At 61.2% G+C, this 57296-nt stretch carries 50 protein-coding genes and 1 pseudogene (2 of these 51 cut by a window edge); 36 read left to right on the top strand and 15 right to left on the bottom strand.

Translation table 11 applies throughout. The features are described 5' to 3' along the window. From J4P02_RS13510 to J4P02_RS13480, 7 genes are all read left to right on the top strand, one after another. Positions 1-175, top strand: partial view of a hypothetical protein gene (locus J4P02_RS13510; RefSeq protein ID WP_426190966.1) — the 3' end only. 356 nt of this gene lie to the left of the window's left edge; the window shows 175 of its 531 coding nt (coding positions 357-531); its start codon lies off the left edge, out of view; it ends in the stop codon at positions 173-175. Between the two features lie 78 nt (positions 176-253). Next, positions 254-445, top strand: a complete 192-nt coding sequence (locus tag J4P02_RS13505; RefSeq protein ID WP_068587630.1) for a PLDc N-terminal domain-containing protein — start codon at positions 254-256, stop codon at positions 443-445. A gap of 347 nt (positions 446-792) precedes the next feature. After that, positions 793-2880, top strand: coding sequence for an LTA synthase family protein (locus J4P02_RS13500; RefSeq protein ID WP_426190964.1), 2088 nt, complete (start codon positions 793-795; stop codon positions 2878-2880). Positions 2881-3258: 378 nt separating this feature from the next. Then, positions 3259-3798 (top strand): fimbrial protein, encoded by a 540-nt coding sequence (locus J4P02_RS13495; RefSeq protein ID WP_426190962.1) that lies wholly within the window; start codon positions 3259-3261, stop codon positions 3796-3798. A 61-nt stretch (positions 3799-3859) separates the two neighbouring features. Beyond that, the gene (locus J4P02_RS13490) at positions 3860-4594 is read left to right on the top strand and encodes a fimbrial biogenesis chaperone (protein ID WP_426190960.1); all 735 of its coding nucleotides are present in this window, start codon (positions 3860-3862) and stop codon (positions 4592-4594) included. A 131-nt stretch (positions 4595-4725) separates the two neighbouring features. Further along, entirely contained in the window at positions 4726-7335 is a 2610-nt protein-coding gene (locus J4P02_RS13485) for a fimbria/pilus outer membrane usher protein (RefSeq protein ID WP_426190958.1), read from the top strand. A gap of 187 nt (positions 7336-7522) precedes the next feature. Beyond that, complete coding sequence (locus tag J4P02_RS13480; RefSeq protein WP_426190956.1) at positions 7523-8485, top strand: fimbrial protein; 963 nt, start codon at positions 7523-7525, stop codon at positions 8483-8485. A gap of 54 nt (positions 8486-8539) precedes the next feature. Here J4P02_RS13480 and J4P02_RS13475 read toward each other — a convergent pair whose 3' ends face one another. Further along, on the bottom strand, positions 8540-8698 hold the full coding sequence (locus J4P02_RS13475) for a DUF3309 family protein (RefSeq protein ID WP_426191100.1): 159 nt from the start codon (positions 8696-8698) through the stop codon (positions 8540-8542). A 256-nt stretch (positions 8699-8954) separates the two neighbouring features. Here J4P02_RS13475 and J4P02_RS13470 point away from each other — a divergent pair, with 256 nt between their 5' ends. Together J4P02_RS13470 and J4P02_RS13465 are read left to right on the top strand one after the other, a co-directional pair. Then, the gene (locus tag J4P02_RS13470) at positions 8955-9770 is read left to right on the top strand and encodes an SDR family oxidoreductase (protein WP_426190954.1); all 816 of its coding nucleotides are present in this window, start codon (positions 8955-8957) and stop codon (positions 9768-9770) included. Positions 9771-9834: 64 nt separating this feature from the next. Then, a complete protein-coding gene (locus J4P02_RS13465; RefSeq protein ID WP_426190952.1) occupies positions 9835-10167 on the top strand; it encodes a YnfA family protein in 333 nt (110 codons plus the stop codon). A 16-nt stretch (positions 10168-10183) separates the two neighbouring features. On the opposite strand, the gene J4P02_RS13460 is transcribed toward J4P02_RS13465, so the two are convergent. From J4P02_RS13460 to mnmC, 5 genes are all read right to left on the bottom strand, one after another. Then, positions 10184-10411, bottom strand: a complete 228-nt coding sequence (locus J4P02_RS13460) for a YheU family protein (RefSeq protein ID WP_426190950.1) — start codon at positions 10409-10411, stop codon at positions 10184-10186. A gap of 85 nt (positions 10412-10496) precedes the next feature. Then, positions 10497-11681 (bottom strand): osmoprotectant NAGGN system M42 family peptidase, encoded by a 1185-nt coding sequence (locus J4P02_RS13455; protein WP_426190948.1) that lies wholly within the window; start codon positions 11679-11681, stop codon positions 10497-10499. A gap of 113 nt (positions 11682-11794) precedes the next feature. Next, complete coding sequence (gene ngg, locus J4P02_RS13450; protein ID WP_426190946.1) at positions 11795-13540, bottom strand: N-acetylglutaminylglutamine synthetase; 1746 nt, start codon at positions 13538-13540, stop codon at positions 11795-11797. Positions 13541-13543: 3 nt separating this feature from the next. Further along, the gene (locus tag J4P02_RS13445) at positions 13544-15316 is read right to left on the bottom strand and encodes an N-acetylglutaminylglutamine amidotransferase (RefSeq protein ID WP_426190944.1); all 1773 of its coding nucleotides are present in this window, start codon (positions 15314-15316) and stop codon (positions 13544-13546) included. A gap of 203 nt (positions 15317-15519) precedes the next feature. Further along, positions 15520-17496 carry a bifunctional tRNA (5-methylaminomethyl-2-thiouridine)(34)-methyltransferase MnmD/FAD-dependent 5-carboxymethylaminomethyl-2-thiouridine(34) oxidoreductase MnmC gene (mnmC, locus tag J4P02_RS13440; protein WP_426190942.1) on the bottom strand — a complete coding sequence of 659 codons (1977 nt, stop codon included), beginning with the start codon at positions 17494-17496 and terminating at the stop codon, positions 15520-15522. Between the two features lie 147 nt (positions 17497-17643). On the opposite strand from mnmC, the gene pap reads away from it, so the two are divergent. The 3 genes from pap (at position 17644) to J4P02_RS13425 (ending at position 21576) form a co-directional block, all read left to right on the top strand. Beyond that, entirely contained in the window at positions 17644-19167 is a 1524-nt protein-coding gene (gene pap, locus J4P02_RS13435) for a polyphosphate:AMP phosphotransferase (RefSeq protein ID WP_426190940.1), read from the top strand. 102 nt (positions 19168-19269) lie between these two features. After that, positions 19270-20454, top strand: a complete 1185-nt coding sequence (locus J4P02_RS13430) for a thiolase family protein (protein ID WP_426190938.1) — start codon at positions 19270-19272, stop codon at positions 20452-20454. Positions 20455-20616: 162 nt separating this feature from the next. Next, positions 20617-21576, top strand: a complete 960-nt coding sequence (locus J4P02_RS13425) for a DMT family transporter (protein ID WP_426190936.1) — start codon at positions 20617-20619, stop codon at positions 21574-21576. A gap of 71 nt (positions 21577-21647) precedes the next feature. On the opposite strand, the gene J4P02_RS13420 is transcribed toward J4P02_RS13425, so the two are convergent. After that, positions 21648-23042, bottom strand: a complete 1395-nt coding sequence (locus J4P02_RS13420) for a class II fumarate hydratase (RefSeq protein WP_426190934.1) — start codon at positions 23040-23042, stop codon at positions 21648-21650. Positions 23043-23234: 192 nt separating this feature from the next. Here J4P02_RS13420 and J4P02_RS13415 point away from each other — a divergent pair, with 192 nt between their 5' ends. The 7 genes from J4P02_RS13415 to J4P02_RS13385 all read left to right on the top strand — a co-directional run bounded on the left by J4P02_RS13415 (position 23235) and on the right by J4P02_RS13385 (position 31110). Continuing rightward, positions 23235-23750, top strand: a complete 516-nt coding sequence (locus J4P02_RS13415) for a DUF2059 domain-containing protein (protein WP_426190932.1) — start codon at positions 23235-23237, stop codon at positions 23748-23750. 12 nt (positions 23751-23762) lie between these two features. Beyond that, the gene (locus J4P02_RS13410; protein WP_426190930.1) at positions 23763-24059 is read left to right on the top strand and encodes a BolA family protein; all 297 of its coding nucleotides are present in this window, start codon (positions 23763-23765) and stop codon (positions 24057-24059) included. Positions 24060-24230: 171 nt separating this feature from the next. Continuing rightward, a complete protein-coding gene (locus J4P02_RS13405) occupies positions 24231-25172 on the top strand; it encodes a rhodanese-related sulfurtransferase (RefSeq protein ID WP_426190928.1) in 942 nt (313 codons plus the stop codon). Positions 25173-25208: 36 nt separating this feature from the next. Continuing rightward, positions 25209-25811 carry a DsbA family protein gene (locus J4P02_RS13400; protein ID WP_426191098.1) on the top strand — a complete coding sequence of 201 codons (603 nt, stop codon included), beginning with the start codon at positions 25209-25211 and terminating at the stop codon, positions 25809-25811. Positions 25812-25839: 28 nt separating this feature from the next. Further along, positions 25840-27624: an ABC transporter ATP-binding protein gene (locus J4P02_RS13395; RefSeq protein WP_426191096.1), complete on the top strand. Its 1785-nt coding sequence runs from the start codon at positions 25840-25842 to the stop codon at positions 27622-27624. A gap of 196 nt (positions 27625-27820) precedes the next feature. After that, positions 27821-30280: an EAL domain-containing protein gene (locus J4P02_RS13390; protein ID WP_426190926.1), complete on the top strand. Its 2460-nt coding sequence runs from the start codon at positions 27821-27823 to the stop codon at positions 30278-30280. Positions 30281-30357: 77 nt separating this feature from the next. After that, entirely contained in the window at positions 30358-31110 is a 753-nt protein-coding gene (locus J4P02_RS13385) for a TenA family transcriptional regulator (protein ID WP_426190924.1), read from the top strand. 90 nt (positions 31111-31200) lie between these two features. Here the strand turns inward: J4P02_RS13385 and J4P02_RS13380 are convergent, their stop codons facing one another. The 5 genes from J4P02_RS13380 to J4P02_RS13360 form a co-directional block, all read right to left on the bottom strand. Then, positions 31201-32127 (bottom strand): GGDEF domain-containing protein, encoded by a 927-nt coding sequence (locus tag J4P02_RS13380; RefSeq protein WP_426190922.1) that lies wholly within the window; start codon positions 32125-32127, stop codon positions 31201-31203. Between the two features lie 369 nt (positions 32128-32496). Continuing rightward, on the bottom strand, positions 32497-33237 hold the full coding sequence (locus J4P02_RS13375) for a YciK family oxidoreductase (RefSeq protein WP_426190920.1): 741 nt from the start codon (positions 33235-33237) through the stop codon (positions 32497-32499). A gap of 36 nt (positions 33238-33273) precedes the next feature. Beyond that, positions 33274-33945: an N-acetylmuramic acid 6-phosphate phosphatase MupP gene (gene mupP, locus J4P02_RS13370; protein WP_426190918.1), complete on the bottom strand. Its 672-nt coding sequence runs from the start codon at positions 33943-33945 to the stop codon at positions 33274-33276. Between the two features lie 3 nt (positions 33946-33948). After that, positions 33949-34647, bottom strand: coding sequence for a bifunctional 2-polyprenyl-6-hydroxyphenol methylase/3-demethylubiquinol 3-O-methyltransferase UbiG (gene ubiG, locus J4P02_RS13365; protein ID WP_022640126.1), 699 nt, complete (start codon positions 34645-34647; stop codon positions 33949-33951). 62 nt (positions 34648-34709) lie between these two features. Next, entirely contained in the window at positions 34710-36041 is a 1332-nt protein-coding gene (locus J4P02_RS13360) for a TRZ/ATZ family hydrolase (protein ID WP_426190916.1), read from the bottom strand. A gap of 108 nt (positions 36042-36149) precedes the next feature. Here J4P02_RS13360 and mtnA point away from each other — a divergent pair, with 108 nt between their 5' ends. The 15 genes and pseudogenes from mtnA to J4P02_RS13285 all read left to right on the top strand — a co-directional run. Next, the gene (gene mtnA, locus J4P02_RS13355) at positions 36150-37226 is read left to right on the top strand and encodes an S-methyl-5-thioribose-1-phosphate isomerase (RefSeq protein ID WP_426190914.1); all 1077 of its coding nucleotides are present in this window, start codon (positions 36150-36152) and stop codon (positions 37224-37226) included. A 355-nt stretch (positions 37227-37581) separates the two neighbouring features. Continuing rightward, on the top strand, positions 37582-40251 hold the full coding sequence (gene gyrA / locus J4P02_RS13350; RefSeq protein ID WP_426190912.1) for a DNA gyrase subunit A: 2670 nt from the start codon (positions 37582-37584) through the stop codon (positions 40249-40251). A 64-nt stretch (positions 40252-40315) separates the two neighbouring features. After that, a complete protein-coding gene (serC, locus tag J4P02_RS13345; RefSeq protein ID WP_426190910.1) occupies positions 40316-41401 on the top strand; it encodes a 3-phosphoserine/phosphohydroxythreonine transaminase in 1086 nt (361 codons plus the stop codon). Continuing rightward, positions 41401-42495 carry a prephenate dehydratase gene (gene pheA / locus J4P02_RS13340; RefSeq protein ID WP_007939916.1) on the top strand — a complete coding sequence of 365 codons (1095 nt, stop codon included), beginning with the start codon at positions 41401-41403 and terminating at the stop codon, positions 42493-42495. The genes serC and pheA overlap by 1 nt, the downstream gene beginning before the upstream one ends. Before the next feature lie 10 nt (positions 42496-42505). Next, positions 42506-43618 carry a histidinol-phosphate transaminase gene (hisC, locus tag J4P02_RS13335; protein ID WP_426190908.1) on the top strand — a complete coding sequence of 371 codons (1113 nt, stop codon included), beginning with the start codon at positions 42506-42508 and terminating at the stop codon, positions 43616-43618. Between the two features lie 28 nt (positions 43619-43646). Next, positions 43647-45854 carry a bifunctional prephenate dehydrogenase/3-phosphoshikimate 1-carboxyvinyltransferase gene (locus tag J4P02_RS13330; protein ID WP_426191094.1) on the top strand — a complete coding sequence of 736 codons (2208 nt, stop codon included), beginning with the start codon at positions 43647-43649 and terminating at the stop codon, positions 45852-45854. Next, the gene (gene cmk, locus J4P02_RS13325) at positions 45851-46540 is read left to right on the top strand and encodes a (d)CMP kinase (RefSeq protein ID WP_426190906.1); all 690 of its coding nucleotides are present in this window, start codon (positions 45851-45853) and stop codon (positions 46538-46540) included. The genes J4P02_RS13330 and cmk overlap by 4 nt, the downstream gene beginning before the upstream one ends. A gap of 120 nt (positions 46541-46660) precedes the next feature. Then, positions 46661-48355 (top strand): 30S ribosomal protein S1, encoded by a 1695-nt coding sequence (gene rpsA, locus J4P02_RS13320; RefSeq protein WP_007931318.1) that lies wholly within the window; start codon positions 46661-46663, stop codon positions 48353-48355. A 190-nt stretch (positions 48356-48545) separates the two neighbouring features. Continuing rightward, complete coding sequence (locus J4P02_RS13315; RefSeq protein WP_426190903.1) at positions 48546-48827, top strand: hypothetical protein; 282 nt, start codon at positions 48546-48548, stop codon at positions 48825-48827. Between the two features lie 140 nt (positions 48828-48967). Next, positions 48968-49264, top strand: coding sequence for an integration host factor subunit beta (gene ihfB / locus J4P02_RS13310; RefSeq protein ID WP_426190901.1), 297 nt, complete (start codon positions 48968-48970; stop codon positions 49262-49264). 449 nt (positions 49265-49713) lie between these two features. Continuing rightward, the gene (locus tag J4P02_RS13305; RefSeq protein ID WP_426190899.1) at positions 49714-50676 is read left to right on the top strand and encodes a UDP-glucose 4-epimerase family protein; all 963 of its coding nucleotides are present in this window, start codon (positions 49714-49716) and stop codon (positions 50674-50676) included. 89 nt (positions 50677-50765) lie between these two features. Beyond that, entirely contained in the window at positions 50766-51785 is a 1020-nt protein-coding gene (locus tag J4P02_RS13300; RefSeq protein WP_426190897.1) for an MraY family glycosyltransferase, read from the top strand. Positions 51786-51874: 89 nt separating this feature from the next. Next, the gene (locus J4P02_RS13295) at positions 51875-53869 is read left to right on the top strand and encodes a polysaccharide biosynthesis protein (protein WP_426190895.1); all 1995 of its coding nucleotides are present in this window, start codon (positions 51875-51877) and stop codon (positions 53867-53869) included. A gap of 109 nt (positions 53870-53978) precedes the next feature. After that, complete coding sequence (locus tag J4P02_RS13290; protein WP_426190893.1) at positions 53979-54308, top strand: ComEA family DNA-binding protein; 330 nt, start codon at positions 53979-53981, stop codon at positions 54306-54308. Between the two features lie 137 nt (positions 54309-54445). Then, positions 54446-54550: pseudogene (locus J4P02_RS13285) on the top strand (SDR family NAD(P)-dependent oxidoreductase); the annotation flags it as partial. Positions 54551-54566: 16 nt separating this feature from the next. Here J4P02_RS13285 and J4P02_RS13280 read toward each other — a convergent pair. Beyond that, a complete protein-coding gene (locus tag J4P02_RS13280; RefSeq protein ID WP_426190891.1) occupies positions 54567-55127 on the bottom strand; it encodes a TetR/AcrR family transcriptional regulator in 561 nt (186 codons plus the stop codon). A gap of 191 nt (positions 55128-55318) precedes the next feature. Between J4P02_RS13280 and J4P02_RS13275 the strand changes: the two genes are divergently transcribed. Further along, entirely contained in the window at positions 55319-55972 is a 654-nt protein-coding gene (locus J4P02_RS13275; RefSeq protein ID WP_426190889.1) for a GntR family transcriptional regulator, read from the top strand. A 16-nt stretch (positions 55973-55988) separates the two neighbouring features. Then, positions 55989-56840, top strand: coding sequence for an urea carboxylase-associated family protein (locus J4P02_RS13270; protein ID WP_426190887.1), 852 nt, complete (start codon positions 55989-55991; stop codon positions 56838-56840). A 42-nt stretch (positions 56841-56882) separates the two neighbouring features. Here the strand turns inward: J4P02_RS13270 and J4P02_RS13265 are convergent, their stop codons facing one another. Beyond that, positions 56883-57050, bottom strand: coding sequence for a DUF2897 family protein (locus tag J4P02_RS13265; RefSeq protein WP_426190885.1), 168 nt, complete (start codon positions 57048-57050; stop codon positions 56883-56885). 131 nt (positions 57051-57181) lie between these two features. Next, positions 57182-57296, bottom strand: partial view of an ethanolamine permease gene (gene eat / locus J4P02_RS13260; protein WP_426190883.1) — the end only. Its footprint extends 1250 nt past the window's final position; the window shows 115 of its 1365 coding nt (coding positions 1251-1365); its start codon lies beyond the right edge, outside the window; its stop codon occupies positions 57182-57184.

Raw genomic sequence — 57296 nt, 5'->3', positions numbered from 1 at the left:
GAACCCGGAGAACGGTGGCTATGTGCTGATGAACTTCAGCCAGTTGCTCGACGATGAACTGCAGATGGTACTGGTCTATGGCAATGACGTGCCCCGGGTGCTGGAACTGGCTCGCGAGGTGGGGATCGCCGCGGCGCCGGCCCTGGAAGCGCTGAAGATCGCCTTGCACGTCTAAAGCGCAGCCTGAATAAAACGGAACCCTGGTGCAGCGCAGCTATCCTAAGGAGGCACAGCCTCATTTGGGAGCAAGACCATGGGTTCCACCTTCAATGGCCTGGTAGGCCTGATCATCCTCGCCCTGGATATCTGGGCCATCATCAACGTGCTGAAAAGCGGTGCCGAAACCGGGATGAAAATTCTCTGGGTGCTGCTGATCATCTTCCTCCCGGTACTGGGGCTGATCATCTGGGCGATTGCCGGTCCCCGGGGAGATGTGCGGCTCTGATGCCCGCTTGATCGAGGAGGCGCCTGCAACGCTCAGGCATTGCAGGGTTGAACTAAAAAGGGCCAATGGCCCTTTTTTGTGTGACTAAATATGCGTTGAACGAAATTTTCACCAAGTCTCTAAGACAATCGCCGGCGCTTTTTTCCTCGCTGCGATCCTTGGCAAGCTCTTGTTCCAGAGCCTTCGGTGCTGGAGCTTGAGGTGTTGCCCAGTTATCCATGGCAATGCTTTCAGTGATCGTGCAACATCTGCGCACCGCGTATTCCCCCGTCGCTATGGCGGCAACAAGAGGGCAGAACGCCGCGTTACCTTTGTAACCTCAACTTTCCAATGGGTCCTAAAACCACATGGCAAACTCGGATGCCCTGAGTCAGCAGCGATCCTCGAATCGCCTGCTGCAACCGACCGTTAAGTCCCATCTGGCCTACACGCTGCTTTGCGCGCTGGTCATGATGGTGATGCTCTCCTTGTTGCGCGTCGCGCTGCTGATCTACAACCGCGAGATGATTCTCAACACGCCGGCCTCGACCTTTCTCGAGGCGTTTGCCAACGGCTTGCGTTTCGACTTGCGGCTGGTGGTGTATCTCAGCATACCGCTGCTGCTGGCCCTGTTCAGTGCCCGGGCCATGGCGGCTCGCGGGCTGTTTCGCTTCTGGCTGACCCTGACCTCCAGCATCGCGCTGTTCCTCGGCCTGATGGAGATGGACTTCTACCGCGAGTTCCACCAGCGCCTCAACGGCCTGGTCTTCCAATATGTGAAGGAAGACCCGAAAACCGTGATGAGCATGCTCTGGTACGGCTTCCCGGTGGTCCGCTACCTGCTGGCCTGGGCCCTGGGCACCTGGATCCTGAGCCTGGCGTTCAAGGGCGCCGACCGCGCCACCCGGCCTCGTGGCCCATTCAGCGGCGGCAATGTCGGTACGCGCCAGGTCGCTCCCTGGTATGCCCGGATTGCGGTGTTCGTGGTCTGCCTGCTGATCTGCGTGGTGGCCGCTCGCGGCACGCTGCGCCAGGGCCCGCCGATGCGCTGGGGTGACGTCTACACCACCGAATCCAACTTCGCCAACCAGTTGGGCCTCAATGGCACCCTGCAGTTGATTGCGGCCGCCAAGGACCGCATGTCCGAAGACCGTACCAATATCTGGAAGGCAACCTTGCCCCAGCCCCAGGCGCAGCAGACCGTGCGCGATATGCTGCTGCTGCCCAGCGACAAGTTGGTGGATGCCGACATTGCCGCAGTGCGCCGCAACTCCACGCCGGATGCGGACAAGACTCTGCCGATCAAGAACGTCGTGGTGATCCTGATGGAAAGCTTCGCCGGGCATTCGGTGGGCGCCCTGGAGCGTCCGGGTAATATCACCCCGTACTTCGACAAGCTGTCCAAGGAAGGCCTGCTGTTCGACCGCTTCTTCTCCAACGGCACCCACACCCACCAGGGCATGTTCGCCACCATGGCGTGCTTCCCCAACCTGCCGGGCTTCGAGTACCTGATGCAGACCCCGGAAGGCAGCCACAAGCTGTCCGGCTTGCCGCAATTGCTCAGCGCTCGCAAGTATGACGATGTGTATGTCTACAACGGCGACTTTGCCTGGGATAACCAGTCGGGGTTCTTCAGCAACCAGGGCATGACCAACTTCATCGGCCGCAATGACTTCGTCAACCCGGTGTTCTCCGACCCGACCTGGGGCGTGTCCGACCAGGACATGTTCAACCGCGGCCTGGAAGAGCTGAAGGCGCGTGAAGGCAAGGGCCCGTTCTATGCCCTGTTGCAGACCCTTTCCAACCACACCCCTTACGCACTGCCTACGCCATTGCCGGTGGAAAAAGTCACCGACCGCGGCAGCCTCAACGAACACATGACGGCCATGCGCTACTCCGACTGGGCCCTGGGCCAATTCTTCGAGAAGGCGCGCAAGGAGCCTTACTTCAAGGAAACCCTGTTTGTGGTGGTGGGTGACCACGGTTTTGGCAACGAACAGCAGATCACCGAAATGGACCTGGGGCGTTTCAACGTTCCGATGCTGATGATTGCCCCGGGCATCCAGGAAAAATTCGGCCAGCGTGACCACACCGTCGGTACCCAGATCGACATAGTGCCGACCATCATGGGCCGCCTCGGTGGCGACGTGCTGCACCAGTGCTGGGGCCGTGACCTGCTCAACCTGCCGGAAGGCGACAAGGGCTTTGGTGTGATCAAGCCTTCGGGCAGTGAGCAGACCGTGGCTCTGCTGACGGGCGATCGAGTGTTGGTACTGCCCAAGGAAATGCCACCGCGGTTGTACAAGTACCAATTGGGTGCCAACCCGGGCGGCGAGCTGATTCCCGAGTCCGCCGACGAAGCCCAGCTCAAGCAGAAACTGGAATCCTTCCTGCAAACCGCGACCAAGAGCCTGATAGACAACACCGCCGGCGTGGTCAACGGCAAGCCGGATTGATCTGATCGGCTCCCGATAGGACCCCCAGATCCAGCGGAGCCTGAACGGCAATACCCTGAACACCCCTCTTTGAGGGGTGTTTTTTTGTCTGGAGAAAAGCAATCGCACCTTCTTAGAACGTTGCGCTCCTGCGTTTAGTTAAGAGTTTCCCGAGATTGAATGGGAAAAATGCCTATCGATAAAGTCGATTTCTCGAAAATCCTTGGGAAGTTTCTTGGCTTTTAGGATTCATCTGATTTCAGCCATTACAACAGACTGTAATGATCCACTCCGCTTCGGCCCGACCAGATAGGGACAGGGCTCTAGATCAGGTATGCGACATAGATTCTTGAATGGCGCGATGGGCAGTGCATCACGGAGATTGAAATGGAGATTGCAATGAAAAAGCTATGGCTGGCCGCTGGCATGGCGTCTGGTCTGTTGATGGCAGCGGGCAGCGCCTGGGCGAGTCCCGATGTGACCCTTCAGTTCACGGGGAAGGTCAGCAGTGAAACCTGCAAAATCGGAGGTGTCGAGCAGGGGGGCTACACCCATGAGGTGCCGTTGCCTCCCGTCGGTGCCAGCGCCCTGGCGGCCAAGGGAGCGGTAGCAGGGCTCAAACCCTTCGAGCTGAAGTTCACCGGCTGCACCGGCAGCACGGTGGGGGTCTGGTTCAAGCCCGACCTGCTGAGCGTGGATCCTTTGACCGGCGCTTTGCGCAACCAGATTGCCCAGGGTTCGAACGCTCAGGTGCAACTGCTCGACGGCCAGCAGCAGCCGCTCAACCTGGTGAGCATCGCCCCGGACGATGTCCAGAAAGTCAACGTCAGCGACGGTGATGCAACCTTGAAGTTCTATGCCCAGTACCTGGCTGCTGAAGACAACACCAGCGCGGGTGACGTCAAGGCCCATGTCGTCCTGGACATGGTTTTCGAATGAGACTACGGGGCCCCCGGCTTCTGCTGCGGGGCCCTCTGCGTATCGAGTGAAGAGAACAATCATGACGCGGCGCTGTTCGTTTCTGCTGGGTTTCTGCTGCGCACTGCTGCCGTTGCTGACACAGGCCAATGTGGTGGTAGGCGGCACGCGGGTCATCTATCCGGCCCAGGAGACGGAGGTCAGCCTCGGGCTTACCAACAAGGGAGAGCAGCCGGCGTTGGTCCAGGTCTGGATCGACGATGGCAGTGCCGACTCCAGGCCGGACGATGTGGATGTGCCTTTCGTGGTGATGCCGCCCATGGTCCGGATCAACCAGGGCAAGGGCCAGACACTGCGTATTGCCCACATTCCACGGCCGGGTATTCCCGGGGATCGCGAGTCGGTGTACTGGCTCAACATCCTGGATGTGCCACCGCTGCCGGCCGATCAGGTCAGCAACCATATGCAACTGGCTTTTCGCACTCGGCTGAAGTTGTTCTTGCGTCCGGAAAAGCTATCGGGCAACGCAGTGGAGGCGGCGCAAACATTGCGCTGGAGCCTGATTGGCTCAGGCCCTGGCAGGGTGCTGCGAGTGCGTAACGATTCGGCCTTTCATGTGTCGTTCAACTCAGTGCAGGTGAAGCTTAAGAGCGGACATGTTCTGAAGGTACGCAGCCACATGCTGGCACCGAAATCTTCCGCAGATTTTCCTCTTGAACAGAAATCCTCGTCCGCGGAAGCGCAGGGGCGTGTGGTTTATGAGTGGATCAGCGACCACGGCAGCTCGGTGCGCCGCGAGGCAGCGCTCGAGCTCTGAAATTCTGCCGATTCCCGGTTTCGGCCAGCTTCCCTCGCATGGGGTGAATCTCATCGTACTGCTGCCATTGTTCTGAGCACCTGGCTAGTGGTGCGCCGCGCTTACGACTTCGGTTAGGTGAAATGAGCCTTTTGTCTTCCCTTCGGTTCTCTGCACTGGGCCGTCTCCCGCTACGTTGGGGGAAAGGCCAGGCGCTGACTGTCGAGCAGGTCTTCGGTGGCGCGACCTTGCTGCTGTCGGGCTTGCTGGGTGGCACGGTTGAGGCCGAGGAACTGATCCGTTTCAACCCCGCCTTTTTCGGCAATGGCCAGGGGGAGCCTGTGGATCTGTCCCGTTTTTCCCGTGACAACCCCCTGGTTCCCGGCGTCTATCGGCTCGACCTGTACCTCAATCAGAACTGGGTGGGGCGTCAGGATGTTCGACTGAGGGCCGGTGCCGACAGCCTGAAGGTTCAGCCTTGCCTGTCGTCGGAGGTGCTGGAGCAGTTGGGCCTGGACTTCACCCGAATGCCGCCGGAGCAGGCGGCCCAGGCTCGCTCCCAGTCCTGCCTGGGGGCCGATGACTTGCCTGCCCATAGCCGATTCGAGGTGGACATGTCCGAATTGCGTGCCGACCTGTCCATATCCCAGCTCTATCTGAACCGCAGTAAAAGAGGCTACGTGCCCTCCACGGATTGGGATTCCGGAGTCAATGCCGGCTTTCTTGGCTACAGCAGCAACTTCAGCGACAACAGCGCCGACGCTCAGCGCAGCCGCCAGTTCTACAGCAGCCTCAATGGCGGTATCAATCTGGGGGACTGGCGTTTGCGCCACAACGGTTCCTACAGCTACGAACAGCGTTCCGGCATTGGCGGTGGTAGCCGCTACAGTGCACTGAGCAGCTATGTGCAGCGTGATGTGACTGCCCTCGAGGCGCAATTGACCCTGGGCCAGTACTACACCCCTGGCCATTTCTTCGACAGTGTGCCGTACACCGGCCTGCAACTGAGCAGCGACGAACGCATGCTGCCGGATTCCATGCGGGGTTTCGCCCCGGTGGTACGGGGTGTCGCCGATACCACGGCCAAGGTCAGCGTGCGCCAGGGCCCGAACCTGCTCTACGAAACCACGGTGCCCCCTGGCCCTTTCGCCATCGACGACCTATACCAATCCGGCTATGCCGGCGACCTCAATGTCACCATCACCGAGGCCGACGGTCGTACCCGCAGTTTCGTCGTGCCCTTTGCGTCCGTGGCACAGCTGTTACGCCCAGGCAGTTCGCGCTTCAGCCTCAATGCCGGTCGTTATCGAGACTCGCGCCTTGACAAGCCCCCGGTATTTTTTCAGGGCAGCTATCAGTACGGTCTGTCCGACCTGGTGACAGGTTACGGCGGCGCGATCCTGGCCGAGGAGTATCGGGCGTGGCTGGGGGGGGCGGCCTTGAACACCGAACTGGGGGCGGTGGCAGCCGACTTCACCCAGTCCCAGGCTCGCGGGCTCGAACAGCGGTTTCCTGATGCCCCCGTCGATACCCAGGGGCATAGCCTGCGCCTGACCTACAACAAGCTGCTGGAGTCCACCGCCACCAACTTCAGCGTGGCCGCCTATCGCTTTTCCAGCGAGGGTTACCTGAGCTTCGGCGAGCTTGCCCGCCAGCGTGACAGGCAAATGCCCGGCGGGTTGTACAAGGAGCGCAGCCGCTTGCAACTGAGCCTCAGTCAGCCTTTGGGGGAGCGCCTCGGCCAGTTGGCTTTCTCCGGTATGGCACAGGATTACTGGAGGCGCGACCAGGGGCGAGACATCACCTATCAGGTGGGCTACGCCAACGGTTTCCGTTGGGGCAGTTTCGACTTCAGCGCCAGCCGTACCCGCAGCGGCAGCGGACGGCCGGACAATCAGTACCTGCTCAGCTTCAGCGTGCCTTTGGGGGGCACGCGACATTCGCCTTACCTGAGTTCGTCGATCCGTTACGACGGCAGCCGCAACCATGGCATCAACAACTCCCTGAGCGGCAATGCCGGCGAACAGGGGCAGATCGGCTACAGCCTGTATGGCGCTCAGGACAGTACCGAAGGTCGGCGCAACACCAACTACGGGGGCAACCTGCAATACGACACCAGCCATGCCAGCTACAACCTGGGCGCCAGCCGTGGAGACAGCTATCGCCAGGTCAACCTGGGCATGCAGGGCACCCTGGTGCTGCATCCGGGCGGGCTCAACGCCACTTCTGACCAGGGTGAGACCATCGCAGTGCTCGAAGCCCGCGGCGCCGAAGGGGCGCAGGTGCTCAGTAGCAACCGCGCCCGAATCGCCGGCAACGGCTACGGGGTGGTTGCAGGCCTGACGCCCTATCGACGCAACGAAGTGGCCCTGGACCCCAAGGGCACCTCCCGCGACGTGGAGCTGGAAATGACCTCGCAGCAAGTGGCGCCAAGGGCCGGTGCGGTGGTGATGCTGCACTACCCGACGGTGGTCGGACGACCGCTGCTACTGCAACTCAAGCGCGACGATGGTGTGCCTATTCCGCTGGGGGCCCAGGTCTACGACGCGGCGGGCAGTTCCTTGACCCAGGTGGGGCAAAGTGGACGGGTCTTTCTGCGGGGCCTGGAAGGCCAGGGCCAGTTGCTGATCAAGTGGGGCGCGAGCGCCGATGAGCAATGCCTGGCGTCTTACAGTGCCAGTGCCCATGCACCACCCGAGGATGGCTATTACCAATTGCTGGAGCTGGCGTGCAGGCTCCCGCAGAGCCCGGGGCGCACATGAGCGGTATCTCGAAGCAGCTCGAGCGCTTGTATGGAGCAGTGTGCCAGCGCTCGTGCAGCTTGTGGCGTACCGCCCAGGGTCGGAAAAAGTGCAGGCCAGGCTTGAGCCCCAGTGATCCGAGGGCGCGTGGCACCGCGCTGTTGGCTCGGGATGGCTCGATACTTTCTACGCCCAAGGGGGACGCGGCATGTTTACCACCAATGCAATCAAGGCTTTCCGGGGGCTCGTGCCTATTCTGCTGATCAGCGGCCTGATGCTTCCCGGCCTGAGCAGTGCGGCGAGCTGTACGGGTGGAAATGCACGCTACGACGACATTACGAGCCTGAACTTGCGGGTCGTGCGCGACCTGCCGGTGGGCAGCGTGCTGCAGACCGTCACGTTCGAGAGGCCCAAAAGCCGCTTTAACTGCAACGGCAGCCCGTTAGAGCTGAGGGTGGGTTTCATGGGGGCCGAGGAAAAAGCCGGGTCGGAATTTCCCCACGTCTACAAGACCGGGATACCGGGGGTTGGTTTACGTATCTGGTGGCATAACGGTTTCTTCATGGAAAGCCCGCCGATAGTCAGGGCAATGGGCCCCTATGCTTACGACACCATTCACCATTTCACCGTCGATATCGTCAAGATCGGGCCAATCAGTTCCGGGCACTCCAGGAACATGGTTGTCGAGATCCATTACCAGGATGCGCTTACCAGCAGGATCACCTTCAGTAACGTGAACGTTCAGGCCACCATCGCCGGTTGTGCCATAGCCCGTTCGGTGGAACCTGTGGATCTGCTGCCGGTCAGGCAGTCGGAATTCAGGGTCCCGGGTACCGCGGCAGGTCCCGGGAAGAGGTTTTCCATCGACCTCAAGTGCGACAAAGGCGTCAGGGTGGCCTATCGCATCGATGCCCTGCGCGAGGGCAATATCGTCAAGAACTCCCTAGGGCCCGGGCTGGCCCGTGGCGTGGGCATCCAGCTATTGCACGAGCGCAACGGCAGTGAATCCGAGCAGGCATTGGGCACTCGCACGGAGTTTCGCAGCAGCGCGACCACCGTCGACGGGGAGCTGCTCTCGCTGCCGCTGACCGCCAGGTATTTTCAACTGGCAGACAAGGTTACGGGGGGTGATGTACTGGCCAACGCCATGGTGACCTTCCTCTACGAATAGTCGGTGCCAGGGCTAACCGCGCCGGATGCCACTGCGCTCCGGCGCTGTCCGGCTTCATATTCTGCCCAGCAGCAACAGAATCAGCAGCACTACCAGAACCACGCCGATAACCCCCGAGGGGCCGTAACCCCAACTGCGGGAATGGGGAAACACAGGCAGGCCGCCGACAAGCAGCAGAATAAGAATAATGATCAGGATGGTGCCCATATCGATTTCCTCGCTGGGAGATTGTTCAGCGGTGCCGCCGTTGCAGAGCCTTGCTCTGGCTTGATCAGCCCGCCTCTCAATTGTTCCGACCGACTCAGGATCAAGGAAATTCAAGATTTCTTGAGGTTTTCCGTTTCGGTGGCCATTCCGGCTCCGGGGCACGGGTTTGCCCGGGGCATTCAGCAGCCTGATGTTGAGTGGGGAGCGCAGGGGCCTTCGCTACACTGCGCCCCATCTTCCCCGGAACAACAAGGCAACTCCTATGCAAAACCGCATGATGATCACTGGTGCCGGCTCCGGCCTGGGGCGCGAAATCGCTTTGCGCTGGGCCCGCGAGGGCTGGCGTCTGGCCTTGTCCGACGTTAGCGAGCCAGGCCTGGAGGAAACCCTGAAGCTGGTGCGCGAGGCAGGCGGCGATGGCTTCGTGCAGCGCTGCGACGTGCGCGACTACAGCCAGCTGACCGCATTCGCCCAGGCCTGTGAGGTGCAGTTCGGCGGCATCGATATCATCGTCAACAATGCCGGTGTGGCGTCGGGTGGCTTTTTCAGCGAGCTGTCCCTGGAAGACTGGGACTGGCAGATCGCGATCAACCTGATGGGCGTGGTCAAGGGGTGCAAGGCCTTCCTGCCATTGCTGGAGCAGAGCAAGGGCAAGATCATCAATATCGCCTCCATGGCCGCCTTGATGCAGGGCCCGGCCATGAGCAACTACAACGTGGCCAAGGCGGGTGTGGTGGCGCTCTCCGAGAGCCTGCTGGTGGAGTTGGCACAGCAGGACATCAGCGTGCACGTGGTGTGCCCGTCGTTCTTCCAGACCAACCTGATGGACTCCTTCCGCGGGCCGACCCCGGCCATGAAGGCCCAGGTGGGCAAGTTGCTGGAAAGCTCGCCGATCAGCGCCAGCGAAATCGCCGAGTACATCCACGCCCAGGTGGCTGCCGGCCAGTTCATGATCCTGCCCCACGAACAGGGGCGCATGGCCTGGGCCCTGAAGCAGAAGAACCCCAAGGCGCTGTACGACGAAATGACCCAGATGGCCGACAAGATGCGCGCCAAGGCCAAGCAAAGCACCAACTGAGCTTGCTCAGCCCTCCCGGCCTGGTTAGGGTTGCCGGCATTCGGCAACCCTGACGAGACCTTGCATGCTCAATTACCTGTGGTTCTTCCTCGCCGCGCTGTTTGAAATCGCCGGCTGCTATGCCTTCTGGATGTGGTTGCGCCAGGGCAAGAGCGCCCTGTGGATAATTCCCGCGCTGCTCAGCCTGACCCTGTTCGCCCTGCTGTTGACCAAGGTCGAGGCGGTCTACGCCGGGCGCGCCTATGCCGCCTACGGTGGCATCTACATAGTCGCGTCGATTGGCTGGCTGGCGGTGGTGGAGCGCGTTCGCCCGCTGGGGACCGACTGGCTGGGGCTGCTGCTGTGCGTGATCGGCGCCAGCGTGATCCTGTTCGGCCCGCGCCTGTCCAGCGGCTGAAAGCGCTACCGGGGGATCAGTCGAACAGCTCCTTGGGCACATCGTGCTTGAGCATCAACTGGCACTGTTCGCTGTCCGGGTCGAAGACGATCACTGCCTGGCCCTTGCCCAGGGCCTGGCGTACCCGCAGTACGCGGGTTTCCAGGGGTGTTTCATCGCCGTTGTCGGTGCCATCGCGGGTGACGAAGTCCTCGATCAGGCGGGTCAGGGTGTCGACTTCAAGTTGGTCGTGGGGAATCAGCATGGGCGCCTCCGGCAAACAATCCCGGATGCTACTGCGCGCCGCGGCGGGCCGCCAGCGGCGGCGCGCATAAACCCGGCTGGCGGATTCAGGATCGGTTGCCCAGCAGGCTGTCCACCGAAGGGACTCGGGTATCACTTTCCATCTGCGCGTCGTGTTCCAGCTGGTGGCTGAAGCGGTCCAGGGAACCCTGGGCCGGCTGCGCATCGCTGGCAAATACCGGCGGGCTGAGGATATAGGCGCCCAACAGGCGACTTAGGGCCGCCAGGCTGTCGATATGGGTGCGCTCGTATCCATGGGTGGCGTCGCAACCGAAGGCCAGCAACGCGGTACGGATATCGTGGCCGGCGGTAACTGCCGAATGGGCGTCGCTGAAGTAGTAGCGAAACAGATCTCGGCGCACCGGCAGCTCCTGCTCAGCGGCCAGGCGCAGCAGGTGGCGGGACAGGTGGTAATCGTAAGGGCCGCCGGAATCCTGCATGGCCACGCTCACTGCGTGTTCGCTGGAGTGTTGGCCCGGGGCGACCGGGGCGATATCGATGCCGACAAATTCGCTGACATCCCAGGGCAGGGCCGCCGCCGCGCCGCTGCCGATTTCCTCGGTGATGGTGAACAGCGGGTGGCAGTCGATCATCAGCGGTTCGCCGCTGTCGACAATCGCCTTGAGCGCGGCCAGCAGGGCCGCGACCCCGGCCTTGTCATCCAGGTGACGGGCGCTGATATGGCCGCTTTCGGTGAATTCCGGCAAGGGGTCGAACGCGACAAAGTCGCCCACGCTGACCCCCAGGGACTCGCAATCGGCGCGGGTGGTGCAGTAGGCGTCCAGGCGCAGCTCGATGTGGTCCCAACTGATGGGCAACTCGTCCACCGCGGTATTGAAGGCGTGCCCGGAAGCCATCAACGGCAGGACGCTGCCGCGCAGCACGCCGTTGTCGGTGAACAGGCTGACCCGGCTGCCTTCGGCGAAGCGGCTGGACCAGCAGCCCACCGGCGCCAGGGTCAGGCGCCCGTTGTCCTTCACCGCGCGCACGCTGGCGCCGATGGTGTCCAGGTGCGCCGAGACGGCCCGGTCCGGGCTGTTCTGCTGGCCCTTGAGGGTGGCGCGCAGGGTGCCGCGACGGGTCAGTTCGAAGGGAATGCCCAGCTCCTCCAGGCGTTCGGCGACGTAGCGCACGATGGTGTCGGTAAAGCCGGTGGGGCTGGGAATGGCGAGCATTTCCAGGAGCACTTTCTGCAGGTAGGCGAGGTCCGGTTCGGGAATCTTGCGGGTCATGGAAACTCCTGATGAAAGATGGCCATGGATGGTTTCGATGAACGGGAGCAGGCGCGTTCGCTGGCAAGCCAGCTCCTACGAATGAGGGTAGGAGCCGGCTTGCCGGCTAAGGGTCATGGCGCCGGTTGACTGTGGGGAAACAGCAGGTCGATAAAACGCTCGGCGGTGGGCTGCGGCTCGTGGTTGGCCAGCCCGGCGCGTTCGTTGGCTTCGATAAACACGTACTCGGGCTGATCCGCCGCGGGCACTATCAGGTCCAGGCCCACCACCGGAATATCCAGGGCCCGGGCGGCGCGAATGGCGGCGTCGACCAGGGTCGGATGGAGGATCTCGGTGACGTCTTCCAGGGTGCCGCCGGTGTGCAGGTTGGCGGTGCGCCGCACGCATAGCCGCTCGCCGATGGGCAGTACGCTGTTGTAGTCGTAACCGGCGGCGTGCAGCGTGCGCTGGGTTTCCGGGTCCAGGGGGATCCGACTTTCACCGCCAGTGGCGGCCTGGCGCCTTCGGCTGCGGGCCTCGATCAGCGCGCCGATCGAATGCTGGCCATCGCCGACAATCTCCGCAGGGCGACGGATCGCCGCCGCCACTACTTCGAAGCCGATCACCAGGATGCGCAGGTCCAGGCCCTGGTGGAAACTTTCCAGCAACACTCGGCTGTCGAAGCGGCGAGCGTTGTCGATGGCTTGCTGCAGCTCCTCGATGCTCGAAAGGTCAACGGCCACACCCTGTCCCTGCTCGCCGTCCAGGGGCTTGACCACCACCCGCTGGTGTTCGTCGAGAAACGCCAGGTTATCGTCGGCATTGCCCGCCCGTTGCTGGGCCGGCAGGTTCAGCCCGGCACCCTTGAGCACCTTGTGGGTCAGGCTCTTGTCCTGGCACAGGCTCATGCTGATGGCGCTGGTCAGGTCGCTGAGGGATTCGCGGCAGCGCACTCGGCGGCCGCCGTGGCTGAGGGTGAACAGCCCGGCGTCGGCATCATCCACCTGCACGTCGATGCCGCGGCGGTGCGCTTCCTCGACGATGATTCGCGCATAGGGGTTGAACTGTGCCTGGGGCCCAGGCCCCAGGAACAGCGGCTGGTTGATACCGTTCTTGCGCTTGATGGCGAAGGTCGACAGGGTGCGAAACCCCAGCTTGGCGTAGAGGCTCTTGGCCTGGCGGTTGTCGTGCAGCACCGACAGGTCGAGGTAACTCAGGCCGCGGCTCATGAAGTGCTCGATCAGATGCCGTACCAGCACTTCGCCGACCCCCGGGCGACTGCAATCGGGGTCCACTGCCAGGCACCAGAGGCTGCTGCCATGTTCCGGGTCCTGATAGGCCTTGTGGTGGTTCAGGCCCATGACGCTACCAATTACCGCGCCGCTGTCCTCGTCCTCGGCCAGCCAGTACACCGGGCCGCCCTGATGGCGCGGGGTCAGGCGTTGCGGGTCGATGGGCAGCATGGCCCGGGCCTGGTACAGCTGGTTGATCGCCTGCCAGTCGGCAGCGCCTTGTGCCCGACGGATGCGAAAGCCGCGAAATACCCGGGTGGCCGGGCGATAGTCGCTGAACCACAGGCGCAGGGTATCGGAGGGGTCGAGGAACAGTTGCGCCGGCTCCAGCCCCAGTACTTGCTGGGGCGCGGCCACATACAGGGCGATATCCCGTTCTCCGGGGCTTTCCTCGAGCAGCGCGGCGGCAAGACTGGCGGCATCGGCAAAGGTATGGCCGATCAGCAGCCGGCCCCAGCCGCAGTGCACCGCGATGGCTGGCTGGCCGGGCTGGCTGCGGTCTTCGGCAAAGCGTGCCTGCAGGCGTTCATAGGACGGCGCCTGGCCGCGTAGCAGGCGTTGGCTGTACGTCGTGGCGTGAGCTTTCATCGGTCAGATTCCTTGTTCGCTGAGCCACAGGTTCAGGGCTGCCAACTGCCACAGCTTGGAGCCGCGCAGGGGCGTCAGCTGGCCCTGGGGATCGCTCAGCAGGCGGTCGAGCATGGCCGGGTTGAACAGGCCGCGATCCTGGCTTGGGTCCAGCAGCAGTTCACGCACCCAATCCAGGGTGGCGCCCTGCAAGTGCTTGAGGCCCGGCACCGGGAAGTAGCCTTTCTTGCGGTCGATCACCGCGCTGGGGATCACCTGCCGTGCGGCTTCCTTGAGCACCTGCTTGCCGCCGTCCGGCAGCTTGAAGCGTGCCGGCACCCGGGCCGATAGCTCCACCAGGCGGTAGTCGAGAAAGGGTGTGCGGGCTTCCAGGCCCCAGGCCATGGTCATGTTGTCCACGCGCTTGACCGGGTCATCCACCAGCATCACCGTGCTGTCCAGGCGCAGGGCCTTATCCACAGGCGCAGTGGCGCCGGGCTGGGCGAAATGTTCGCGAACGAAGTCGCCGGCGGCATCGTTGGCGACCAGCCATTGCGGTTGCACGGTAGCGGCGTAGTCGTCGTAGCTGCGGTCGAAGAAGGCATTGCGGTAAGCCGCGTAAGGGTCGTTGGCACCGTCCACCTGTGGGTACCAGTGATAGCCGGCGAACAGTTCATCGGCGCCCTGGCCGCTTTGCACCACCTTGCAATGCTTGGCCACTTCCCGGGACAGCAGGTAGAAGGCGATGCAGTCGTGGCTGACCATCGGCTCGCTCATGGCGCGAAAGGCCGCGGGCAACTGCTCGATGATCTCACCCTCGTCGATGCGCAATTGGTGATGCTGGGTGCCGTAGTGGCGGGCGATCAGATCCGAATACTGGAACTCGTCGCCGCGTTCGCCGCCGGCATCCTCGAAGCCGATGGAGAAGGTCGACAGCTGCTCCACGCCGACTTCCCGCAGCAGCCCCACCAGCAGGCTGGAGTCCACACCGCCGGAAAGCAGCACGCCCACATCCACCGCCGCCCGTTGCCTGATGGCCACCGCCTCGCGGGTGCTGTCGAGCACTCGGTCGCGCCAGTCTTCCAGGGTCAGCCTGGTTTCGTCGGCGCGGGGGCCGTAGGGCAGGGTCCACCAGGTCTGCTGCTCGCTGCGGCCGTCGGCCTCGATGCGCATCCAGGTGGCCGGTGGCAGTTTTTCCACGCCCGCCAGCAAGGTCCGTGGCGCCGGGACCACGGCGTGGAAGTTCAGGTAGTGGTTGAGCGCCACCGGGTCCAGCAGCGGGTTGATGTCACCGCCCTTGAGCAAGGCCGGCAGGCTCGATGCAAAGCGCAGGCGCTGGCCGCTGCGCGACAGGTATAGCGGCTTGACCCCGAGGCGGTCGCGGGCGATGAACAGGCGCTGGGCATCGCGCTCCCAGATGGCCAAGGCGAACATGCCGTTGAGCCTGGGCAGCAGGTCGGCGCCCCAGGCGTGATAGCCCTTGAGCAGCACCTCGGTATCGCCACTGGAATGGAAGGCATAGCCCTGGGCTTCCAGTTCGGCCCGCAGTTCGGGGAAGTTGTAGATCGCACCGTTGAAGGCCAGGGACAGGCCCAGTTGGCTGTCGATCATTGGCTGCGCCGAGCCATCCGACAGGTCCATGATCTTCAGGCGTCGATGGCCCAGGGCGATCGGCCCCTGGCTGAAAAAGCCCCAGGCGTCGGGGCCGCGAGGGGCCAAGTGATGGGTGATGCGTTCAACCGCTGCCAGGTTGGCGGGTTGATGATCGAAACGTAATTCTCCAGCTAATCCGCACATAGTTCCTTACCGGTTTTTCCGTTGGGGAGGGTCAATTCGCAGGCACCTCAAGGGCGCCTACCTGGAAACTGACCCGTGCATAACTCGGGAGTTTTAGATCGATAGGTTATAAGCCGGCTGTTGGGCTTGGACTGCCAGCGCAGAATCGACGGGCGCCTGGTGAGGCGCCGACGGCCTTCAGGGCAGGCCGCCGGCGCTCTGTTTCAGACCTTGCCGCGAATCAGGCGGCGCAGGGCAAAGCGGTTCGGATGGCAGGCCTCGGCCACGCTTCTGGGCAGCGGCAGCGGCTCGTTTTCCAGCCAGGCGGCCAGCAACTCGCCCGACAGCGGCGCGGTGATCAGGCCGCGGGAACCATGGCCACTGTTGATGTACAGGCCATCGAGCCAGGGGCAGGGCAGGTCCGGCACTTGGCGCGCGTCCTTGCCCAGGGCGGCGTAGGTTTCGGCGAAGGCGGCCGGGTCCGCCAGGGGGCCGACGATCGGCAGGTAGTCGGGGCTGGTGCAACGGAAGGCGGCACGTCCTTGCAGGCTGTCCAAGGGCAGTTGCTCGGCGTTCAGGCGTTGCACCAGGTCGCTGGAGATTTCCTGCAGCATCTGCAGGTTGCCGGCATGTTCCGCAGGGGTCGGGGCCAGGTCCTGGCTCTTGAAGTCGAAGCTGGCGCCCAGGGTGTGTTCCCCCAGGCGTGGTGGGGCCACGTAGCCTTCGGCGCAGACCACCGTGGCCAGGCTCTGGCTGCTTGGGGTTTGCGGCAGGCGGGTGATCTGCCCACGGATACGCTTGAGGGGCAGCTCGGCGCTGGCCGGGAAACGCTGGATTTCGGCGGCACCGGCAAGTATCACCACGGCGGCGCTGGCCAGCAGGCGCTCGCCGTCCCAGGCCTGCCACTGGCCATCGACCCGGCGCAGTTCCAACACCTCCCGGTGCATCAGCAGCTTGATCTGTGGATGGCTGGCTTGCCATTGACACAGGGCTGGCGGATGCACCCAGCCGCCTTCGGGATAGAACAGCCCGCCGTGCTCCAGGCCGATGCCCGCCCGGGCCTGTGCGGACGGCTGGTCCAGCACCTGCAGCAGGTCGGCGGGGAAGGCCGCGGCCAGTTGCGCCTGACGCTCGGCTTCCTTGGCGTTGAAGGCCAGTTGCAGTACTCCGCAGCCGTCCCAGTCCAGGCCCCTTTGCAGGTGCTGCAATTGGCGCCGGGTGTAGCCGAAACCGCTGAGAATCATCTGCGACAGCGCAGTGCCATGGGCCGACAGTTTGAGGTAGAGCACGCCCTGTGGGTTGCCCGAGGCTTCCTGGGCCAGTTGCCCGTGGCGTTCCAGCAATTGCACCTGCCAGCCCCGTGCCGCCAGGCTGGCGGCGCTGGAGCAACCGGCCAGGCCGCCGCCGATCACCAGGGCGGTTCTGGCCTGGGCAGTAGGGCGGGCGAACCAGGGCTTGGCCCCGACCGGCGCCGGGCTGCCCTCGGGCCAGCCGAGGAACTCGCCGCGCAGTACCTCCCATTTATGGCCGATGCCCGGGGTGCGTTTCATCTTGAAGCCGGCGCCATTGAGCAGGCGCCTTACCCAGCCGGTGCTGGTGAAGGTGCTGATGCTGGAGCCCGGCGCGGCCAGGCGGGCCAGTTCGGCGAACAGCTCGGCGGTCCACATCTCGGGGTTTTTCGAGGGGGCGAAACCGTCGAGGAACCAGGCGTCGATCTGTGCATCCAGTTGCGGTAACTGCTCCAGTGCATCACCGATCAGCAGGGTCAGACAGACTCGGCCGCCGTCGAGGACGATGCGCTGGAAGCCCTGGTGAATGGCCAGGTACTGCTCCAGCAGCGGCTCGGCCAGCTCGGCCAGTTCCGGCCACAGGGCCAGGGCCCGGTGCAGATCGGCGGGGCTCAGGGGGTATTTTTCCACGCTGACGAAATGCAGCCGCGCGCCCAGGGGCGCCTGCTGGCGGAACAGCTGCCAGGCACAGAGGAAGTTCAGCCCGGTACCGAAGCCGGTTTCGCCGATGACAAAGCGTTCGCCAGGGTTCAGTGCGGTAAAACGCTCGCGCAGGCGGTTCTGCTCGATAAACACATGGCGGGTTTCGTCCAGGCCCGACTCGCTGGAAAAGTACACATCGTCGAACACCCGCGAGCGCGGGCGTCCCTGGTCGTCCCAGTCAAGCTGGGCGTGGGGCAGTTCAGGTGTCATGTTCGGCTCGTTTGGCGCAAGGCGGCCATTCTAGCCGATCGCCGGGCTTGCGCTTGATCCATGGCAAGCCCGGGCGGCTTCGGGATTTGTTTTCCACCGGCGAAGTCGATCCGCTAGTCTTGGAAAATTCTTGGAAGGGAGTCGCCCATGTTCGAATCCGCTGAAATCGGTCACGCCATCGATAAAGAAACCTACGACGCTGAAGTGCCGGCCTTGCGCGAGGCGTTGCTCGAGGCACAGTTCGAGCTGCGCCAGAAGGCCAAGTTTCCGGTGATTGTGCTGATCAACGGCATCGAGGGCGCGGGCAAGGGCGAGACGGTCAAGCTGCTCAACGAATGGATGGACCCGCGGCTGATCGAAGTGCGCACCTTCGACCAGCAGACCGACGAGGAACTGTCGCGGCCACCGGCCTGGCGCTATTGGCGCATGCTCCCGGCCAAGGGCCGCATGGGGGTGTTTTTCGGCAACTGGTACAGCCAGATGCTCCAGGGCCGGGTGCATGGCGAGATCAAGGACCCGCGCCTGGACCAGGCAATCAATGGCGCCGAACGCCTGGAGAAGATGCTCTGCGATGAGGGCGCGTTGATCTTCAAGTTCTGGTTCCACCTGTCCAAGAAGCAGATGAAGGATCGCCTCAAGGCCCTGCAGGACGATCCACTGCACAGCTGGCGCATCAGCCCGCTGGACTGGCAGCAATCGGAGACTTACGACAAGTTCGTCAAATACGGCGAGCGGGTGCTGCGGCGTACCAGCCGCGACTATGCGCCTTGGCATGTGATCGAAGGGGTCGACCCGCATTACCGCAGCCTGACCGTGGGACGGATTCTTCTGGAAGGGCTGCAAAGCGCCCTGGCACGCATGCCGCTCAAACCGGCGCAGACCAATGTCGCGCCGCTGCCGCCGGCGGTGGATCAGCTCAGCCTGTTGGACAGCCTGGACATGACCCAGCACCTGGACAAGGACGACTACGAGGAACAGCTGATCACTGAGCAGGCGCGCCTGGCCGGCTTGCTGCGCGACAAGCGCATGCGCCGGCATGCCCTGGTGGCGGTGTTCGAGGGCAATGATGCGGCCGGCAAGGGCGGCGCCATCCGCCGGGTCGCAGCGGCGCTGGACCCACGTCAGTACAGCATCGTGCCGATCGCCGCGCCCTCCGAGGACGAGCGTGCGCAGCCCTATCTGTGGCGCTTCTGGCGGCAGATCCCGGCGCGGGGCAAGTTCACCATCTTCGACCGTTCCTGGTATGGCCGAGTGCTGGTGGAGCGGGTCGAGGGCTTTTGCAGCCCGGCCGACTGGCTGCGGGCCTACAGCGAGATCAACGACTTCGAGGAGCAGATGGCCGATGCCCGGGTGATCGTAGTGAAGTTCTGGCTGGCCATCGACAAGGACACCCAGCTGGAGCGCTTCCAGGCCCGGGAGGAAATCCCCTTCAAGCGCTTCAAGATCACCGAGGACGACTGGCGCAACCGCGACAAGTGGGACGACTACCGCGCCGCCGTGGGCGATATGGTGGATCGCACCAGCACCGAAGTGGCGCCCTGGACCCTGGTGGAAGCCAATGACAAGCGCTGGGCCCGGGTCAAGGTCTTGCGCACCATCAACCGCGCCCTGGAAACCGCCTTCGAGCGCTGCGACAAGCACGACAAGAAGCTCAAGAAGGACAAGAAGTAGGCCGATGGCCGCGCATACGCCCAATGAATGATTGTCGCGGCGGGGAAGGCCAGGGATCTATGCTCGAGGCTCTTTCAGCCGACAACAACAATGAGGTGCGTCATGCGTGAAGTGGTGATAGTCGACAGCGTACGAACAGGCCTGGCCAAGTCCTTTCGCGGCAAGTTCAACCAGACCCGCCCCGATGACATGGCCGCTCACTGCGTCAATGCCTTGCTCCAGCGCAACGGCATCGACCCGGCCAGCGTCGAGGACTGCATCGTCGGCGCCGGCTCCAATGAAGGTGCCCAGGGCTTCAATATCGGTCGCAATGTGGCGGTGCTCTCGGCCCTGGGCACTGGCACCGCGGGCATGACCCTCAATCGTTTCTGTTCTTCGGGGCTGCAGGCCATCGCCATCGCCGCCAACCAGATTGCCTCCGGGTGCAGCGATATCATCGTCGCCGGGGGCGTCGAGTCCATCAGCCTGACCATGAAGAGCGTCAACACCGAGAACCTGATCAACCCGTTGCTCAAGGAGCAGGTGCCGGGCATCTATTTCCCCATGGGCCAGACCGCCGAAGTGGTGGCCCGGCGCTACGGCGTCAGTCGCGAGGCCCAGGACCTGTATTCCCTGCAAAGCCAGCAGCGCACGGCCCAGGCCCAGGCGGCGGGGCTGTTCGCCGACGAGATCGTGCCGATGGCGGTGCAGTACCGGGTCGAGGACAAGAACACGGGGCAGGTGCAGATTCTCGACGGCGTGGTGGATCGTGATGACTGCAACCGCCCGGACACCACCCTGGAAAACCTGGCGGCGTTGAAACCGGTGTTTGCCGAGGATGGTTCGGTGACTGCGGGCAACTCCTCGCAGCTGTCCGATGGTGCGTCCATGACCCTGGTGATGAGCCTGGAGCGGGCCCTGGCCCTGGGGCTCAAGCCCAAGGCGTTGTTCCGCGGCTTTACCGTGGCCGGTTGCGAGCCGGATGAAATGGGCATCGGCCCAGTCTTTTCGGTGCCCAAGCTGCTCAAGGCCAAGGGGCTGACGGTGAATGACATCGACCTGTGGGAGCTCAACGAGGCATTCGCCTCCCAGTGCCTGTACGCCCGTGACCGGCTGCAGATCGACAATGCCAAGTACAACGTCAACGGTGGCTCGATCTCCATTGGCCATCCCTTTGGCATGACCGGTTCGCGGCAGGTCGGGCACCTGGTGCGCGAGTTGCAGCGGCGCAACCTGCGCTACGGCATCGTCACCATGTGCGTGGGGGGCGGCATGGGTGCCTCCGGGCTGTTCGAGGCGGTGCGCTAACGTCCTGGCAACTTGCCCTCGGGCCGGCTTCCAATGAAGTCGGCCCGAGTGTGTTTGCGACCTGCACAATCCTGATTGCGCTTTGCTGCAAACTGTCCCTGTGTCGGCTTTCGGCACAGGCATAGAATGCGAACCCTGCTCGTAGGGCTTTGTGGGGTTCGCATGCACGTTTCGTCTGGCCGCTGGGTTTATGGCCTGTTCCTCGCCTTACTCACCGCGTTGTTGTGGGGCATCCTGCCTATCAAGCTCAAGCAAGTACTGACGGTGATGGACCCGGTGACCGTGACCTGGTTTCGTCTGCTGGTGTCCGGCGGCTGCCTGTTGATCTACCTGGCGGCGGTGCGCCGCTTGCCGCGCTGGCGCCTGCTCGGGCCCCGGGGGGTGTGGCTGGTGCCGATCGCGGTCGCCGGCCTGGTGGGCAACTATGTGCTGTACCTGATTGGCTTGAACCTGCTGAGCCCGGGCACCGCGCAACTGGTGGTGCAGATGGGCCCGATCCTGTTGCTGATCGCCAGCGTGTTCGTGTTCAAGGAGCGCTTCAGTCTGGGGCAGGGGCTGGGCCTGCTGGTGCTGCTGATAGGTTTCGGGCTGTTTTTCAATCAGCGCCTGAGCGAGCTTCTGACCTCGCTGAGTGACTACACCGCCGGAGTCCTGACCATTCTCGCGGCGTCGGCGGTCTGGACCTTCTATGCCCTGGGTCAGAAGCAGCTGCTGAGTGTGTGGAATTCCCTGCAGGTGATGATGGTGATCTACCTGTTCTGCGCGCTGTTGCTGACGCCCTGGGCGCATCCGCTCGAGGCCCTGGAGTTGAACCCGTTGCAGGGCTGGCTATTGCTCGCCTGTTGCCTCAACACCCTGATTGCCTACGGGGCATTTGCCGAGGCCCTGGCCCATTGGGAGGCATCACGGGTCAGCGCGACCCTGGCGATCACGCCCCTGGTGACCTTTGCCGCGGTGGCTTGGGCGGCCTGGGCCTGGCCGGAATACGTGCATGCCGAACAGATCAATGGCCTGGGTTATAGCGGCGCGCTGCTGGTGGTGCTGGGTTCGGCGTTGACTGCCCTGGGGCCATCGTTGATGGCAGGGTTACGGGCTCGACGCCAGCGCATGGCTGCCAGGTAGACGGCCTGGCGAGCCGGCCCCGGGAAGGGTATCTGGTCCTGGGGACGGCTTGCCGCTGATGCCCTGGCTTCCTAGCCCTGTTTGCCGGCCTCGAGCATGTTTTCCGGTCGCACCCAGGCATCGAACTGTTCGTCGGTGAGGTAGCCCAGTTGCAACGCCGCTTCGCGCAAGGTCAGGTTCTCGGCATAAGCCTTCTTGGCGATCTCGGCGGCCTTGTCATAGCCGATATGGGTGTTGAGCGCGGTCACCAGCATCAGGCCCCGCTCCAGGTGCGCGGCCATTTGCTGTGGATCGGCTTCGAGCCCGGCAATGCAATGCTGCTGGAAGTTGCTGCAGCCATCGGCCAACAGGCGGATCGATTGCAGCAGGTTGTGAATGATCACCGGCTTGAACACGTTCAACTGCAAGTGCCCCTGGCTGGCGGCAAAGCCGATCGCCGCGTCGTTGCCCATGACCTGGCAGGCCAGCATCGACAGGGCCTCGCACTGGGTCGGGTTGACCTTGCCGGGCATGATCGAGCTGCCGGGCTCGTTGGCCGGCAGCTTGATTTCCGCCAGCCCGGCACGCGGGCCGGAGCCCAGCAGTCGCAGGTCGTTGGCGATTTTCATCAGGCACACGGCGAGGGTTTTCAGGGCTCCGGACAAGGTGGTCAGCGGCTCGTGGCCGGCCAGGGCGGCGAACTTGTTGGGGGCGGTGACGAAGGGCAGGCCCGACAGCGCCGCCAGCTCGGCGGCGATGGCCTCGCCGAAACCATGGGGCGAGTTGAGGCCGGTGCCCACCGCGGTGCCGCCCTGGGCCAGTTCGCAGACGGCCGGCAGGGCGCTGCGGATGGCTCGTTCGGCGTAACCGAGCTGGGCGATAAAGGCCGAGATTTCCTGGCCGAAGGTGATGGGGGTGGCATCCATCATGTGGGTGCGTCCGGTCTTCACCAGTTTCATGTTGCGCGCCGAGAGTTCGGCCAGGCCGCCGGACAGTTCGGTGATCGCCGGCAGCAACTGGAATTGCACGGCCTGGGCGGCGGCGATATGCATGGCCGTGGGGAAGCAGTCGTTGGAGCTTTGCGAGCGGTTGACGTGGTCGTTGGGGTGCACCGGGCTCTTGCCGCCCCGAGGATTGCCCGCCAGCTCGTTGGCCCGCCCGGCCAGCACCTCGTTGACGTTCATATTGCTCTGGGTGCCGCTGCCGGTCTGCCACACCACCAGGGGAAACTGGTCGTCATGCTGGCCAGCCAGCACTTCGTCGGCGGCTTGTTCGATCAGCCGGGCGATATCGGCCGGCACATCGCCATTGCGATCGTTGACCCGGGCCGCGGCTTTCTTGATCAGCGCCAGGGCATGCAGCACCGACAGCGGCATGCGCTCGTTGCCGATGGCGAAATTGACCAGCGAACGCTGGGTCTGCGCCCCCCAATAGGCCTCTTGCGGGACTTGCACCTGGCCCAGGCTGTCGGTTTCGATTCGATTCATCGTGGCGATCCTCCAAGTCTGACTGGCCAGTTTAGGCCCTGATTGGCGGCTCGGGTTCCGTAGCGGAGGTTTTTCCGTGCAGGCTTCCGGCAAACTGCAGGGCGTCGGCAGTGGGGTTGAGGGACGCCGAGCAATAGGCGCAGAATGGGCGCCCTTGGGGTTCTACCTCGCCTGCTAGATAAAGGAAACTCGATGACCCGTCTTCGTGCCATCTGTACCGCGGTTGCTCTGGTGTGTGCCAGCGGCCAGGTTCTTGCCGATACCGCCAGCCACAACGCCAGTGCCGAGTCCTTCCTGACCCTGGCTCACGCAGACAAGCTCGGTACCCCGGTGTACATGCAAGTTCAGCAAATGTTCGCCCAACGCTTCGAGCAGACCAAGGCGCCCGAGTCCAAGCGTGCCTTGCTGGAAACCTACCAGGCCAAGGCCAACGCCGCCCTGGACCAGGCCATTGGCTGGAACAAGCTGAAGCCGGACATGGTCAAGCTCTACACCAGCAACTTCAGTGAGTCCGAGCTCAAGGAACTGGTGGCTTTCTATCAGTCGCCACTGGGTAAGAAAGTCCTGGAGAAAATGCCCCAGCTGACCCAGCAATCGGCCCAGATGACCCAGGCCAAGCTGGAAAGCGCAGTGCCGGTGGTGAACAAGCTGCTGGCCGACATGACCGCCGAGCTCGAGCCCAAGGCCGCGCCAGCGAAGAAGAAGTAAGCGGAGCCCGTGATGACCATGCAACAACGTATCGAAACGGCGCTGGGGGCACTGCAGCCCGAGCACCTGCAAGTGCTGGATGAAAGCCACATGCACAGCCGTGGCCTGGAAACCCACTTCAAGGCGGTACTGGTCAGCGAGCAGTTTGCCGGCCTCAACAGCGTCAAGCGCCATCAGAAGGTCTACGCCACCCTGGGTGAGCTGATGGGCCAGTTCCATGCCTTGGCCCTGCACACCTATACACCCGAGGAGTGGTTGAAGATCGGCGCGGCCCCGGCCTCGCCGACCTGCGCCGGGGGCAGTCACTAAGCCGAGCTGCAAGTGCTGAGTGGCAAGCGGCAAGCCTGGCCGGGCTTGTAATTTGCCGCTTGGAGCTTGGCCCTGGCTTGCTGTTAGAATATGCAACGCGCCGCGCATGCCGGCGCGTTTTTTTTTGCATCCGGTTCACCCTTTGCGAGGGTAGCCACCTGGAGATTAACCATGACACAACCTATTGTCGTGGCGGCACTGTACAAGTTCGTCACCCTCGAAGATTACCCCAGCCTGCGCGAGCCCCTGTTGCAGGCGATGCTCGACAATGGCATCAAGGGCACCCTGCTGATTGCCGAAGAAGGCATCAACGGTACGGTTTCCGGCAGCCGCGAAGGCATTGACGGGCTGCTGGCCTGGCTCAGGAACGACCCGCGGATGATCGATATCGATCACAAGGAGTCCTACTGCGACGAGCAGCCGTTCTACCGCACCAAGGTCAAGCTGAAGAAAGAGATCGTCACCCTGGGCGTGCCGGGCGTGGACCCCAACAAGAAGGTCGGCACCTACGTCGAGCCTCAAGATTGGAACGCCCTGATCAACGACCCGGAAGTGCTGCTGATCGATACCCGCAACGACTACGAAGTGTCGATCGGCACCTTCGAGGGCGCCATCGATCCGAAGACCACGAGCTTTCGTGAGTTCCCCGACTACATCAAGGCCAACTTCGATCCCAGCAAGCACAAGAAAGTGGCGATGTTCTGCACCGGCGGTATCCGTTGCGAGAAAGCCTCGAGCTACATGCTGGGCGAAGGCTTCGAAGAGGTGTTCCACCTCAAGGGCGGAATTCTCAAGTACCTCGAGGAAGTGCCACAAGAGCAAAGCAAATGGCAGGGCGACTGTTTCGTCTTCGATAATCGGGTGACGGTGCGCCACGACCTGAGCGAAGGCGACTACGATCAATGTCATGCCTGTCGTACTCCGGTAAGCGTCGAGGAGCGGGCCAGCGAGCACTATGTGCCGGGCATCAGCTGCCCGCATTGCTGGGACACCCTGAGCGAGAAGACTCGCCGCAGCGCCATCGACCGGCAGAAGCAGATCGAGTTGGCCAAGGCCCGCAACCAGCCGCACCCGATTGGTTACAACTACAAGCAAACATCTTCCGAGGCTTGAGTCATGTCTGCCCGCCTGCTCTATGTGATGGACCCGATGTGTTCATGGTGCTGGGGTTTTGCGCCGGTGGCCCAGGCCCTGGCAGAGCAGGCCCAGGCCGCCGGGGTGGAACTGCACCTGGTGGTGGGCGGCTTGCGCACCGGCAGCGGTGCGGCGCTGGAACCCAATACCCGGCGCTACATCCTTGAGCATTGGCAGGCGGTGCAGCAGGCCACCGGCCAACCCTTCAGCTTTGAAGGTGCCTTGCCCGATGGTTTCGTCTACGACACCGAGCCGGCTTGCCGGGCGATTGTCACCGCCCGCGGGTTGGCGCCGGACTGCGCCTGGAAGCTGTTGGGACTGATTCAGCAGGCCTTCTATGTCGAAGGCCGCGACGTCACCCTGGCCAGCGTGCTGGTGGAGTTGGCGGAGCGGGCCGGGGTGCCACGCATCGAATTTGCCGAAGCCTTCGACCGCGCCGAGCAGCATGCGGCCACCGCGGCAGACTTCACCTGGGTCCAGGATCTGGGTATTGCCGGTTTTCCTACCTTGCTGGCCGAGCGCAACGGCCAGTTGGCGCTGCTGACCAACGGCTATCAGCCGCTGGGCGAGTTGTCAGCATTGCTGGGGCGCTGGCTGGAGCGCGCGGCCTGTGCCTGATTCGGTGGATTCAAGGGCTCCTGGCAAAATCGTCGATCGTTTGAGCTGGGGGGAAATCCGTCGCCTGGCGCTGCAGCACAAGAAATCACTGTGGATCGCCAACGGCGTGGCCGTGCTGGCGACCCTGTGCAGCGTGCCGATTCCACTGCTGCTGCCCTTGCTGGTGGATGAGGTGTTGCTGGGTCATGGCGATGCCGCGCTGCAGGTGATGAACCGCTTCTTGCCCCAGGGCTGGCAGAGCGCCGCTGGCTATATCGGGCTGATGCTCATGGTGACGCTGATCCTGCGTTGCTCGGCCCTGGTGTTCAACGTGGTCCAGGCGCGGCTGTTCGCAGGGTTGGCCAAGGACATCGTCTACCGTATTCGCGTGCGCCTGATCGAGCGGCTCAAGCGCATTTCCCTGGGGGAATACGAAAGCCTGGGGGGCGGCACGGTCACCACCCACCTGGTCACCGATCTGGATACGGTGGACAAGTTCGTCGGCGAAACCCTCAGTCGTTTCCTGGTGGCCATGCTGACCCTGGTGGGTACCGCTGGCATCCTGATGTGGATGCACTGGAAGCTGGCGTTGCTGATCCTGCTGTTCAATCCCCTGGTGATCTTTGCCACGGTGCAGTTGGGCAAGCGGGTCAAGCACCTGAAAAAGCTGGAAAACGACAGCACTTCGCGCTTCACCCAGGCCCTTACGGAAACCCTGGAGGCGATCCAGGAAGTCCGTGCCGGCAATCGCCAGGGCTTTTTTCTCGGGCGTCTTGGCCTGCGGGCCGAAGAGGTACGGGATTATGCCGTGGCTTCGCAGTGGAAAAGCGATGCCTCGGGCCGGGCCAGCGGCTTGCTGTTCCAGTTCGGCATCGATATTTTCCGCGCCGCAGCGATGCTTACCGTGCTGTTCTCCGACCTGTCCATCGGCCAGATGCTGGCGGTGTTCAGCTACCTGTGGTTCATGATCGGGCCGGTGGAGCAGTTGCTCAATCTGCAGTACGCCTACTACGCCGCCGGCGGCGCCCTGACGCGGATCAACGAGTTGCTGGCGCGGGCCGACGAGCCGCAGTACAGCGGCGGCGTGGACCCGTTCCAGGGGCGGGAGACCGTGGGTATCGAGGTTCGTGGCCTGAGCTTCGGTTATGCCGATGAGCGGGTCCTGGACAACCTCAACCTGTCCATCGCTCCCGGCGAGAAGGTGGCCATAGTCGGCGCCAGTGGCGGCGGCAAGAGCACCCTGGTGCAGCTGTTGCTGGGGCTGTATACGCCACAGACCGGGGTGATCCGCTTTGGCGGGGCAACCCAGCAGGAAATCGGCCTGGAGACGGTGCGCGACAACGTCGCGGTGGTGCTGCAGCATCCGGCGCTGTTCAACGACAGTATCCGCGCCAACCTGACCATGGGCCGCGAACGCAGCGACAGCGCCTGTTGGCAGGCCCTGGAAATCGCCCAGCTGGATGTCACCGTCAAGGCCTTGCCCCAAGGCCTGGATACGGTGGTGGGGCGTTCCGGCGTGCGTCTGTCCGGTGGCCAGCGCCAGCGCCTGGCGATTGCGCGGATGGTTTTGGCCGAGCCCAAGGTGGTGATTCTCGATGAGGCCACCTCGGCCCTGGACGCTGCCACCGAATACAACCTGCACCAGGCCCTGACGCGTTTTCTGCGGGGGCGGACTACGCTGATCATTGCTCATCGGCTGTCGGCGGTAAAACAGGCAGATCGGGTTTTGGTGTTCGATGGCGGGCAGATTGCCGAAGATGGCGACCATCAGCAGCTGATTGCCGATGGCGGTCTCTATGCCAAGCTTTACGGGCATTTGCAGCAGGTTCGATAGTCTTGAGTTTTGCCCGGCTTTCTGTGCTTAGTGCTTGAATTTCCTGGCGCAATTGCTGTTTTGGCGCTATGGGGCGGCGGGTTCTCTCGTCGGCGGCGATCCAGCTGCGGCCGAGCCTGCGGAAATTAGCCTAATCTGTGCAGTCTGAGGCGGTATCACTGGGCGATCATCTGGCAGTGCTGAAGCAAGGACCCTCATGAAGCAAAAGCGGACTTTCGCAACGCCGCGGTTGTTGGGCATCGTCTGGCCCTTTATTGCCGTGGTGTTATTCCAGGCGCTGTTGGGTGGCCTCAGCCTGTATGTGCTGTCTGCGGTACGGGGTTATGTCGCCGGTGAAAGCCTGTGGTCCAAAGGCCAGAAAGACGCCATCTACTACCTCAATTTGTACGCCGACAGCCGTGATGAAGGCACCTTTCTCAAGTATCAGAACGCCATTGCCGTGCCCCAGGGCGGGCATGAACTGCGGGTCGCCCTGGACCTGCAGCCGCCGGACCTGCATGCGGCGCGCCTGGGGATCCTCAAGGGGGGCAATCACCCGGACGATGTTTCCAGCCTGATCTGGCTGTACCTCAACTTCCGTCATTTCAGCTATTTGGAAAAGGCCATCGACCGCTGGACCGTGGGTGACAGTTATTTGCTGCAACTGGACAACGTGGCCCGGGAGATGCACCAGGGAATCAGCAGCAATAGCGCCAGTGAAGCCGATGTGCGGCGCTGGAAGAGCCAGATCTTTGCCATCAACGACGGCGTCACCCCGGCGGCCAAGGCTTTCAGTGATGCCTTGGGGGAAGGTTCGCGGGTGATCCTGCGGCTGTTGCTGGTGACCAACCTGGCCACTGCGCTGATCCTGATTGCCCTGGCCCTGCTGCGCACCCACAAGCTGCTGGCCCAGCGGCATGCCTTTGCCGATGCCCTGCAACTGGAAAAGGAGCGGGCGCAGATCACCTTGCAGTCCATCGGTGATGGGGTGATCACCACCGATGTCGAGGGCGCCATCGCCTATATGAACCCGGCGGCCGAGGAAATGACCCGCTGGAAGGCCGAGCAGGCGCAGGGGTTACCACTGGCGGCGCTGTTCAATCTGCTGGACGAGAATGCCCAGGCCGATGGTTTCACCCTGATCGAGCACATTCTCAGCGGTCAGCTCAGCGGCGGCAGCGAGCATTCCAAGCTGATTCAGCGCCTGGACGGCAGCACGGTGTCGGTGACCCTGGTGGGTGCGCCGATCCGTAATGCCGGCAAGGTCAGCGGCACTGTGCTGGTGCTGCATGACATGACCCAGGAGCGCCAGTACATCGCCAACCTGTCCTGGCAGGCGACTCACGACGCACTGACCGGCCTGGCCAATCGCCGGGAGTTCGAGTTCCGCCTGGAGCAGGCCCTGCACAACCTGGTTCGCCAGCCGGCCCGGCATGCCCTGATGTTCCTCGATCTGGACCAGTTCAAGCTGGTCAACGACACCTGTGGCCATGCCGCCGGGGACGAGCTGCTGCGGCATATCTGCGCGCTGTTGCAGTCGGGCCTGCGTGAGGGCGATACCCTGGCCCGGCTGGGCGGCGATGAATTCGGCATCCTGCTGGAGAATTGCTCGCCGGAAGCCGCGGAGAAGATTGCCGAAGGTCTGCGGCAGACGGTGCAGAACCTGCATTTTGTCTGGAAAGGTCGGCCCTTCGTGACCTCGGTGAGCATCGGCCTGGTGCATGTGGCTCACACACCGGCCACCCTCGAGGCGTCGCTGCGGGCGGCGGACATGGCCTGCTATATGGCCAAGGAGAAAGGTCGCAATCGGGTGCAGGTCTACCATGCCGATGATTCGGAACTGTCCATGCGCTTTGGCGAAATGGCCTGGGTGCAGCGCCTGCATATGGCCCTGGAGGAGAATCGTTTCTGCCTGTATGCCCAGGAGATCACCGCCCTGGGGCATGTAGAGCGAGATGGCGGGCATGTGGAGATTCTGCTGCGCCTGCATGACGAGGCTGGCAGGATGATCCTCCCGGACAGCTTTATCCCGGCGGCCGAGCGCTATGGCCTGATGACCGCCCTGGATCGCTGGGTGGTGCAGAACGTGTTCAAGATCATTGCCCAGTGCATTGCCGAGGGGCGGGAAGGGCCGATGGCCATGTGCGCGATCAATCTGTCGGGCATCACCATAGGCGACGATGAGTTCCTCGACTTCCTGCGCGAGCAGTTCATCGCCTATGGCGTGCCGCCGAAGATGATCTGTTTTGAAATTACTGAGACCAGCGCGATTGCCAATCTCGGTAGTGCCATACGTTTTATAAATGAACTCAAGGGCTTAGGTTGTCACTTCTCCCTGGATGACTTCTGTGCGGGAATGTCGTCGTTCGCTTATCTCAAACATTTGCCTGTAGACTTCCTGAAGATCGATGGAAGTTTCGTAAAGGATATGCTGGACGACCCGATTAACCGGGCCATGGTCGAGGTGATCAACCACATCGGGCATGTCATGGGTAAGCGCACAATTGCCGAATTCGTTGAAACACCACAGATCGAGCAGGCCCTGCTCGAGATTGGCGTGGATTATGCTCAAGGCTATGTTATCGAGCGTCCGCAGTTGTTCACCTGTGACAGCCTGCAGTGTCGACCCGTGCGACCGCAGCCTTTGTTGTTCAAGGCGCCCGGCACGTTCCGTTGAAACCTCTTTTGGATCCGCACATCACAATCAAAAGGAGCCCGACAGTGATCGACACATTCAGCCGAACCGGCCCGCTCATGGAAGCTGCCAGTTACCCCGCCTGGACTCAGCAACTGATCCAGGATTGCAGCGAGAGCAAGCGCCGTGTGGTGGAGCATGAGCTGTACCAGCGCATGCGGGACAACAAGCTCAGCGACAAAGTCATGCGTCAGTACCTGATCGGTGGCTGGCCGGTGGTCGAACAGTTCGCCCTGTACATGGCGCAGAACCTGACCAAGACCCGCTTCGCCCGCCATCCTGGGGAGGATATGGCGCGCCGCTGGCTGATGCGCAACATTCGTGTCGAACTCAATCATGCCGACTATTGGGTGCACTGGAGTCAGGCCCATGGGGTCACCCTGGAAGAGCTGCAGGCCCAGCAGGTGCCACCGGAGTTGCATGCCCTGAGCCACTGGTGCTGGCATAGCAGCTCGGCGGATTCACTGATCGTGGCCATCGCCGCCACCAACTACGCCATCGAAGGGGCAACGGGGGAGTGGTCGGCCTTGGTCTGCTCCAACGGCATCTATGCGGCGTCGTTTCCTGAGGAAGAGCGCAAGCGCGCCATGAAATGGCTGAAGATGCACGCCCAGTACGATGATGCCCACCCTTGGGAGGCGCTGGAAATCATCGTCACCCTGGCCGGATTGAATCCGAGCAAGGCGCTGCAGGCCGAGCTGCGCCAGGCCATCTGCAAGAGCTATGACTATATGTACCTGTTCCTCGAGCGCTGCATGCAACTGGAAAAGACCACGGTAACCCGTGAGCGTCTCGCACTGGCTGAGGGGTAAGGCAGGGCTTCGCGGGCAGCTCGATTGCAGCAGGCTGCGGCTTGCGGTGATGGCGTTGCCCGTGACGTATGGGGCAGGTGAGGCCTTAGCCTATCCCGCCATGGCCAGGCGATTACGTCCTTCGCGTTTGGCCACGTACAGCGCGCTATCGGCGCGGCGCAACAGGCTTTCGGCAGACTCCCCAGGCAACAGCGTCGCGCAACCCAGGCTCACCGTGAGATCGATCATCTGGCCATCGGCGCTATAGTCCCTGGCTTGCGCTGCTTGGCGCAGGCGTTCGCCCACCATCGCTGCGGCTTCGCGTCCGGTATTGGAAAGCAGGATCAGGAATTCTTCCCCGCCAAAGCGGAACACCATGTCCACATTGCGCAACTGCCCCTTGATCGAGGTGGCGACGGCCTTGAGCACTTCATCGCCGGCGCTGTGGCCGTAGTTGTCGTTGATGCGCTTGAAATGGTCGATGTCCAGCATCAGCAATGACAATGGCAGCAGGTGGCGCCGGGCCATTTCGATTTCCCGTTGCAGGGTCTGGTCCATGGCGATGCGGTTGCCGGTATCGGTCAATGGATCGCGCAGGGCGCTGCGGGTAGCAGTGCGGTACAGCAGGGCATTGCGCATCGGGTACAGCAGGCTGGCCAGCAAGGATTCCAGATGACCCTGTTCGGTATCGCTGAAACGCTGGTTGCGGCGAAAGACCAGCTCGCCCATGGGTTCGCCTTCATGGCTCAGGCTGTAGCTGATGGAGTGGTGTCCGCGTTCTCCAAACTCCAGGCGCAGGTCGCTGGGGACGTGCTGGTAGTGCAGGGCGTCGAGGGGCACCAGGCGTTGCACTTCGCGAAAGAACAGGCCGAGGATGCGCTGCGGCTCAAGGCTGGTCTGCAACTGCAAGCCCAGTTGCTGGCGCAATTGTCCGAGGCTGACTGGCTGTTTGATCAGCGGTGACTGCTGGCCAAAGCCCAGGCGTTGCAATTTGGCGCTATCGAAGTCAATTGCGTTGGTCTGGGTGGGTATTTTCATCTGAGCTTGAGCCCCCTGAGCACTGTTTGCGGTGTTGCTGCCTGGGTGAGAGCGGCTCGGAGCTGCGCGTCATACTGTTCCTTCAGTCCCGTAGGACAATCGCGCATATTTTATGCCGCTTCGCCTTTGGCCTTAAAGCCCTCGGCATTCGCCGTCAGCCGCAGTGCCAATGCACTGCGTACTGCCTGTGCTTAGAGCGAAACTCGTGCCATTCGTTTGATCTGAATAAAAGGCCTTTTAATTCAATGGCTTGAAATTCAGACAAATAATGCTGGCGTCGAAACTGACATTTGTTTGGCTTGCAACCCGTGAAGATCAGGGGTTGCCGAGGCGTCGCGACGGTATTCCGGCGCGACGAACGGGAGGGGATTACTGCGCGTCGAAGGCCTGACCGTTGATGCCAGTGCTGTCCGGGCCCATCAGGTACAGGTAGACCGGCATGATTTCTTCCGGTGTCGGGTTGTTGCTGGGGTTTTCCCCCGGGTAGGCCTGGGCCCGCATGCTGGTGCGGGTAGCGCCGGGGTTGATGCTGTTGGCGCGCACCGGGGCCACGGTGTCCAGTTCGTCGGCCAGGGTCTGCATCAGGCCCTCGGTGGCGAACTTGGATACGCCGTAGGCGCCCCAGTAAGCGCGGCCCTTGCGCCCGACACTGCTGGAGGTGAAGACTACCGAGGCGTCCTGGGACAGCTTGAGCAACGGCAGCAGGGTGCTGGTGAGCATGAACATGGCGTTGACGTTGACTTGCATCACCCGCATGAAGTTCTCCCCCGACAGCTGTTCCAGCGGCGTGCGCGGACCAATGATCGAGGCGTTGTGCAGCAGGCCGTCGAGGCGCCCGAACTCGTTCTCGATCATCGCCGCCAACTCGTCGTACTGATGGGGCAGGGCGGTTTCCAGGTTGAACGGGATCACCGCGGGTTGCGGATGCCCGGCGGCCTCGATGGCGTCATAGACCTCGGTCAGGTTGGCTTCGGTCTTGCCCAGCAGCAGCACGGTGGCGCCGTGGGCGGCGAAGGTCTTGGCGGCGGCGGCGCCGATGCCGCGACCGGCGCCGGTGACCAGGATGACCCGGTCCTTGAGCAGTTCGGGGCGGGCGGAATAATCAAACATAAAGGGCCTCAAGATAAATGCGGGCGATGCAGCGGCTCAGCAGCTGCACAGTGCGTTGTCCAATACCTGGCGCAGTTCCAGCGGATGGTCGACCACCACGTCGGCGCCCCAGTGCCGGGGGTTGTCGTCCGGATGGATATAGCCATAGGTCACGGCGGCGGTTCGGGTGCCGGCATCACGGCCGGATTCGATATCCCGCAGATCGTCACCGACGAAGAGCACGCTGGAGGGGTCCAGGTCGAGCATGCGGCAGGCCAGGATCAGCGGCTCGGGATCGGGCTTGCTGTTCTTCACGTGGTCAGGGCAGATCAGCAGGGCCGAGCGTTGGCTCAGGCCCAGTTGCTGCATGATCGGCTCGGCGAAGCGCAGCGGCTTGTTGGTCACCACGCCCCAGATCAGGTTGGCCTTTTCGATATCGGCCAGCAGTTCGCCCATGCCGTCGAACAACTTGCTGTGCACCGCGCAGTGCTTGAGGTAGCGCTCGAGGAACTCCTGGCGCAGTTCCTCGAAGCCCGGGGATTCCGGGTCCATGGCAAAGGTCACGGCCACCATGGCCTTGGCCCCGCCGGAGACTTCATCGCGGATATGCTGGTCGGCGATCGGCGCCAGGCCGCGATCACGGCGCATGCCCTGGCACACCGCGATAAAGTCCGGCGCGGTGTCGAGCAGGGTGCCATCCATGTCGAAAAGAACGGCTCTGATAGCCATGACTCACTCCTCTCGCAGGGTCTGGATCATGTAGTTGACGTCCACGTCCGCAGCCAGCTTGTAGTGCTTGGTCAGCGGGTTGTAGGTCAGGCCGATGATGTCCTTGACGGTCAGGCCGGCGGCGCGGCTCCAGGCGCCCAGTTCCGAGGGACGGATGAATTTCTTGAAATCATGGGTGCCGCGCGGCAGCAGCTTCATGATGTATTCCGCGCCGACAATGGCGAACAGATAGGCCTTGGGGTTGCGGTTGATGGTGGAGAAGAACACCTGGCCGCCGGGCTTGACCATGCGGAAGCAGGCACGGATGACCGAGGATGGGTCGGGCACGTGCTCGAGCATTTCCAGGCAGGTGACCACGTCGAACTGCTCGGGCATTTCCTCGGCCAGGGCCTCGGCGGTGATCTGCCGGTACTCGACATTCACTCCTGATTCCAGTTGGTGCAGTTGCGCCACGGCCAGCGGTGCTTCGCCCATGTCGATACCGGTCACGGTGGCGCCGCGCTGGGCCATGGCTTCACTGAGGATGCCGCCGCCGCAACCGACGTCGAGGACTTTCTTGCCGGCCAGGCCAACCCGCTCGTCGATCCAGTTGACCCGCAGCGGGTTGATGTCGTGCAGCGGCTTGAACTCGCTCTCGCGGTCCCACCAGCGATGGGCCAGGGCTTCGAACTTGGCGATTTCAGCGTGGTCGACGTTGCTCATGGGTAGTGCTCCAAAGCTAAGAAATTCTTTGTTGGGCCTCAAGCTTGTGCTCGGGGCCCGGGTTATTGGCTGTGTCCGCCGATGCGCTGGCCCCAGTCGCGGGCGATGACGCCCAGCTGTTGCTCATCCAGGCGGGTCAGGCGCCCGTCATCCAGCAGTGGCTTGCCGGCGACCCAGACATGCTTCACGCAGTCGCGGCCGCTGGCGTAGATCAGTTGCGACACCGGGTCGTAAATCGGTTGCTGGGCCAGGCCGGAGAGGTCGAAGGCCGCCAGGTCCGCTGCCTTGCCCAGTTCCAGGGAGCCCACTTCGCTCTCCAGGCCCAAGGCCCTGGCGCCATTCAGCGTGGCCATGCGCAGCGCACGATGAGCATCCAGGGCACTGGCCGAACCGGCCACGGCCTTGGCCAGCAGCGCTGCGGTGCGGGTTTCCCCCAGCAGGTCGAGGTCGTTGTTGCTGGCCGCGCCATCGGTGCCCACGGCAACGTTGACGCCGGCCTGCCACAGGCGCTCCACCGGGCAGAAGCCGCTGGCCAGTTTCAGGTTGGACTCCGGGCAATGAATGACGCTGGTGTTGGTTTCTACCAGCAAAGCCAGGTCGTCATCGCTGATTTGGGTCATATGAACGGCCTGGAAGCGCGGCCCCAGCAGGCCCAGCCGAGCCAGGCGCGCCAATGGGCGTTCACCGCACTGGTCCAGGGATTGCTGAACTTCGAAGGCGGTTTCATGCACATGCATGTGGATCGCGGCATCGAGTTCCTCGGCCAGCACGCGGATTTTCTCCAGATTCTGGTCGCCGACCGTGTAGGGCGCATGGGGGCCGAAGGCGATATTGATTCGCGGGTGATGCTTGAGGTCGCCGAACAGCTCCACGCCCTGGCGGATGGCTTCATCGGCGTCATGGGCGCCGGGAATCGGGAAATCCAGGATCGGCATGGCGATCTGCGCGCGGATGCCACTGTTGTGGACACGTTCGCAGGCAACCTTGGGCAGGAAGTACATGTCAGAGAAACAGGTGATGCCGCCCTTGAGCTGTTCGGCGATGGCCAGGTCGGTGCCGTCACGGACGAAGTCTTCGTCGACCCACTTGGCCTCGGCCGGCCAGATATGCTTTTCCAGCCAGGTCATCAGTGGCAGGTCGTCGGCCAAGCCGCGGAACAGGGTCATGGCGGCGTGCCCGTGAGCATTGATCAGCCCGGGGCTGAGCAGCATGCCGGGCAGTTCACGGACTTCACCGGCGCGGCATTTCAGGGCTTCACTGCGTGGGCCGAGGAATGCGATGCGTCCATCGCGAATGCCCAGGCCATGCTCCTTGAGCACCACGCCGGCCGGTTCCACCGGCACCAGCCAGGTCGGAAGCAGCAACAGGTCGAGCACAGTGTCACGGTTCGGCATCGAAAATCGGTCCAAGGCTTCATCTAAAAGATGGCGAAGTATACCCGAGCGTCCTGGCGGGGGGATCGCTATAATCGGCGGCTTTTGTTCATGAGTGCGGGGTGAGGGATGCGCGATCGTCTGTTGGCTGCGGAACAGGTCAAGGCCATTGAATGGCGGGACGGCACTCTGTATTTGCTCGATCAGCGCCATCTGCCCCTGGCGCAGGACTGGATCGCCTGCGATAGCGTGCTGGCGGTGGTCGAGGCGATTCGCTCGATGGCGGTGCGCGGGGCGCCGGCCATTGGTATCAGCGCGGCTTATGCGGTGGTCCTGGCGGCGCGTGCGCGCCTCGCCGCTGGTGGCGACTGGCTGGCGGCGCTGGAGGAGGACTTCACCCTGCTGGCGGGTGCGCGCCCTACCGGCGGCAATCTGTCCTGGGCCTTGAACCGTATGCGTGAGCGCCTGGAGCGCTGCAGGGATCAGGCCGATCCGGCGGCGGCGCTGGAGCTCGAGGCGTTGGCTATTCATGACAGCGATCGCGAGGCCAACCTGACCATGGCCCAGTTTGGCGTCGAGCTGATCCGCCGGCATCAGGGAAACCCCCAGGCCCTGTTGACCCATGGCAATTCCGGCGCCCTGGCCAGCGGCGGTTTCGGCACTGCTCTGGGGGTGATCCGTGGCGCCTGGCTGGAAGGCATGCTGGAGCGGGTGTATGTGGATGAAACCCGGCCCTGGTTGCAGGGATCGCGCCTGACTGCCTGGGAGCTGGCCGGTGACGGTATTCCGCTGACCCTGAATGCCGACGCCGCTGCCGCGCACATCATGAAGACCAAGGGCGTGACCTGGGTGGTGGTCGGGGCCGAGCGAATCGCCGCCAATGGCGATGTGGCGGGCAAGATCGGCACCTACCAACTGGCGGTCAACGCCATGCACCATGGCGTGCGCTTTATGGTGGTGGCTGCCAGTTCGAGCATCGATCTGGGCCTGGCCACCGGCGAGGACATTCCCCTCGAAGAGCGCGACGACAGCGAGTTGCTGGAGGTCGGCGGCCAGCGGCTGGGGGCGCGGGTCGAGGTGTTCAACCCGGTGTTCGATGTCACGCCGGCCGACCTGATCGACGCCATAGTCACCGAGAAAGGCATTGTCGAGCGTCCGGACGCGGCCAAGTTGGCGCAATTGATGTGTCGCAAGCGCTTGCATTGATTCTGTGGCGAAAGGGCCGTTTGAGTCGGGTGGCGCAGAACAGTGGCCGAGTCAGTAAAAACCCTGCAAATGGGTGCGACTTTCGCCTCTGAGCCCCTGTCGTCCCCTTTCAGGCGATCATCGGTCCACTAACTATGCTCCATGCGCATCAGGGGGATAGGTGCGTGGCGGCGATTGTGATAACATCCGGCGGTTTCCAAGGCGGTCCGGTGTGACTGCCTTCACTGCGCAAATCCATGGCTTAACTTGTTGATTTGTCGTAAGTCGGTGCATGGCACTTGGCCTGCAGCGGCGAGCTTCGTTCGTCCCATATGGATGCGGCGAAGTTTCACCAGAAAAAGGAATCAGGCTTCTCATGGGCGAACTGGCCAAAGAAATCCTCCCGGTCAATATCGAAGACGAGCTGAAACAGTCCTACCTCGACTACGCAATGAGCGTAATCGTCGGGCGGGCACTGCCTGATGCGCGCGATGGCTTGAAGCCCGTGCACCGGCGTGTGCTGTACGCGATGAGCGAGCTCGGTAACGACTGGAACAAGCCGTACAAGAAATCTGCCCGTGTCGTCGGTGACGTGATCGGTAAGTATCACCCGCACGGTGATACCGCGGTGTACGACACCATCGTTCGTATGGCCCAGCCATTCTCCCTGCGCTACCTGCTGGTAGACGGCCAGGGCAACTTCGGTTCGGTCGACGGCGACAACGCGGCGGCCATGCGATACACCGAAGTGCGCATGACCAAGCTGGCGCACGAGCTGCTGGCCGACCTGCACAAGGAAACCGTGGACTGGGTGCCGAACTACGACGGCACCGAACTGATCCCGGCGGTCATGCCGACCAAGATCCCCAACCTGCTGGTCAACGGTTCCAGCGGTATCGCCGTGGGCATGGCGACCAACATTCCGCCGCACAACCTGGGCGAGGTCATCGACGGTTGCCTGGCGCTGATCGACAACCCCGAGCTGACTGTCGACGAGTTGATGCAGTACATCCCCGGTCCGGACTTCCCGACCGCGGCGATCATCAACGGCCGTGAAGGCATCATCGAGGCCTACCGTACCGGCCGCGGCCGCATCTACATGCGCGCCCGCTCCACCGTCGAGGACATCGACAAGGTCGGTGGCCGCCAGCAGATCGTCATCACCGAGCTGCCTTACCAGCTGAACAAGGCCCGTTTGATCGAGAAGATCGCCGAGCTGGTGAAAGAGAAGAAGCTGGAAGGCATTACCGAGCTGCGCGACGAGTCCGACAAGGACGGCATGCGCGTGGTCATCGAGCTGCGTCGTGGCGAAGTGCCTGAGGTGATCCTCAACAACCTCTACGCCCAGACCCAGCTACAGGCGGTGTTCGGTATCAACATCGTGGCGCTGATCGATGGCCGGCCGCGGATCCTCAACCTCAAGGACCTGCTGGAAGCCTTCGTGCGTCACCGTCGCGAAGTGGTGACCCGGCGTACCGTGTTCGAGCTGCGCAAGGCCCGTGAACGCGGCCATATCCTTGAAGGCCAGGCGGTTGCCCTGTCCAACATCGACCCGGTGATCGCCCTGATCAAGGCCTCGCCAACCCCGTCGGAAGCCAAGGAAGCGCTGATCAGCACGCCTTGGGAATCCAGTGCGGTGATGACCATGGTGGAGCGTGCCGGCGCCGATTCCTGCCGTCCGGAAAACCTCGATCCGCAATACGGTCTGCGCGATGGCAAGTACTTCCTGTCCCCGGAGCAGGCGCAAGCCATCCTGGAACTGCGTCTGCACCGCCTGACCGGCCTCGAGCACGAAAAGCTGCTGGCCGAGTACCAAGAGATCCTCAACCAGATCGGCGAGCTGATCCGCATCCTCAACAGCGCCACGCGCCTGATGGAAGTGATTCGCGAAGAGCTGGAAGTAATCCGCGCCGAGTACGGCGATGTGCGTCGCACCGAGATTCTCGATGCCCGCCTCGACCTGACCCTGGGCGACATGATCCCCGAAGAAGAGCGCGTGGTGACCATTTCCCACAGCGGCTATGCCAAGACCCAGCCACTGGCGGCCTACCAGGCTCAACGTCGCGGCGGCAAAGGCAAGTCGGCCACCGGCGTCAAGGATGAGGACTACATCGCTCACCTGTTGGTGGCCAACAGCCACACCACGCTGCTGCTGTTCTCCAGCAAGGGCAAGGTGTACTGGCTCAAGACCTACGAGATTCCCGAAGCCTCCCGTGCCGCGCGTGGCCGTCCTCTGGTCAACCTGCTGCCGCTGGACGATGGCGAGTACATCACCACCATGCTGCCGGTGGAGGAATACACCGAAGGTCACTACATCTTCATGGCCACCGCCAACGGCACCGTGAAGAAGACGCCGCTGGAATCCTTCAGCCGTCAGCGCAGCGTGGGCCTGATCGCCCTGGAGCTGGACGAAGGCGACGTGCTGATCAGCGCCGCGATCACCGATGGCGAGCGTGAAGTCATGCTGTTCTCCGATGGTGGCAAGGTGACTCGCTTCAAGGAGTCCGATGTGCGTGCCATGGGCCGTACCGCCCGCGGTGTGCGCGGCATGCGCCTGGGCGAAGGGCAGAAGCTGATCTCCATGCTGATTCCGGAAGAAGGCAGCCAGATCCTTACCGCTTCCGAGCGCGGTTATGGCAAGCGTACCGCCATTGGCGAGTTCCCCGAGTACAAGCGCGGCGGCCAGGGCGTGATCGCCATGGTCAGCAACGAGCGTAACGGTCGCCTGGTGGGCGCGGTGCAGGTGCTGGACGGTGAGGAGATCATGCTGATTTCCGACCAGGGCACCCTGGTGCGTACCCGTGTCGATGAGGTGTCGAGCCTGGGTCGCAATACCCAGGGCGTGACCCTGATCAAGCTGGCCAACGACGAAACCCTGGTGGGCCTGGAGCGGGTGCAGGAGCCATCGGAGGTCGAGGGCGAAGAGTTCGAAGGTGAAGAGGGTGCCGAATTCGATGGGGCCGCGCTGGGTGCGGTGGCCGAATCGGATCAAGCAGCCGATGGTCAACAGGCAGACGCCGCAGACGAAGACGAGTCGCAAGACTAAATAAATCGTAGCAGGGCAGAGTGTTTGCTCTGTCCGCTACCGTGAATGCATAGCGAGAGTGGATGTGAGCAAACGAGCCTATAACTTCTGCGCAGGTCCCGCTGCGCTACCTGAAGCTGTCCTGTTGCGTGCCCAGGCCGAACTGCTGGATTGGCATGGCAAGGGCCTGTCGGTCATGGAGATGAGCCATCGCAGTGACGAGTTCGTCGCCATTGCCAGCAAGGCTGAGCAGGATCTGCGTGATCTGCTGAATATCCCCTCGAACTATAAAGTGCTGTTCCTGCAAGGCGGCGCCAGCCAGCAATTTGCCCAGATTCCCCTGAACCTGCTGCCCGAGGGCGGTCAGGCCGACTATGTCGACACTGGTATCTGGTCGCAGAAAGCCATTGAAGAAGCCTCCCGCTACGGGCAGGTGAATGTGGCGGCCAGCGCCAAGCCTTACGATTACTTCGCGATTCCGGCCCAAAGCGAGTGGCAGCTGTCGAAGGACGCCGCCTACGTGCACTACGCGCCGAACGAAACCATCGGCGGCCTGGAATTCAACTGGATCCCCGAGACCGGTGACGTGCCCCTGGTGGCCGACATGTCTTCCGACATTCTCTCGCGCCCTGTGGATATCTCCCGCTTCGGCATGATCTACGCCGGCGCGCAGAAGAACATCGGCCCCAGCGGCATCCTGGTGAATATCATTCGTGAGGACCTGCTGGGTCGTGCCCGTCCACTGTGCCCGACCATGCTCGACTACAAGGTCGCGGCGGACAACGGCTCGATGTACAACACCCCGCCGACCCTGGCCTGGTACCTGTCCGGCCTGGTGTTCGAGTGGCTCAAGGAGCAGGGTGGTGTGGAAGCCATCGCCAAGCTCAACGACGCCAAGCAGCGCACCCTGTACGACTTCATCGACGCCAGCGGCCTGTACAGCAACCCGATCAACAAGCCCGATCGTTCCTGGATGAACGTGCCGTTCCGCCTGGCTGACGATCGCCTGGACAAGCCATTCCTGGCGGGTGCCGAGGCTCGTGGCCTGCTGAACCTCAAGGGCCACCGTTCGGTGGGCGGCATGCGTGCCTCTATCTACAACGCCGTGGACATCGACGCCGTCAATGCGCTGGTGGCCTACATGGCTGAGTTCGAGAAGGAACATGGCTGATGTCTGAGCAAGAACTCAAGGCCCTGCGCCTGCGCATTGACGCTCTGGACGAGAAGGTCCTGGAGCTGATCAGTGAGCGCGCGCGGTGCGCCCAGGAAGTCGCCCGGGTCAAGATGGCCTCCCTGGCAGAAGGCGAAGTGCCGGTGTTCTACCGTCCCGAGCGTGAGGCTCAGGTGCTCAAGCGGGTGATGGAACGTAACCAGGGCCCGCTGGGCAATGAAGAGATGGCGCGGCTGTTCCGCGAAATCATGTCTTCGTGCCTGGCCCTGGAGCAGCCGCTGAAAGTGGCTTACCTCGGCCCTGAGGGCACCTTCACCCAGGCCGCGGCCATGAAGCACTTCGGTCACGCGGTGATCAGCAAGCCCATGGCAGCGATCGACGAAGTGTTCCGCGAAGTGGCGGCCGGTGCGGTGAATTTCGGCGTGGTGCCAGTGGAGAACTCCACCGAGGGCGCGGTCAACCATACCCTCGACAGTTTCCTCGAGCACGACATGGTGATCTGCGGGGAAGTCGAGTTGCGCATCCACCATCACCTGCTGGTGGGCGAGAACACCAAGACCGACAGCATCAGCCGCATCTATTCCCACGCCCAGTCCCTGGCCCAGTGCCGCAAGTGGCTGGACGCGCATTACCCGAATGTCGAGCGCGTGGCGGTGTCGAGCAACGCCGAGGCGGCCAAGCGCGTCAAGGGTGAGTGGAACTCGGCGGCAATTGCCGGCGATATGGCGGCAGGCCTGTATGGCCTGACCCGTCTGGCGGAAAAGATCGAAGACCGTCCGGACAACTCCACGCGTTTCTTGATGATTGGCAACCAGGAAGTGCCGCCCACCGGCGACGACAAGACTTCGATCATCGTCTCCATGAGCAACAAGCCCGGCGCCCTGCACGAGCTGCTGGTGCCCTTCCACGACAACGGCATCGACCTGACGCGGATCGAGACTCGGCCGTCGCGCAGTGGCAAATGGACCTATGTGTTCTTCATCGACTTCGTCGGCCATCACCGCGATCCGCTGGTCAAGGGCGTGCTGGAGAAGATCAGTCAGGAAGCAGTGGCACTCAAGGTGCTGGGTTCCTACCCGAAAGCGGTTCTCTGAGGCGTTTACAATGAGCGGCGACTTCCTCGCCCTGGCCCAGCCAGGCGTGCAAAAACTTTCGCCTTACGTTCCGGGCAAGCCCGTGGACGAACTGGCCCGTGAGCTGGATCTGGATCCGGCCACCATCGTCAAGCTGGCGAGCAATGAAAACCCGCTGGGCGCCAGCCCCAAGGCGTTGGCGGCGATTCGCGACGAACTGGCGGAGCTGACCCGTTATCCGGATGGCAATGGCTTTGCCCTCAAGTCCCTGCTAGCCGAGCGCTGTGGCGTGGAAATCCCGCAGGTCACTCTGGGTAACGGTTCCAACGATATTCTGGAGCTGGTGGCGCGTGCCTATCTGGCCCCCGGCCTGAATGCGGTGTTCAGCGAGCATGCATTTGCCGTCTATCCGATCGTCACCCAGGCGGTCGGCGCCCAGGCCCATGTGGTTCCGGCCAAAGGCTGGGGGCACGACCTGCCGGCGATGCTCAAGGCAATCGACGCGCAGACTCGCGTGGTGTTCATTGCCAACCCGAACAACCCCACCGGCACCTGGTTCAGCGCCGAGGCGCTGGACGATTTTCTTCAGGATGTGCCGGCCCATGTGCTGGTGGTGCTGGACGAGGCCTATATCGAATACGCCGAGGGCAGTGATCTGCCGGACGGCCTGGACTTCCTGGCGGCCTACCCGAACCTGCTGGTATCGCGGACCTTCTCCAAGGCTTATGGCCTGGCAGCGCTGCGGGTCGGTTATGGCTTGTCCACCGCGGTGGTGGCGGATGTGCTGAACCGGGTGCGCCAGCCGTTCAACGTCAACAGCCTGGCCCTGGCTGCGGCTTGCGCAGCCTTGCAGGACGCCGACTACCTGGCCGAAAGCCGTCGTTTGAACGAGGCGGGCATGCAGCAGCTGGAAGCCGGCTTCGCCGAGCTGGGTTTGAGCTGGATTCCTTCCAGGGGCAACTTCATTGCCGTGGATCTTGGGCGTGAGGCTGCGCCGGTGTTCCAGGGCTTGCTGCAGGAAGGGGTGATCGTGCGGCCGGTGGCCAACTACGGGATGCCCAATCATGTGCGCGTGACCATCGGCTTGCCGGCGGAAAATACTCGTTTCCTAGAGGCTTTGGCCAAGGTTCTGGCTCGTGGTTGATGTTATTCCAATGCAGTCTGTTGTACCTGTGATTGGCCGCCTGGTGGTGGTGGGTCTGGGGTTGATTGGCGGCTCCTTTGCCAAGGGGCTGCGTGAAAGCGGTTTGTGTCGCGAGGTGGTTGGCGTTGATCTGGACCCGCAGTCCCGTCGTTTGGCGGTGGAGCTGGGGGTGGTGGATCGCTGTGAGGAAGATCTGGCCCTGGCTTGCCAGGGCGCCGATGTGATCCAGCTGGCGGTGCCGATCCTAGCCATGGAGAAATTGTTGGCCCTGCTGGCCGGCATGGATCTGGGGCAGGCGGTGCTGACTGATGTCGGCAGTGCCAAGGGCAATGTGGTGCGGGCGGCGCAAGAGGCCTTTGGCGGCATGCCGGCGTGCTTCGTTCCCGGTCATCCGATTGCCGGTTCCGAGCAGAGCGGTGTCGAGGCTTCCAATGCGCAGCTGTTTCGGCGGCACAAGGTGATCCTCACGCCTGTGGAGCAAACCGATCCCGCTGCGCTGGGCCTGGTGGACAGGCTCTGGCGCGAGCTGGGAGCGGATGTCGAGCATATGCAGGTGGCGCGTCACGATGAAGTCCTGGCGGCTACCAGCCACTTGCCGCACCTGCTGGCATTCGGCCTGGTCGACTCACTGGCCAAGCGCAGTGAAAATCTCGATATCTTCCGTTACGCTGCGGGCGGGTTCCGCGATTTCACGAGAATCGCCGGCAGCGACCCGGTCATGTGGCATGACATCTTCCTCGCCAATCGCGAAGCAGTTCTGCGCACACTCGATACATTTCGCAACGACCTCGACGCCCTGCGCGACGCGGTCGATGCAGGGGACGGGCATCAATTGCTGGGCGTATTCACTCGCGCCCGGGTTGCCCGCGAGCATTTCGGTACAATCCTGGCCCGCCGGGCCTATGTGGACGCTATGAACTCCAACGATCTGATTTTCCTGGCAAATCCTGGTGGCCGCCTGTCTGGGCGGATTCGTGTACCGGGCGACAAATCGATTTCCCACCGTTCGATCATGCTCGGCTCCCTGGCCGAGGGCACCACTGAAGTCGAAGGCTTCCTCGAGGGTGAAGATGCCCTGGCGACGCTGCAGGCCTTCCGCGACATGGGGGTGGTCATCGAAGGTCCGCACCATGGTCGCGTGACCATTCACGGTGTAGGGCTGCATGGCTTGAAGCCAGCGCCGGGCCCGATCTACCTGGGTAACTCCGGCACTTCGATGCGCCTGCTCTCTGGCCTGCTGGCGGCGCAGGATTTCGACAGCACCCTGACGGGCGACCCTTCGCTGTCCAAGCGTCCGATGAATCGTGTGGCCAACCCTTTGCGGGAAATGGGCGCAGTGATTGAGACCGCGGCCGAAGGTCGTCCGCCCATGGTGATTCGCGGTGGTCACAAGCTCAAGGGGCTGACCTACACGTTGCCGATGGCCAGTGCCCAGGTGAAATCCTGCCTGCTGCTGGCGGGCCTGTACGCCGACGGCAAGACCACTGTGACCGAGCCGGCGCCAACCCGCGACCATACGGAGCGCATGCTGCGTGGTTTCGGTTATTCGGTAAGCGTCGAGGGGGCAACGGCTTCGGTTGAGTCGGGTGGCAAGCTCAAGGCGACCCATATCGAGGTGCCTGCGGACATTTCTTCCGCGGCCTTCTTCCTGGTGGCGGCATCGATCGCCGAAGGTTCGGAGTTGGTGCTGGAGCACGTCGGGATCAATCCGACCCGTACTGGCGTGATCGATATCCTGCGGTTGATGGGGGCTGATATACGCCTGGAGAACCAGCGCGAAGTAGGCGGCGAGCCGGTTGCCGACCTGCATGTGCGTGCCGCCAAGCTCAAGGGGATCGAGATCCCTGAAGAGCTGGTGCCGCTGGCCATCGACGAATTCCCTGTGCTGTTCGTGGCTGCCGCCTGCGCTGAAGGGCGTACTGTGCTGCGCGGCGCTGAAGAGCTGCGGGTCAAGGAGTCGGACCGTATCCAGGTGATGGCTGATGGTTTGCTGGCCCTTGGGGTCAAGTGCGAGCCGACTGCGGACGGCATCATCATCGATGGTGGCCAGATTGGCGGGGGCGAGGTGCATGGTCATGGTGATCATCGGATCGCCATGGCCTTCAGCGTTGCCTCGTTGCGTGCTAAAGCGCCGATTCGCATTCATGATTGCGCCAACGTCGCTACTTCGTTCCCGAACTTCCTCGCGCTGTGTGCGCAGGTGGGAATTCGTGTCGCACAAGAGGCTCAATCGTGAATATCAAGGCGCCTGTGATCACCATCGATGGGCCAAGCGGTTCGGGCAAGGGCACCATCGCCGGCAAGCTGGCCGAGCATCTGGGCTGGTGTCTGCTGGATTCTGGCGCCTTGTATCGGTTGCTGGCGTTCGCTGCACGCAATCATGGCGTGGACCTGACCAACGAAGAATCGCTGAAGCTGTTGGCGGCTCACCTTGATGTGCAGTTTTTGGGGGCGACCGAAAGTCATCCGCAGCGAATCATCCTGGAAGGGGATGATGTGACCGATGACTTGCGTAACGAGCAGGTCGGTGCCTGGGCATCCCAGGTGGCGGCATTGCCGGCCGTACGCGATGCCTTGTTGCAGCGCCAGCGCGCATTTCAGGAGCCACCGGGCCTGGTTGCCGACGGTCGCGATATGGGCACCGTGGTATTTCCCGACGCACCCTTGAAGATCTTCCTGACAGCCAGCGCCGAGGAACGTGCGCGCCGCCGTTACTTGCAGTTGAAGGGAAAAGTCGATGGTGTTAGTCTGTCGAGTCTGCTAGATGAGATCCGTGCGCGTGATGAGCGCGACACCCAGCGCGCAGTAGCCCCGCTCAAGCCGGCGGCTGATGCCATACAGCTGGATTCCACGGAGTTGTCCATCGATCAGGTGTTGCAACGCATCTTGAGCGAGATCGCCATTCGCGATATCGCCGGGTGAACAAGGAAGATCGCGGGGGACCAGTCATAGTCCTGCGGTCTTTCTTTTATATGAACGTAACCCACATTGTCTGGAATGTGGCAGATGGGCGGATTTTCGCCCTTATCAACAGGAATCAAAATGAGCGAAAGCTTTGCGGAACTCTTTGAAGAAAGCCTAAAAACCCTGAACCTTCAGGCAGGCTCCATCATCACCGGTGTTATCGTCGACATCGACTACCAAGCGCGTTGGGTAACCGTTCACGCTGGTCTGAAGTCTGAAGCACTGATCCCGCTTGAGCAGTTCTACAACGATGCTGGCGAACTGTCCATCAATGTAGGTGATGAAGTTCACGTTGCTCTGGACTCGGTTGAAGACGGCTTTGGTGAAACCAAGCTCTCCCGTGAAAAAGCCAAGCGCGCTGAATGCTGGATCGTTCTGGAAGCAGCCTTCGCAGCCGAAGAAGTGGTCAAGGGCGTTATCAACGGTAAGGTTAAGGGCGGCTTCACTGTCGACGTTAACGGCATCCGTGCGTTCCTGCCAGGTTCTCTGGTTGACGTCCGTCCAGTTCGCGACACTACGCACCTGGAAGGCAAAGAGCTCGAGTTTAAAGTCATCAAACTCGACCAGAAACGCAACAACGTTGTCGTTTCCCGTCGCAGCGTCCTCGAAGCCGAGAACTCCGCCGAGCGTGAAGCTCTGCTGGAATCCCTGCAGGAAGGTCAGCAAGTCAAAGGTATCGTCAAGAACCTCACCGACTACGGCGCATTCGTTGATCTGGGCGGCGTTGATGGCCTGCTGCACATCACCGACATGGCTTGGAAACGCATCAAGCATCCTTCCGAAATCGTCAATGTTGGCGACGAGATCGATGTCAAGGTTCTGAAGTACGATCGCGAGCGCAATCGTGTTTCCCTGGGCCTGAAGCAACTGGGTGAAGATCCATGGGTTGCTATCAAAGCTCGTTACCCAGAAAGCACTCGCGTTACCGCTCGTGTAACCAACCTGACCGACTACGGCTGCTTCGCTGAGCTGGAAGAAGGCGTTGAAGGTCTGGTTCACGTTTCGGAAATGGACTGGACCAACAAGAACATCCACCCTTCGAAAGTCGTACAAGTCGGCGACGAAGTGGAAGTTATGGTTCTGGACATCGACGAAGAGCGTCGTCGTATCTCCCTCGGCATCAAGCAGTGCAAGTCCAACCCATGGGAAGACTTCTCTGGCCAGTTCAACAAGGGCGATAAGATCTCCGGCACCATCAAGTCGATCACCGACTTCGGTATCTTCATCGGCCTGGACGGCGGCATCGACGGTCTGGTTCACCTGTCCGACATCTCCTGGAACGAAGTGGGCGAAGAAGCCGTACGCCGCTTCAAGAAGGGCGACGAGCTGGACACCGTTATCCTGTCTGTTGACCCAGAGCGTGAGCGCATCTCCCTGGGTATCAAGCAGCTGGAAAGCGATCCGTTCTCCGAGTACGTACAAGAGAACGACAAAGGTGCAATCGTTAAGGGTGTAGTAAAAGAAGTTGACGCCAAAGGCGCCATCATCACCCTGGCTAACGACATCGAAGCTACTCTGAAAGCCTCCGAAATCAGCCGTGACCGCATCGAAGATGCGCGCAATGTGCTGAAAGAAGGCGAAGAAGTTGAAGCCAAGATCATCAGCGTTGACCGTAAGAGCCGTGTAATCCAGCTGTCGATCAAGTCGAAAGACGTTGAAGACGAGAAAGAAGCTATCCAGAGCCTGCGCGACAAGCCAGCTGCTTCGGATATCGCTGCTGGTCCTACCACTCTGGGTGACTTGCTGCGTGCACAGATGGAAAAGCAGAACTAAGTTCTGTCAGACCATGAAAAAGGGCGACTTCGGTCGCCCTTTTTTGTGTCTGTAAATACTCGAGGAGAGCGGGGAAACCAACCCGTCGTGTGGATTGTCTCTTTCTTAGGTGAGTTAATCATATCTATAGGTCTAATCTTGGCTTAATTGGTGCGTTGTTCGAGCGGCTTGAGTCGCCGTAAGGAAGAGCATGAGCAGGTTGAGTGCAATTGTTTTGGTTCTTCTCCTGGTTGGATGTGCTACCAATGTAAAAACCCATGCTTTTCGTGGGGTCAGTGGTGTAGAAATCGATTGCTCGGGGCTGGGAGGGGGCTGGGAAAACTGCTATCAGCGGGCGGCGCTTGAGTGTAAGGGCGAGGGTTACAAGGTTATTGCCAAGTCCAGCGACGCCAAGGAGGAGGAGGGGGATTATCCTTTCGGTTGGAATCCTGCAGGCTACTTAACGCGGACCATGCTTGTGATGTGTCGTTAAGTCGTGCCTGGTCTTTGCGGCTGCAAAAATGGAGAGGGAGTTTGAGTCGGCAAGTCGGTACCTGGGCTGTTCAAAACCCTCAGGGCATGCTAAAACCTTCTGAGCACTTGACCTAGCTGCTTGAAAAAGAAGGGAAAAACATGACGAAGTCGGAGTTGATCGAACGAATTGTCACCCATCAAGGGCTGCTGTCATCCAAGGATGTCGAGTTGGCCATCAAGACGATGCTTGAGCAAATGTCTCAGTGTCTAGCTACTGGTGATCGTATTGAGATTCGTGGGTTTGGTAGTTTTTCGCTTCACTATCGTGCTCCTCGTGTTGGACGTAATCCGAAGACGGGTCAGTCGGTGAGCCTGGATGGCAAGTTTGTTCCCCATTTCAAACCAGGTAAAGAGCTTCGTGATCGTGTGAATGAGGAAGAAGGTAACGATCTTTAATTATGGTGTTCTCTACCGGCTTGATCCTATAGGTGTCTCTGTAGCTGATTGTCTATTCAAGAGTTATTTGCTCTCTAGATTTTGTATTGCGTGTACGCTAAGTAGCGTCATTTTTTTGTAGTTGCGCCAGATGGGGCCTCTTTTGGTGTCCTGCTCATCCAGGCTTTCGTCTGGTTTGATTGACCCATTGATCCTTCAGTCTTGTTTTGGGTCGGACTGACTGCTTCTTAGCCATTGGATGCAATGGTATCTGTTTATCTTTCGATTGAATCCTGTCTGGCTTTTCGTGGCTCGCGTTGGACTAACGTGAACGCTGCGCAGATTCAGGCTGCGTATTCACCTGGTTTTTCTGGGTAATGTGGTCTATCCGTTACCCGAAAGCGCATAATGCGATTTTGAGTGTTTCAGATGTCACCGTGTGGCGTCATTTTGAGAAGGTACGCTAGGTAATGGGCAGGATCCTTTTGACAGGAGCATCCGGGTTTGTCGGGGGCGCTATTCATGAGTATTTATCCAACAGCTCGACTCATAAACTAACCGTTGCGCTACGCAGGCCGATGTCAAGCTTGCCAGTGACTACCACCCTTGCCCAAATTGATCAGATTGATGGTGTTACTGATTGGAGTCGAGCGTTGCTTGATTCTGATGTGGTGATACATGCTGCCGCTCGTGTACATGTGATGCAGGAGTCTTCTACTGATCCGCTTACCTCATTTCGAAAGGTTAATGTCGAAGGTACGCTGAACCTGGCCCGTCAAGCTGCTGAAAAAGGTGTGCGTCGGTTTATTTTTATCAGCTCTATCAAGGTCAACGGCGAAGAAACATCATTGGGTGTTCCATATACCGCCTGTGCTGAACCCGCTCCAGCAGACCCATATGGAATTTCCAAGATGGAGGCGGAGAAAGGGCTTATGCGCATCGCTTCCGAGTCTGGAATGGAGGTGGTGATCATTCGCCCTCCGCTCGTTTATGGTCCTGGAGTCAAAGCCAACTTTTTCAATATGATGAAGTGGTTATATAGAGGAGTGCCTTTGCCCTTTGGGGCTATATGTAATAGTCGGAGCTTGGTGGCGTTGGACAATCTGGTCGACTTTGTTGTCACGTGCATTGACCACCCTAAGGCAGCCAATCAAGTTTTTTTGGTTAGCGACGGTGACGATCTTTCCACTACTGAGTTGCTGAAAAAAATGGGGCGAGCGTTGGGTAAGCCCGCACGCTTGTTACCAGTGCCCAGTGGGGTCTTGACGCTTGCTGCGACTTTGTTGGGTAAAAAGACGCTCTCTCAGCGTCTATGTGGTTCTCTTCAGGTAGATATCACAAAAAACCGTGAGTTGTTGAATTGGCTTCCTCCGGTCACTGTGGAAACCGAACTTGATGCTGTAGCCAAGGACTTTCTTGATAAGCATGTCTGAACTCCATAAGTGAATTTGTTTGCTTGTGAGTATTTAAGTTGCGGGTTGGCTGGGTTTGCCCGCATTCAAATTTAGGAGTTAAGTGATACATGGCGATCTGGTTGTTGATGCTGGCGGTGTTCAGTGTTTCGCTTTTCTTGACTTGGGTACTGCGTCGTTATGCCCTCGCACGCAGTCTGATGGATATTCCCAATGTTCGTAGTTCCCATTCCGTACCTACGCCCAGGGGGGGAGGAGTGGCAATTGTCTTGAGTTTTCTCATGACCGTTCCCCTCTTGGCCTTTTTTTTCGATGTATCTTGGTCTTATGTTTGGGCCCTGTGGGGGGCTGGGGCACTAATCGCGATAGTGGGCTTTTTGGATGATCACGGGCACATAGCGGCGCGCTGGAGGCTACTTGCACATTTTACTGGCGCAATCTGGGCCCTATTCTGGTTAGGTGGGCTGCCTTCGGTGCATATGTTTGGGGTTGAGTTCAATCTTTCGTGGCTTGGCCATTTCTGTGCAGTTTTGTACTTGGTCTGGATGCTCAATCTGTACAACTTCATGGATGGAATTGATGGGATCGCCAGTGTGCAGGCCGTGAGTAGCTGCCTGGGCGCATGCGCTATCTACTGGTTTGCGGGTGAGACATCATTGATTTGGCCTCCACTGTTGCTGGCAGTGGCTGTATTGGGTTTCCTTTATTGGAATTTCCCCCCGGCGCGGATTTTCATGGGAGATGCAGGTAGTGGGTTTCTCGGCCTGATTCTGGGGATCTTCTCCGTGCAGGCTGCCTGGTCTTCTTCGCGCTTTCTCTGGGTATGGCTGATTCTTCTGGGTGTATTCATTGTTGACGCGACCTTTACTCTGATCCGTCGTTTGCTACGAGGAGATAAGGTTTACGAAGCGCATCGCAGTCATGCCTATCAATTTGCTTCTCGTCAGTTTGGACGCCACTTGCCGGTCACCTTGGCTGTGCTGGTCATCAATCTTCTGTGGCTGCTGCCAATAGCTGTATGCGTTGGGTTGCTGGGGCTGGATGGTATTATGGGGCTGACTTTGGCCTATGCACCGTTGGTGCTCCTCGCTCTCCGCTTTCATGCAGGAGAGTTGGAGAAGATCGGCTGATATCGCTCAGTTCTGGAGGCTGCCGGCTAAGTGCTACCTATCAGTACGCAACATAATCGAGGCTGAGGGCCGAGGTTCGAAAAGGGATTATGGATAAAATACGAACACGTCTAGTGAGGCTTTCGCGTCGGCAGAAGCGGGTTTTGCAGGTGATCACCGACATTCTGCTGGTGTGGGTTGCGCTGTGGATGGCCTTTGTCGTCAGGCTTGGTTTCGACGACCTGAATAATCCCTTTATTGTGCATTTCTGGTTGTTTGCCAGTGCGCCGGTCATTGCCATCCCGCTATTTGTTCGGTTCGGGATGTACCGTGCAGTCATGCGTTACTTCGGTAATGACGCCCTTATTGCGATCGTGAAGGCGGTGACCCTTTCTGCGCTGATTCTTGCGCTGGTGGTCTATCTCTACAGCAATCACCAGACTGTGGTTCCACGATCCATCGTATTCAACTACTGGTGGTTGAGTATGGTGATGATAGGCGGGCTCAGGCTGGCTATGCGTCAGTACTTCTTGGGCGATTGGTTTACTGCTGCGCAGCATATGCCCTTTGCCAGCCGGGATGATGGATTGCCCAAGGTCGCTGTGTATGGTGCTGGTGCCGCAGGTAATCAGTTGATTGCAGCTTTACGCTTGGGGCGCATGATGCGTCCCGTAGCCTTTATCGATGATGACAGCAATATCGCCGACCGTATGATTGCAGGGCTGAAGGTATACAAACCCAAGCATCTGCAACAAATGATCGATGAAACGGGCGCGGAAGAGATTCTGTTGGCAATCCCTTCATCGACTCGTAGCCGGCGCAGGGAAATCCTGGGATTTCTTGAAGGCTATCCCCTGCATGTGCGCAGTGTTCCAGGGTTCATGGATCTGGCCAGCGGACGGGTGAAAGTAGACGACATCCAGGAAGTTGATATTGCGGATTTGCTTGGGCGTGATTCCGTTCCTGCTCAAGAGGCCCTTCTGGCGCACTGTATCAGGGGGAAAACAGTGCTGGTTACAGGGGCGGGCGGGTCCATTGGCTCCGAGCTGTGTCGTCAGATTCTAATCTCGGGGCCAACGACTCTTATATTGCTCGATCACAGTGAATTCAATCTCTACAGTATTTTGTCGGAGTTGGAACAGCGGGTATCAAGAGAGTCGATTTCAGTAAAGCTTCTGCCGATACTAGGCTCCGTACGCAACTACGAGAAGTTGCTGTCCGTGATGAAAACCTGGAATGTCGACACGGTTTATCATGCTGCGGCTTATAAGCATGTTCCTATGGTGGAACATAATATTGCCGAAGGGGTGCTGAACAATGTCATGGGCACGCTGAATACTGCTCAGGCTGCGTTGCAATCCGGTGTTGCCAACTTTGTACTGATCTCTACGGATAAAGCCGTTCGCCCCACCAATGTAATGGGGAGCACCAAGCGATTGGCCGAACTCACATTGCAAGCCTTGAGCAAAGAACTTGCGCCAGTGTTGTTCAATGATTCGTCGAATATATCTCGAGTCAACAAGACCCGCTTCACCATGGTGCGTTTCGGCAATGTGCTGGGCTCTTCGGGCTCGGTCATTCCACTGTTTCACAAACAGATCAAATCTGGTGGTCCGCTGACGGTTACCCATCCGAAGATCACCCGTTACTTCATGACCATTCCCGAGGCTGCGCAATTGGTCATTCAGGCCGGGTCGATGGGGCAGGGCGGCGATGTGTTCGTACTGGACATGGGCGAACCGGTAAGGATTGTCGAACTGGCAGAGAAGATGATCCATCTTTCCGGGCTGAGCGTCCGTTCGGAAAAGAACCCTCACGGCGATATCGCCATCGAGTTTTCCGGCTTGCGTCCGGGTGAAAAGCTTTACGAAGAGTTGCTGATTGGTGACAACGTAGTGGCTACTCAGCATCCGATGATCATGAGTGCCAACGAAGACCACCTGCCCTGGGACACCCTCAAGGTCAAGCTCGGTGAACTCCTCGCAGCACTTGAGGCAGACGACTATTCAAGGGTTCGCCAACTGCTTCGTGAGACCGTTAGTGGTTATACACCGGAAGGTGAAATCGTCGACTGGGTCTATCAGCAGCGGCGCCTTACTCCCTGAATCTACACAAGCGGTAACCCACCCGCTTTTGACTTGCCCCAGGCATCACCTAGGTTTGGAAGGCAGCTTTGGAAAGCTGCTTTCCTTATCGATGTCATGGAGTGTCACTATGCATACCCTTCGTTTTTCCTCCCTGGTGTTTGCCTTGTTGGCTGGTCTCTCGCTGGGCTCCCATGCCGCGCCATTGAGCCAGGCGCAGGCCGATGTGCCCGTCGTGGTTCAGCAGGCACCCACCCAGGCCGGCAAGATCAACCTCAACAGCGCTGACGCAGCTGCCCTACAGCGTGAACTCTTTGGTATTGGCGAGGCCAAGGCCAAGGCGATAGTTGCCTACCGTGAAGAGAACGGTCCTTTTGCCTCGGTAGATGAATTGCTGGAGGTCAAAGGTATTGGCAAGACCATTCTCGAGCGCAACCGGGACAAGCTCGACCTCAACTGATCCGCACCCACTGCACCAGAAGGCCGGTCACCGACCGGCCTTCGCATTGCAGGTGGCTTCGTAGCACGCAGGAAGATTTGCTGCAGGTCGAGCAACGTTTGCGCCAGGACAGGGGCATCAACCTGTTGGTGAACAATGCCGGGCTGGATGCAACGCTCATTCCGGCCGAGATGGTGATGGAGGTGAGGGAACTGGTCGATGCCGCCTTGAGCGGTTTCGATCAGGGGGAGTTGATCACTCTGTCTTAGTGGCAGGTGCCTACACCTGCTCCTGTTGCTTCAGGCCCTCACGGACAATCTCCAGTATTCGCGCAGCCAATTCTGGGTCTTCCACACTGCGCGAAAGCATCAACGCGCCCACCAGGGTCGACATGATCATCAGGCTGCGTTGCACTTTATCTTCCCCTTCCAGCGTGGCTGCAACCTGCTCCAGCCTGGCATTGAGCACCGTGTCGCTGGTCGGGCTGGGCTGGCCGCGCTGGCCGAGCTCCGAACTCATGGTCGGTAGCGGGCAACCTTGGTGAGGAGAACTCTGATGCCATTCGGAGAGGTAGCTGTCGATAAAGGCCCGCAGCGGCTGCTCTTGTGCAAACAACATGGCGCAATGGGCATCTAGATCCTGCGCGGCGGCGCGCAACGCTTCCTCGACCAGTTCATCCTTGGACGCGAAATGGGAGTAGAAGCCGCCATGGGTCAGGCCCAGGGCCTTCATCAAAGGCTGCAGGCCTGTGGTGCCTATTCCATCACGGCGAAAACGTTTCGAAGCTTCCTTGATTATGCGTTGGTGAGTCTGGGCTTTATGGTCTGGCGAATAACGCATTTGAGAAACCTCTACAACTAGAGCGCCATTTTAACCAAGGATCTGCCAATCGTGCTGCTACTTCCGCAGGACTCAGTAGTTGATTTCAGCTTTGCGACAGCTTTGTGCGGGCACTGATCGCCGCGCTTGGAATTGGCACGATAAGTGATTACAGCTAGGGCACACATTGTTGAACAATCCCGAGGTGCGGCATGAGCAACGGCTTATCCCTGGCGGACCAGATCACCCTGGAATTGCGCGCGGACATTATCGGCGGTCGTCTATTGCCCGGTATGCAACTGGTGGAGAACGAGCTGGTCGGCACCTACAACGCGTCGCGCAATACCATTCGTGAAGCCTTGCATCGGCTGGGGCAGGAGGGTCTGACCCGCTATGTCCGGCACAAGGGCGTGGTGGTGCGCCGTCTGGAACACGACGATATCAGGGACCTGTTCCAGGTCCGTCGCACCCTTGAATTGCAGGCGATCGCCAAGGCCCGGCCATTGTGCGAATACCAGTGCGATCGCATGCGCGATGCCATAGAAGCGGCCGAGCTGGCCAGGGACCGAGAGGACTGGCGCGCCGTGGGTACCCACGGCCTGCGCTTTCACCAGCATGTGGTGGGGTTGCTGGGGTCACCGTTGCTGGATGAGTTCTTCACCAATGTGGTGGCGCAATTGCGGCTGGTGTTTTCCAGTGCGCCGGACGAAGCCCGGTTCCAGGCTCCCTGGCTGTTGCGTGACCGGCAGATTCATCGATGGCTGGTGGCGGGTGACAAGTCCAGTGCCAGCGAAGCCATGGCCTGCTATCTGGATGACTCCGAACACCAGTTGCTGAGTACCTTCACCCCATCCTTCCGTCACTGAGCGAGGACGACACCCCATGTACAAAGACTATCCAGCGGCTTATCAGGTCAGCAAAGGTTCGGCATTGCAGGTGGATACGGCCTTCTACGAGCGCATTCGCGACAATCCGGCGCAGCGCACCCTGATCGAGCAGTTCGAAGTGCCGATTCGCACCGGCCGGGCCTGGAACGTGCCCGCCGGGCATGTATTCCGCGTCACCACCCCGGTTGGTCCGCAGGTGGGGGACTTCAATGTCTGGAATGCCAACGATCCACGCGAGCGGCTATGGGCGGCGCGCACTCGACAGTTGCAGGGTGCCCACGTCAGCACCCACGATCGGCTCTGGTCCAACCTGCCGTTCTTGCGCCCCCTGGTCACCATCACCGACGACAGCCTGGCGCACTACGGTATCGACGAGCATGGCGGGCGCCTGCACGATCTGTTGGGCACGCGCTGTGATCCCTATGTGAACCGCATGCTGACCGGCGAGGATTTTCATCACCACTGTCATTCCAACCTGACCCGGGCGGTGCTGCCCCATGGCCTGACCGAGTTCGATGTGCACGATGTGCTGAACATCTTCCAGTGCACCGGCCTTAACCATGACGACATGTATTTCATGAAGGCCTGCCCGGCGCAGAAGGGGGATTACCTGGAGTTCTTCGCGGAAATCGATCTGCTGTGCGCGCTGTCGACCTGTCCGGGAGGGGATCTGTCGCTGCCGATGTGGGGCCCCGATGCCCAGGACCCGCTGAGCGTATGTCGGCCGCTGGGGGTGGAAATCTATCGCCTCGAAGCCTCATTGCTCGAAGGCTGGAGTCAACCGCAACGAGCCACCTATAAAGGCCAGCACGGTCTACATATCGCCAAGGCCGAATGGGAAAAGTAGGGCGTGAAACAGCCCCTTCATGGTGGATGAAGGGGCTGGTGGCTAACGATCTCGCGCTTCCTTGGCATCCATTTCCGCGTTGCGCTCGGCCACGCGTTTACGTTGCTCATCGGTCAGCTCCACCTTGTTGGCGGTGTCGCGCAACAGCATCAAGCCGCCAACGATGGAGCCGATGGCAACCACCAGAATCAACCAGGCATACCAGGGCATAGGGCTCTCCTTAAGCTGCAGTGACCAAGGGCGAAGATTCGCCCTGGTGACTGCCAGTAACGCTTTGAGTCAAAGCGTTTCGCACAGGTTCCATTGTATGCCTGATCCGCAGGCCAAGTAGCATTCGACGCTTAGAGGCCGGTCAGCATGGCATCTGTCGGAGCATTGGCCCGCTGTTGTCCGGTGAGCTGGAAGTAGATGAAACCCAGCACCATGAAACCGAGGAACACCAGGCCGATCAGTGCG

It is taken from the genome of Pseudomonas sp. NFXW11 (assembly GCF_049887815.1).
In the GTDB taxonomy this organism is placed as follows: domain Bacteria; phylum Pseudomonadota; class Gammaproteobacteria; order Pseudomonadales; family Pseudomonadaceae; genus Aquipseudomonas.
The sequence above is the reverse complement of the archived record's forward strand: the minus strand, read 5'-3'. Positions and strand labels throughout refer to the sequence as shown.

Excerpts from the sequence above, each read along its gene's own strand:
- J4P02_RS13430 (WP_426190938.1), top strand. The coding sequence starts at position 19,270 with ATGCGTGAAGTGGTGATAGTCGACAGCGTACGAACAGGCCTGGCCAAG.
- J4P02_RS13425 (WP_426190936.1), top strand. The coding sequence starts at position 20,617 with ATGCACGTTTCGTCTGGCCGCTGGGTTTATGGCCTGTTCCTCGCCTTA.
- J4P02_RS13470 (WP_426190954.1), top strand. The coding sequence starts at position 8,955 with ATGCAAAACCGCATGATGATCACTGGTGCCGGCTCCGGCCTGGGGCGC.
- J4P02_RS13275 (WP_426190889.1), top strand. The coding sequence starts at position 55,319 with ATGAGCAACGGCTTATCCCTGGCGGACCAGATCACCCTGGAATTGCGC.
- gyrA (WP_426190912.1), top strand. The coding sequence starts at position 37,582 with ATGGGCGAACTGGCCAAAGAAATCCTCCCGGTCAATATCGAAGACGAG.
- J4P02_RS13445 (WP_426190944.1), bottom strand. The coding sequence starts at position 15,316 with ATGTGCGGATTAGCTGGAGAATTACGTTTCGATCATCAACCCGCCAAC.
- rpsA (WP_007931318.1), top strand. The coding sequence starts at position 46,661 with ATGAGCGAAAGCTTTGCGGAACTCTTTGAAGAAAGCCTAAAAACCCTG.
- J4P02_RS13300 (WP_426190897.1), top strand. The coding sequence starts at position 50,766 with ATGGCGATCTGGTTGTTGATGCTGGCGGTGTTCAGTGTTTCGCTTTTC.
- J4P02_RS13380 (WP_426190922.1), bottom strand. The coding sequence starts at position 32,127 with ATGAAAATACCCACCCAGACCAACGCAATTGACTTCGATAGCGCCAAA.
- mupP (WP_426190918.1), bottom strand. The coding sequence starts at position 33,945 with ATGGCTATCAGAGCCGTTCTTTTCGACATGGATGGCACCCTGCTCGAC.
- J4P02_RS13295 (WP_426190895.1), top strand. The coding sequence starts at position 51,875 with ATGGATAAAATACGAACACGTCTAGTGAGGCTTTCGCGTCGGCAGAAG.
- pheA (WP_007939916.1), top strand. The coding sequence starts at position 41,401 with ATGTCTGAGCAAGAACTCAAGGCCCTGCGCCTGCGCATTGACGCTCTG.
- J4P02_RS13280 (WP_426190891.1), bottom strand. The coding sequence starts at position 55,127 with ATGCGTTATTCGCCAGACCATAAAGCCCAGACTCACCAACGCATAATC.
- J4P02_RS13270 (WP_426190887.1), top strand. The coding sequence starts at position 55,989 with ATGTACAAAGACTATCCAGCGGCTTATCAGGTCAGCAAAGGTTCGGCA.
- J4P02_RS13460 (WP_426190950.1), bottom strand. The coding sequence starts at position 10,411 with ATGCTGATTCCCCACGACCAACTTGAAGTCGACACCCTGACCCGCCTG.
- J4P02_RS13305 (WP_426190899.1), top strand. The coding sequence starts at position 49,714 with ATGGGCAGGATCCTTTTGACAGGAGCATCCGGGTTTGTCGGGGGCGCT.
- ihfB (WP_426190901.1), top strand. The coding sequence starts at position 48,968 with ATGACGAAGTCGGAGTTGATCGAACGAATTGTCACCCATCAAGGGCTG.
- J4P02_RS13290 (WP_426190893.1), top strand. The coding sequence starts at position 53,979 with ATGCATACCCTTCGTTTTTCCTCCCTGGTGTTTGCCTTGTTGGCTGGT.
- J4P02_RS13500 (WP_426190964.1), top strand. The coding sequence starts at position 793 with ATGGCAAACTCGGATGCCCTGAGTCAGCAGCGATCCTCGAATCGCCTG.
- J4P02_RS13360 (WP_426190916.1), bottom strand. The coding sequence starts at position 36,041 with ATGCCGAACCGTGACACTGTGCTCGACCTGTTGCTGCTTCCGACCTGG.
- pap (WP_426190940.1), top strand. The coding sequence starts at position 17,644 with ATGTTCGAATCCGCTGAAATCGGTCACGCCATCGATAAAGAAACCTAC.
- J4P02_RS13465 (WP_426190952.1), top strand. The coding sequence starts at position 9,835 with ATGCTCAATTACCTGTGGTTCTTCCTCGCCGCGCTGTTTGAAATCGCC.
- J4P02_RS13480 (WP_426190956.1), top strand. The coding sequence starts at position 7,523 with ATGTTTACCACCAATGCAATCAAGGCTTTCCGGGGGCTCGTGCCTATT.
- J4P02_RS13420 (WP_426190934.1), bottom strand. The coding sequence starts at position 23,042 with ATGAATCGAATCGAAACCGACAGCCTGGGCCAGGTGCAAGTCCCGCAA.
- J4P02_RS13410 (WP_426190930.1), top strand. The coding sequence starts at position 23,763 with ATGACCATGCAACAACGTATCGAAACGGCGCTGGGGGCACTGCAGCCC.
- mtnA (WP_426190914.1), top strand. The coding sequence starts at position 36,150 with ATGCGCGATCGTCTGTTGGCTGCGGAACAGGTCAAGGCCATTGAATGG.
- ubiG (WP_022640126.1), bottom strand. The coding sequence starts at position 34,647 with ATGAGCAACGTCGACCACGCTGAAATCGCCAAGTTCGAAGCCCTGGCC.
- J4P02_RS13505 (WP_068587630.1), top strand. The coding sequence starts at position 254 with ATGGGTTCCACCTTCAATGGCCTGGTAGGCCTGATCATCCTCGCCCTG.
- mnmC (WP_426190942.1), bottom strand. The coding sequence starts at position 17,496 with ATGACACCTGAACTGCCCCACGCCCAGCTTGACTGGGACGACCAGGGA.
- J4P02_RS13265 (WP_426190885.1), bottom strand. The coding sequence starts at position 57,050 with ATGCCCTGGTATGCCTGGTTGATTCTGGTGGTTGCCATCGGCTCCATC.
- J4P02_RS13405 (WP_426190928.1), top strand. The coding sequence starts at position 24,231 with ATGACACAACCTATTGTCGTGGCGGCACTGTACAAGTTCGTCACCCTC.
- J4P02_RS13455 (WP_426190948.1), bottom strand. The coding sequence starts at position 11,681 with ATGACCCGCAAGATTCCCGAACCGGACCTCGCCTACCTGCAGAAAGTG.
- J4P02_RS13415 (WP_426190932.1), top strand. The coding sequence starts at position 23,235 with ATGACCCGTCTTCGTGCCATCTGTACCGCGGTTGCTCTGGTGTGTGCC.
- J4P02_RS13315 (WP_426190903.1), top strand. The coding sequence starts at position 48,546 with ATGAGCAGGTTGAGTGCAATTGTTTTGGTTCTTCTCCTGGTTGGATGT.
- J4P02_RS13375 (WP_426190920.1), bottom strand. The coding sequence starts at position 33,237 with ATGTTTGATTATTCCGCCCGCCCCGAACTGCTCAAGGACCGGGTCATC.
- J4P02_RS13400 (WP_426191098.1), top strand. The coding sequence starts at position 25,209 with ATGTGTTCATGGTGCTGGGGTTTTGCGCCGGTGGCCCAGGCCCTGGCA.
- J4P02_RS13385 (WP_426190924.1), top strand. The coding sequence starts at position 30,358 with ATGGAAGCTGCCAGTTACCCCGCCTGGACTCAGCAACTGATCCAGGAT.
- hisC (WP_426190908.1), top strand. The coding sequence starts at position 42,506 with ATGAGCGGCGACTTCCTCGCCCTGGCCCAGCCAGGCGTGCAAAAACTT.
- J4P02_RS13495 (WP_426190962.1), top strand. The coding sequence starts at position 3,259 with ATGAAAAAGCTATGGCTGGCCGCTGGCATGGCGTCTGGTCTGTTGATG.
- ngg (WP_426190946.1), bottom strand. The coding sequence starts at position 13,540 with ATGAAAGCTCACGCCACGACGTACAGCCAACGCCTGCTACGCGGCCAG.
- J4P02_RS13390 (WP_426190926.1), top strand. The coding sequence starts at position 27,821 with ATGAAGCAAAAGCGGACTTTCGCAACGCCGCGGTTGTTGGGCATCGTC.
- J4P02_RS13490 (WP_426190960.1), top strand. The coding sequence starts at position 3,860 with ATGACGCGGCGCTGTTCGTTTCTGCTGGGTTTCTGCTGCGCACTGCTG.